49 protein-coding genes (1 of these 49 running past the window's edge) are annotated in these 57671 nt (G+C 57.8%); 12 read left to right on the forward strand and 37 right to left on the reverse strand.

Going from position 1 to position 57671, the window contains the following annotated elements:
• Positions 1 to 127 precede the first annotated feature (127 nt).
• Both iolD and IM273_RS04710 read right to left on the reverse strand, forming a co-directional pair.
• Complete coding sequence (gene iolD / locus IM273_RS04705; protein WP_193051235.1) at positions 128 to 2053, reverse strand: 3D-(3,5/4)-trihydroxycyclohexane-1,2-dione acylhydrolase (decyclizing); 1926 nt, start codon at positions 2051 to 2053, stop codon at positions 128 to 130.
• Between the two features lie 11 nt (positions 2054 to 2064).
• The gene (locus tag IM273_RS04710) at positions 2065 to 3570 is read right to left on the reverse strand and encodes a CoA-acylating methylmalonate-semialdehyde dehydrogenase (protein ID WP_193051237.1); all 1506 of its coding nucleotides are present in this window, start codon (positions 3568 to 3570) and stop codon (positions 2065 to 2067) included.
• Between the two features lie 292 nt (positions 3571 to 3862).
• Here IM273_RS04710 and IM273_RS04715 point away from each other — a divergent pair, with 292 nt between their 5' ends.
• Complete coding sequence (locus IM273_RS04715) at positions 3863 to 4693, forward strand: MurR/RpiR family transcriptional regulator (protein WP_008502123.1); 831 nt, start codon at positions 3863 to 3865, stop codon at positions 4691 to 4693.
• A 57-nt stretch (positions 4694 to 4750) separates the two neighbouring features.
• On the opposite strand, the gene guaA is transcribed toward IM273_RS04715, so the two are convergent.
• Both guaA and guaB read right to left on the reverse strand, forming a co-directional pair.
• Positions 4751 to 6328, reverse strand: coding sequence for a glutamine-hydrolyzing GMP synthase (guaA, locus tag IM273_RS04720; RefSeq protein ID WP_003860599.1), 1578 nt, complete (start codon positions 6326 to 6328; stop codon positions 4751 to 4753).
• A 66-nt stretch (positions 6329 to 6394) separates the two neighbouring features.
• A complete protein-coding gene (gene guaB, locus IM273_RS04725) occupies positions 6395 to 7861 on the reverse strand; it encodes an IMP dehydrogenase (protein WP_069733435.1) in 1467 nt (488 codons plus the stop codon).
• Between the two features lie 158 nt (positions 7862 to 8019).
• Here guaB and xseA point away from each other — a divergent pair, with 158 nt between their 5' ends.
• From xseA to IM273_RS04740, 3 genes are read left to right on the forward strand one after another with little or no spacing between them, the layout of a single operon-like run.
• Positions 8020 to 9393 carry an exodeoxyribonuclease VII large subunit gene (xseA, locus tag IM273_RS04730; RefSeq protein ID WP_059358571.1) on the forward strand — a complete coding sequence of 458 codons (1374 nt, stop codon included), beginning with the start codon at positions 8020 to 8022 and terminating at the stop codon, positions 9391 to 9393.
• A 58-nt stretch (positions 9394 to 9451) separates the two neighbouring features.
• A complete protein-coding gene (locus IM273_RS04735) occupies positions 9452 to 10471 on the forward strand; it encodes a M4 family metallopeptidase (RefSeq protein ID WP_028014052.1) in 1020 nt (339 codons plus the stop codon).
• Entirely contained in the window at positions 10472 to 10822 is a 351-nt protein-coding gene (locus IM273_RS04740; RefSeq protein WP_028014053.1) for a protealysin inhibitor emfourin, read from the forward strand.
• Here IM273_RS04740 and IM273_RS04745 read toward each other — a convergent pair.
• The 17 genes from IM273_RS04745 to IM273_RS04825 form a co-directional block, all read right to left on the reverse strand.
• A complete protein-coding gene (locus IM273_RS04745; RefSeq protein ID WP_193051239.1) occupies positions 10819 to 11040 on the reverse strand; it encodes a zinc ribbon domain-containing protein in 222 nt (73 codons plus the stop codon). The two genes, IM273_RS04740 and IM273_RS04745, sit on opposite strands and share 4 nt — an antisense overlap.
• A 47-nt stretch (positions 11041 to 11087) precedes the next feature.
• Positions 11088 to 12122: an oxidoreductase gene (locus IM273_RS04750; RefSeq protein WP_028014055.1), complete on the reverse strand. Its 1035-nt coding sequence runs from the start codon at positions 12120 to 12122 to the stop codon at positions 11088 to 11090.
• 58 nt (positions 12123 to 12180) lie between these two features.
• On the reverse strand, positions 12181 to 13725 hold the full coding sequence (locus tag IM273_RS04755) for a peptide MFS transporter (RefSeq protein ID WP_041908728.1): 1545 nt from the start codon (positions 13723 to 13725) through the stop codon (positions 12181 to 12183).
• Between the two features lie 299 nt (positions 13726 to 14024).
• Positions 14025 to 15500: a ribosome biogenesis GTPase Der gene (gene der / locus IM273_RS04760; RefSeq protein WP_028014057.1), complete on the reverse strand. Its 1476-nt coding sequence runs from the start codon at positions 15498 to 15500 to the stop codon at positions 14025 to 14027.
• 112 nt (positions 15501 to 15612) lie between these two features.
• Entirely contained in the window at positions 15613 to 16791 is a 1179-nt protein-coding gene (gene bamB / locus IM273_RS04765; protein WP_028014058.1) for an outer membrane protein assembly factor BamB, read from the reverse strand.
• Positions 16792 to 16801: 10 nt separating this feature from the next.
• Entirely contained in the window at positions 16802 to 17422 is a 621-nt protein-coding gene (locus IM273_RS04770; RefSeq protein WP_028014059.1) for a YfgM family protein, read from the reverse strand.
• A gap of 13 nt (positions 17423 to 17435) precedes the next feature.
• Positions 17436 to 18710, reverse strand: coding sequence for a histidine--tRNA ligase (gene hisS / locus IM273_RS04775; RefSeq protein WP_193051241.1), 1275 nt, complete (start codon positions 18708 to 18710; stop codon positions 17436 to 17438).
• Positions 18711 to 18790: 80 nt separating this feature from the next.
• A complete protein-coding gene (ispG, locus tag IM273_RS04780) occupies positions 18791 to 19909 on the reverse strand; it encodes a flavodoxin-dependent (E)-4-hydroxy-3-methylbut-2-enyl-diphosphate synthase (protein ID WP_025757688.1) in 1119 nt (372 codons plus the stop codon).
• Positions 19910 to 19935: 26 nt separating this feature from the next.
• Positions 19936 to 20943, reverse strand: a complete 1008-nt coding sequence (gene rodZ, locus IM273_RS04785; RefSeq protein WP_047368095.1) for a cytoskeleton protein RodZ — start codon at positions 20941 to 20943, stop codon at positions 19936 to 19938.
• A 291-nt stretch (positions 20944 to 21234) separates the two neighbouring features.
• Positions 21235 to 22401, reverse strand: a complete 1167-nt coding sequence (locus IM273_RS04790) for a bifunctional tRNA (adenosine(37)-C2)-methyltransferase TrmG/ribosomal RNA large subunit methyltransferase RlmN (protein ID WP_028014062.1) — start codon at positions 22399 to 22401, stop codon at positions 21235 to 21237.
• 147 nt (positions 22402 to 22548) lie between these two features.
• Positions 22549 to 22980, reverse strand: a complete 432-nt coding sequence (ndk, locus tag IM273_RS04795) for a nucleoside-diphosphate kinase (protein ID WP_003860625.1) — start codon at positions 22978 to 22980, stop codon at positions 22549 to 22551.
• Between the two features lie 123 nt (positions 22981 to 23103).
• The gene (locus IM273_RS04800; RefSeq protein ID WP_193051243.1) at positions 23104 to 23979 is read right to left on the reverse strand and encodes a 4Fe-4S binding protein; all 876 of its coding nucleotides are present in this window, start codon (positions 23977 to 23979) and stop codon (positions 23104 to 23106) included.
• Positions 23979 to 24767 (reverse strand): DmsC/YnfH family molybdoenzyme membrane anchor subunit, encoded by a 789-nt coding sequence (locus IM273_RS04805; protein ID WP_047368097.1) that lies wholly within the window; start codon positions 24765 to 24767, stop codon positions 23979 to 23981. The genes IM273_RS04800 and IM273_RS04805 overlap by 1 nt, the downstream gene beginning before the upstream one ends.
• Complete coding sequence (locus IM273_RS04810) at positions 24760 to 25389, reverse strand: DMSO/selenate family reductase complex B subunit (RefSeq protein ID WP_003860631.1); 630 nt, start codon at positions 25387 to 25389, stop codon at positions 24760 to 24762. The genes IM273_RS04805 and IM273_RS04810 overlap by 8 nt, the downstream gene beginning before the upstream one ends.
• A complete protein-coding gene (locus IM273_RS04815) occupies positions 25386 to 27764 on the reverse strand; it encodes a DMSO/selenate family reductase complex A subunit (RefSeq protein ID WP_305043501.1) in 2379 nt (792 codons plus the stop codon). The genes IM273_RS04810 and IM273_RS04815 overlap by 4 nt, the downstream gene beginning before the upstream one ends.
• 88 nt (positions 27765 to 27852) lie before the next feature.
• Positions 27853 to 30180, reverse strand: coding sequence for a peptidoglycan glycosyltransferase PbpC (pbpC, locus tag IM273_RS04820; RefSeq protein WP_045630989.1), 2328 nt, complete (start codon positions 30178 to 30180; stop codon positions 27853 to 27855).
• Position 30181: 1 nt separating this feature from the next.
• Positions 30182 to 35134, reverse strand: a complete 4953-nt coding sequence (locus IM273_RS04825) for an alpha-2-macroglobulin (protein WP_193051247.1) — start codon at positions 35132 to 35134, stop codon at positions 30182 to 30184.
• A gap of 287 nt (positions 35135 to 35421) precedes the next feature.
• On the opposite strand from IM273_RS04825, the gene IM273_RS04830 reads away from it, so the two are divergent.
• The 4 genes from IM273_RS04830 to IM273_RS04845 all read left to right on the forward strand — a co-directional run bounded on the left by IM273_RS04830 (position 35422) and on the right by IM273_RS04845 (position 40052).
• Complete coding sequence (locus IM273_RS04830; RefSeq protein ID WP_193051249.1) at positions 35422 to 36966, forward strand: PTS transporter subunit EIIC; 1545 nt, start codon at positions 35422 to 35424, stop codon at positions 36964 to 36966.
• 12 nt (positions 36967 to 36978) lie between these two features.
• On the forward strand, positions 36979 to 38346 hold the full coding sequence (locus tag IM273_RS04835) for a 6-phospho-alpha-glucosidase (RefSeq protein WP_193051251.1): 1368 nt from the start codon (positions 36979 to 36981) through the stop codon (positions 38344 to 38346).
• Positions 38347 to 38436: 90 nt separating this feature from the next.
• Positions 38437 to 39282 (forward strand): 3-mercaptopyruvate sulfurtransferase, encoded by an 846-nt coding sequence (gene sseA, locus IM273_RS04840; protein ID WP_028014070.1) that lies wholly within the window; start codon positions 38437 to 38439, stop codon positions 39280 to 39282.
• Entirely contained in the window at positions 39282 to 40052 is a 771-nt protein-coding gene (locus IM273_RS04845; RefSeq protein WP_126327205.1) for a MurR/RpiR family transcriptional regulator, read from the forward strand. The genes sseA and IM273_RS04845 overlap by 1 nt, the downstream gene beginning before the upstream one ends.
• Before the next feature lie 17 nt (positions 40053 to 40069).
• Here IM273_RS04845 and sseB read toward each other — a convergent pair whose 3' ends face one another.
• The 11 genes from sseB to trmJ form a co-directional block, all read right to left on the reverse strand.
• Entirely contained in the window at positions 40070 to 40846 is a 777-nt protein-coding gene (gene sseB, locus IM273_RS04850; RefSeq protein ID WP_032648693.1) for an enhanced serine sensitivity protein SseB, read from the reverse strand.
• Positions 40847 to 40942: 96 nt separating this feature from the next.
• Positions 40943 to 42229, reverse strand: coding sequence for an aminopeptidase PepB (pepB, locus tag IM273_RS04855; protein ID WP_041908707.1), 1287 nt, complete (start codon positions 42227 to 42229; stop codon positions 40943 to 40945).
• Positions 42230 to 42282: 53 nt separating this feature from the next.
• The gene (iscX, locus tag IM273_RS04860) at positions 42283 to 42483 is read right to left on the reverse strand and encodes a Fe-S cluster assembly protein IscX (protein WP_003860650.1); all 201 of its coding nucleotides are present in this window, start codon (positions 42481 to 42483) and stop codon (positions 42283 to 42285) included.
• Position 42484: 1 nt separating this feature from the next.
• Positions 42485 to 42820 (reverse strand): ISC system 2Fe-2S type ferredoxin, encoded by a 336-nt coding sequence (gene fdx / locus IM273_RS04865; protein WP_003860652.1) that lies wholly within the window; start codon positions 42818 to 42820, stop codon positions 42485 to 42487.
• A 1-nt stretch (position 42821) separates the two neighbouring features.
• Positions 42822 to 44672: a Fe-S protein assembly chaperone HscA gene (gene hscA / locus IM273_RS04870; protein WP_059358590.1), complete on the reverse strand. Its 1851-nt coding sequence runs from the start codon at positions 44670 to 44672 to the stop codon at positions 42822 to 42824.
• 14 nt (positions 44673 to 44686) lie between these two features.
• A complete protein-coding gene (gene hscB / locus IM273_RS04875) occupies positions 44687 to 45202 on the reverse strand; it encodes a co-chaperone HscB (protein WP_045260178.1) in 516 nt (171 codons plus the stop codon).
• 76 nt (positions 45203 to 45278) lie between these two features.
• Positions 45279 to 45602: an iron-sulfur cluster assembly protein IscA gene (iscA, locus tag IM273_RS04880; RefSeq protein ID WP_003860659.1), complete on the reverse strand. Its 324-nt coding sequence runs from the start codon at positions 45600 to 45602 to the stop codon at positions 45279 to 45281.
• Between the two features lie 13 nt (positions 45603 to 45615).
• Entirely contained in the window at positions 45616 to 46002 is a 387-nt protein-coding gene (iscU, locus tag IM273_RS04885; RefSeq protein ID WP_003860661.1) for a Fe-S cluster assembly scaffold IscU, read from the reverse strand.
• 24 nt (positions 46003 to 46026) lie between these two features.
• A complete protein-coding gene (gene iscS, locus IM273_RS04890) occupies positions 46027 to 47241 on the reverse strand; it encodes a cysteine desulfurase (RefSeq protein WP_003860663.1) in 1215 nt (404 codons plus the stop codon).
• A gap of 117 nt (positions 47242 to 47358) precedes the next feature.
• Positions 47359 to 47850, reverse strand: coding sequence for a Fe-S cluster assembly transcriptional regulator IscR (iscR, locus tag IM273_RS04895; protein ID WP_008502158.1), 492 nt, complete (start codon positions 47848 to 47850; stop codon positions 47359 to 47361).
• 216 nt (positions 47851 to 48066) lie between these two features.
• A complete protein-coding gene (trmJ, locus tag IM273_RS04900; RefSeq protein ID WP_028014076.1) occupies positions 48067 to 48792 on the reverse strand; it encodes a tRNA (cytosine(32)/uridine(32)-2'-O)-methyltransferase TrmJ in 726 nt (241 codons plus the stop codon).
• Positions 48793 to 48924: 132 nt separating this feature from the next.
• Between trmJ and suhB the strand changes: the two genes are divergently transcribed.
• Complete coding sequence (gene suhB, locus IM273_RS04905) at positions 48925 to 49728, forward strand: inositol-1-monophosphatase (RefSeq protein ID WP_028014077.1); 804 nt, start codon at positions 48925 to 48927, stop codon at positions 49726 to 49728.
• 5 nt (positions 49729 to 49733) lie between these two features.
• Here the strand turns inward: suhB and IM273_RS04910 are convergent, their stop codons facing one another.
• On the reverse strand, positions 49734 to 50726 hold the full coding sequence (locus tag IM273_RS04910) for a nickel/cobalt transporter (protein ID WP_193051253.1): 993 nt from the start codon (positions 50724 to 50726) through the stop codon (positions 49734 to 49736).
• Entirely contained in the window at positions 50717 to 51355 is a 639-nt protein-coding gene (locus IM273_RS04915) for a DUF1007 family protein (protein ID WP_028014079.1), read from the reverse strand. Before IM273_RS04915 ends, IM273_RS04910 begins: the two co-directional genes overlap by 10 nt.
• Before the next feature lie 125 nt (positions 51356 to 51480).
• Here IM273_RS04915 and csiE point away from each other — a divergent pair, with 125 nt between their 5' ends.
• Positions 51481 to 52758: a stationary phase inducible protein CsiE gene (gene csiE / locus IM273_RS04920; RefSeq protein ID WP_063437742.1), complete on the forward strand. Its 1278-nt coding sequence runs from the start codon at positions 51481 to 51483 to the stop codon at positions 52756 to 52758.
• Here the strand turns inward: csiE and IM273_RS04925 are convergent, their stop codons facing one another.
• Positions 52759 to 53898 carry a 3-phenylpropionate MFS transporter gene (locus IM273_RS04925; protein ID WP_028014081.1) on the reverse strand — a complete coding sequence of 380 codons (1140 nt, stop codon included), beginning with the start codon at positions 53896 to 53898 and terminating at the stop codon, positions 52759 to 52761.
• 172 nt (positions 53899 to 54070) lie between these two features.
• Between IM273_RS04925 and IM273_RS04930 the strand changes: the two genes are divergently transcribed.
• Entirely contained in the window at positions 54071 to 54493 is a 423-nt protein-coding gene (locus IM273_RS04930; protein ID WP_028014082.1) for a DoxX family protein, read from the forward strand.
• 55 nt (positions 54494 to 54548) lie between these two features.
• Here IM273_RS04930 and glyA read toward each other — a convergent pair whose 3' ends face one another.
• A complete protein-coding gene (gene glyA, locus IM273_RS04935; protein ID WP_025757663.1) occupies positions 54549 to 55802 on the reverse strand; it encodes a serine hydroxymethyltransferase in 1254 nt (417 codons plus the stop codon).
• A gap of 303 nt (positions 55803 to 56105) precedes the next feature.
• Here glyA and hmpA point away from each other — a divergent pair, with 303 nt between their 5' ends.
• Positions 56106 to 57296, forward strand: coding sequence for an NO-inducible flavohemoprotein (gene hmpA / locus IM273_RS04940; protein WP_193051255.1), 1191 nt, complete (start codon positions 56106 to 56108; stop codon positions 57294 to 57296).
• Between the two features lie 51 nt (positions 57297 to 57347).
• Here hmpA and glnB read toward each other — a convergent pair whose 3' ends face one another.
• A protein-coding gene (gene glnB, locus IM273_RS04945; RefSeq protein ID WP_003860685.1) for a nitrogen regulatory protein P-II crosses the window boundary here: on the reverse strand, positions 57348 to 57671 show its 3' portion. Its footprint extends 15 nt past the window's final position; only the last 324 of its 339 coding nucleotides appear in the window; the start codon falls outside the window, past its right edge; the stop codon is at positions 57348 to 57350.

Consider the following 57671-nt stretch of genomic DNA (forward strand, 5'->3'; position numbering starts at 1 on the left):
GTCCCCGGACTGTACACCCCAAAGGAGCGAGGGAGAAAAGAGTGCACCACCCCATCCCCTCTCCACTTTTGGGAGAGGGTTAGGGTGAGGGGAAAATGAAATGAAAATTTCGTTAAGACAGGAAAACTCAATACTGACGGGCTTTTTTCACCTGCGCCTGCGTTTGCTCCGCGGCCTCACGCACGGCAGACGACTCTGCCACCTGCGCATCACCGGTTCGCCACCACGAGGCGTAGTCATGGGTCATGGTCTTCGGCAGCACCTTGATGTCCAGCAGCGTCGGGCCCGGATGGGCGCGTGACGCCTCAAGCGCCGCCAGCAGGCTCTGCTCGTCGTTCACCCGCCACGCGCGGCAACCGTAGCTTTCCGCGTTTTGCGCAAAATCGACTTTCACCAGCGGCCCGTCAAGCCGCCCGGTTTCCGGGTTGCGATGGCGATTTTCCGTGCCGAAGCTGCCCATCCCGTGACCCATCTGCAGGTTGTTAATGCAGCCGAAGCTGGCGTTATCAAACAGCAGAACGGTGACCTTAATGCCCTCCTGTACGGCGGTTTGCAGCTCGGAGTGCAGCATCATGTAGGAGCCATCCCCCACCATGGCGTAAACCGGCTGCCCGGGGCGGGCGAGCTTCGCGCCGATGGCCGCCGCAATCTCGTAGCCCATGCAGGAGTAGCCGTACTCCAGGTGATAGCTGTCCGGCGTTTTGACCTGCCAGAGGCGCTGTAAATCTCCCGGCAGCGAACCGGCCGCGCCCACCACGATGGCGTTATCTTCCACATGCTGATTGATCAGCCCCAGCACCCGCGTCTGGGTCAGGCGGGTGTTGAGCGTCTCGCCGTATTCCGCCAGCTGCGCGTCCAAATGCCCCGCCACTTCGGGCGCGTCGTCCGGATGCCACTGGCGATCCCACAGGCGGCGGCACTCATCGCGCCACGCGGATTTCGCCTGGGCGATCGCCTCTCCCCAGCCGCTGCGGTAATCGCCGAGCTCGTGGGTTAAGGCCTGGAGCTCGGTTTGGGCATCGGCAATCAGCGCGGTGGCGTCCAGCTTCAGGGCGTCAAACTCGGCCACGTTAAGCAGCAGGAATTCGACGTCCGGATGGGAAAAGAGCGCCTTGGAGCCGGTGGTAAAGTCGGTCAGGCGCGTGCCGACACCAATCACTAAGTCAGCCTGTGGCGCGAGCTGGTTGGCGGCCATTCCGCCCGTCACTCCTACGCCGCCGAGGTTAAGTGGGTGGTCACTAACCAGCGCCCCCTTCCCGGCCTGCGTTTCGGCAAACGGCAGCTGCAGCGTCTCGACAAATTCGCGAAACGCCTCATGCGCGCCGGAGTAGCGCACGCCGCCGCCGCACACCACCAGCGGACGGCGCTTGCGGGCGATCAGCGCCCGCGCCTGCGCCAGTCTCTGCGGATCGGGCGGACGGCGTTCGATGTGGTGCACCCGACGCGCGAAGAAGCTTAGCGGGTAGTCCCATGCTTCCCCTTGCACGTCCTGCGGCAGACAGAGGGTCACCGCTCCGGTATCTGCGGGGTCAGTAAGCGTTCGCATCGCGCTTAGCATGGCGCTCATGAGCTGCTCGGGGCGGTTGATGCGGTCCCAGTAGCGGGAAACCGGACGGAAGCAGTCGTTGGTGCTGATGCTGAGATCGTGATACTGCTCGATCTGCTGCAGCACCGGGTCCGGCTGGCGGCTGGCGTAGATATCGCCCGGCAGCAGTAAAAGTGGGATGCGGTTCGCCGTGGCGGTGGCCGCCGCCGTGACCATATTGGCGGCGCCAGGCCCGACCGAGGAGGTGACGGCAAATATGCGCTGGCGGCGGTGCTGTTTGGCAAATCCCGTCGCCATGTGGGCGATGCCCTGCTCGTTGCACCCCTGCATGATTTTCAGATGACCGGGATCCTGCTCCAGCGCCTGGCCAATACCCAGCACGTTGCCGTGCCCAAAGATCGTCGCCACGCCCTCCACGAAGGGCGTTTCGTTGCCGTCAACGCTGACGTACTGTTGATTCAGGAACCGGACCAGCGCCTGGGCCATGGTCATACGTTCGGTTTGCATAATGCCTCCTGTCAGCCCAGCGTCGGCATGGAGAACGCAGCGCCTGTCTCCTGCTGCATTTCCGGCCAGCGCGCGGTGATGGTTTTCATTCGGGTGTAGAAACGCACGCCGTCGTTGCCGTGTACGTTGAGCGCGCCAAAGATGGAACGCTTCCAGCCACCGAAACTGTGGAATGCCATCGGCACCGGGATCGGCACGTTGACCCCCACCATGCCCGCCTGCACCTCTTCGCAGAAGCGGCGCGCGCAGCCGCCGTCACGGGTGAAGATCGCCGAGCCATTACCATATTCATGGCGGTTAATGAGGTCCACCGCGCTGGCGTAATCTGCTACCCGCACCACAGAAAGCACCGGGCCAAAAATCTCTTCTTTATAGATGGTCATCTCCGGTGTGACGTTATCGAACAGCGTCGGCCCGACGAAGTAGCCCTGCTCGTGGCCCTTCACGCTGAAGCCGCGCCCGTCCACGCGCAGTTTCGCCCCCTGCGCTTCCCCGCTGTCGATATAGCCCAGCACCTTGCTGCGGTGCGCGGAGGAGATAAGCGGACCCATTTCGTTTTCCGGTGTCTGGTCCAGCCCCGGCCCGACGCGCAGCGCTTCAATCTGTTTTTCCAGCCGGGTGCAGAGGTCATCGGCGGTTTTATCCCCCACCGCCAGTACCACTGAAAGCGCCATGCAGCGTTCCCCCGCCGCGCCGTAGGCCGCGCCCATGATGGCGTTGGTCGCCATCTCCATGTCGGCATCCGGCATTAAAATGCAGTGGTTTTTCGCGCCGCCCAGCGCCTGACAGCGCTTACCCTGGGCGGAGGCGGTCTGGTAAATGTATTCGGCAATCGGCGTGGAGCCGACAAAGCTCACCGCCTGTACGCGCGGGTCGGTCAGGAGCACGTCAACGGACTCTTTATCCCCCTGCACCACGTTGAAGACGCCGTCCGGCAGGCCTGCCTCTTTTAGCAGCTGCGCCAGCGCGAGCGCGAGAGAAGGGTCTTTTTCCGACGGCTTCAGCACGAAGGTATTCCCGGTCGCCAGCGCAATGGGGAACATCCACATTGGCACCATCGCCGGGAAGTTAAACGGCGTGATCCCGGCGCAGACGCCGAGCGGCTGCATCAGCGAGTGGCTGTCGACGCCGGTACCGACGTTCGCAGAGTGTTCACCCTTTTGCAGATGCGGGATACCGCAGGCAAATTCCACCACTTCCAGGCCGCGGGTCAGTTCGCCCACCGCGTCGGAGAAAACCTTGCCGTGCTCTTCGCTGATGATGCGGGCCAGGCGCGTCATGTTCTCTTCCAGCAGCGCCTTGAAGCGGAACATCACGCGCGCGCGCTTAAGCGGAGCCTGGCGCGCCCACGCGGGAAACGCCTGCTGCGCGGCGGCAATCGCCTGCTCCGTTTCCTGTGCCGTACTCATCACCACCTGGCGGATCTGCTCGCCGGTGGCCGGGTTGAAGATCGCCTGAACGCGCTGGCCTGAACCGGTGACACATTCGCCGTGAATAAAATTCGCTACCGTCTCCATCCTTAACCTCTCGCTGTTGATACGTGACTGTTACCTGAACGCTGTGTACTGGACACTATATATGAAACAAATATTCCATTTTAAGTTGAAATAAAATAAATGATGATTATTGTGATCAAGGATGGATTTTTATGTTAACAGCCAGCAACACTGGCGCTGCGTGCGCTATTAAGGGATTTCGGGCGAGGAAATGACTGAAGCTTCTGTTTCATTTTTGCTGCCAGATGGATGGCCGACATTTAAAAGACGCGGTTTTGCGTTTAGAATCATCAGACTGTATTTGGGAGATAACATGACGACAGCAACCAGCCTGAACGAACTGCAGCAGCAAATCCGCGATCGCTACGATAGCCTGAGCAAGAGGCTGCAGCAGGTCTCCCGCTACGTGCTGGATAACACCAACAGCGTGGCCTTTGATACGGTTGCCGTCATTGCCGAGCGCGCCGACGTGCCGCCTTCGACGCTGATCCGCTTTGCCAACGCCTTTGACTTCACCGGCTTCAACGAAATGAAACAGCTGTTTCGCATGAACCTGGTGGAGGAGACTGCCAGCTACAGCGACCGCGCGCGGCTGTTCCGCGAAATGGAGAGCGAGGCCGTGCCGGAAACGCCGCTCGATATTCTGCAGGAGTTCGCCCGCTCGAACGCGCAGGCGCTGCAGCAGCTGGCCGCCCGCGCCGAGCCGGAAATGCTGGAGCGCGCGGTACAGCTGCTGGCCGACGCCGACACTATCTACATCGCCGGACTGCGCCGCTCGTTTAGCGTCGCGGCCTACCTCACCTACGCCCTGAGCCACCTGGAGTGCCGCCCTATCCTGCTCGACGGCATGGGCGGGATGCTGCGCGAGCAAATCAGCCGCATTAAGGCGCGCGACATCGTGGTGTCGATCAGCTTCTCGCCGTACGCGGAAGAGACGGTGATGGTCAGCGAAACCGCCGCCAGCGTCGGCGCCCGGCAGATCGTGATTACGGACAGCCAGATAAGCCCCCTGGCGACGTTTAGCGATCTCTGCTTTGTGGTGAAAGAGGCGCAGGTGGATGCGTTCCGCTCCCAGTCGGCGACGCTGTGCCTGGTGCAGTCGCTGGTGGTGGCGCTGGCGTACAGGTTGGGTGAAGGGAAATAAGGCAATAAAAAAACCCCCTGCGCAGGCAGAGGGTTTGGGTGTTAATTCAGAGGGAAATCATTCCCACTCAATCGTAGCCGGTGGCTTACCGCTGATGTCATACACCACGCGGGAAATACCATTCACTTCGTTGATGATGCGGTTAGACACGCGGCCTAAGAAGTCATACGGCAGGTGCGCCCAGTGCGCGGTCATGAAGTCGATGGTTTCCACCGCACGCAGGGAAACAACCCAGTCGTACTTGCGGCCATCGCCCATTACCCCGACGGAGCGAACCGGCAGGAACACGGTGAACGCCTGGCTCACTTTGTTGTACAGGTCAGCTTTGTGCAGCTCTTCGATGAAGATCGCGTCCGCGCGACGCAGCAGGTCGCAGTACTCTTTCTTCACTTCGCCCAGCACGCGCACGCCCAGACCCGGACCAGGGAATGGATGACGGTAGAGCATGTCGTACGGCAGACCCAGTTCCAGACCGATCTTACGCACTTCGTCTTTGAACAGCTCGCGCAGCGGTTCAACCAGACCCATCTTCATCTCTTTCGGCAGGCCGCCCACGTTGTGGTGAGATTTGATGACGTGCGCTTTGCCGGTGGCGGATGCCGCAGACTCGATCACGTCCGGATAGATGGTACCCTGCGCCAGCCACTTCACGTCTTCCAGCTTCAGCGCTTCTTCGTCGAACACTTCCACGAAGACGCGACCGATGATCTTACGTTTCGCTTCCGGATCGTTTTCGCCTTTCAGCGCGTCCAGGAAGCGCTGCTCGCCTTCCACGTGAACGATGTTCAGACCGAAGTGGTCGCCGAACATGTCCATGACCTGCTTCGCTTCGTTCAGACGCAGCAGACCGTTGTCCACGAAGACGCAGGTCAGGTTTTTGCCGATGGCACGGTGCAGCAGCATCGCGGTGACGGAGGAGTCCACGCCGCCGGAGAGGCCGAGGATCACTTTGTCATCGCCAACCTGCTGGCGGATACGCTCAACGGCGTCGTCGATGATTTTTGCCGGGGTCCACAGGGCTTCACACTGGCAGATGTCACGCACGAAGCGCTCCAGCATGCGCATACCCTGACGGGTGTGGGTCACTTCCGGGTGGAACTGCACGCCGTAGAAGCGTTTTTCTTCGTTCGCCATGATGGCGAACGGGCAGCTTTCGGTGCTGGCAACGGTCACGAAGTCGGATGGGATGGCGGTAACCTTGTCGCCGTGGCTCATCCACACGTCCAGCAGCGGCTTGCCGTCTGCGGTCAGGGAGTCTTCGATACCGCGCACCAGCGCGCTGTCGGTGACAACTTCAACCTGCGCGTAGCCGAACTCACGTTCGTTAGAGCCTTCTACGTGGCCGCCCAGTTGCATCGCCATGGTCTGCATGCCGTAGCAGACGCCGAATACCGGCACGCCCGCTTCGAACACGTACTGCGGCGCGCGCGGGCTGTTCTCTTCGGTGGTGCTTTCCGGGCCGCCGGACAGGATGATGCCGCTTGGATTGAATTCGCGAATCTGTGCTTCCGTGACATCCCAGGCCCACAGTTCACAGTAAACGCCCAGTTCACGTACGCGACGCGCCACCAGCTGAGTGTACTGAGAACCGAAGTCCAGGATGAGAATGCGATGTTTATGAATGTTTTCCGTCATTGACGCTAATTCCGAGGCAAGTGAAACAAAACAAAGCGCCCGGCAGAAGCCGGGCGCGGAAACTTATCAGGAGCCCAGACGGTAGTTCGGGGACTCTTTGGTGATCGTCACGTCGTGAACGTGGCTCTCCTGGATACCCGCACCGCTGATGCGTACGAATTCCGCTTTGGTACGCAGCAAGTCAATGGTACCACAGCCGGTCAGACCCATACAGGAACGCAGGCCGCCCATCTGCTGGTGAATGATCTCTTTCAGACGGCCTTTATAGGCCACGCGGCCTTCGATACCTTCCGGTACCAGTTTGTCAGCAGCGTTATCGGTCTGGAAGTAACGGTCAGAGGAACCTTTGGACATCGCGCCCAGGGAGCCCATTCCACGGTAAGATTTGTAAGAACGGCCCTGGTAGAGTTCGATTTCGCCCGGGGATTCTTCGGTACCAGCGAGCATGGAGCCTACCATGACGGCAGCAGCGCCCGCGGCGATGGCTTTAGCTATGTCGCCAGAGAAGCGGATACCGCCGTCAGCGATAACTGGAATACCGGTGCCTTCCAGCGCTTCAACCGCGTCAGAAACCGCGGTAATCTGCGGAACGCCCACGCCGGTCACGATACGGGTGGTACAGATGGAGCCAGGGCCGATACCCACTTTCACCGCGCTGCAGCCGGCTTCCGCCAGTGCGCGAGCGCCTGCGCCCGTCGCCACGTTGCCGCCAATGATCTGCAGGTCAGGATATTTCGCACGGGTGTCGCGAATACGCTGCAGCACGCCTTCGGAGTGGCCGTGAGAGGAGTCAATCAGCAGGACGTCAACGCCCGCCGCCACCAGCGCGTCAACGCGCTCTTCGTTACCTGCACCCGCGCCTACGGCAGCGCCGACGCGCAGACGGCCATGCTCGTCTTTACAGGCGTTCGGTTTACGTTCTGCTTTCTGGAAATCTTTAACGGTGATCATGCCGCGCAGGTGGAAGTTCGCATCCACAACCAGCGCTTTCTCAACGCGTTTTTCGTGCATTTTCGCCAGCACCACGTCGCGAGTTTCGCCTTCGCGGACGGTCACCAGTCGCTCTTTTGGCGTCATATAGACGCTGACAGGCTGGTTCAGGTCAGTCACGAAGCGCACGTCACGACCGGTGATGATGCCCACCAGTTCATTGTCTTCGGTCACTACCGGGTAGCCGGCAAAGCCGTTACGTTCGGTCAGGGCTTTCACTTCGTGCAGGGTAGTGGTTGGCAGAACGGTCTGAGGGTCGGACACGATGCCGGACTCATGCTTCTTCACGCGGCGAACTTCTTCCGCCTGACGCTCGATAGACATGTTTTTGTGGATAAAGCCAATGCCGCCTTCCTGTGCCAGGGCGATAGCCAGGCGCGCTTCAGTCACGGTGTCCATTGCCGCGGAGAGCATAGGAATGTTCAGACGAATGGTTTTCGTCAACTGCGTGCTGAGGTCGGCAGTATTCGGCAGAACGGTGGAATGAGCGGGAACGAGGAGGACGTCGTCAAACGTCAGTGCTTCTTTAGCGATACGTAGCATGGGCAATATCTCTGACCTGGGTGGTTAAATATTGCCGTGGCATTATACAGAGCGTAACCGATTGCATCTACACTTTTTTGAAAAAATGCTTGCGAATGCCTCTCAGCAGGTTACTATCGACTGAATAACTTGCTGATTTAGAATTTGATCCCGCTCACATGTTATCCTCTCAATCCCCCTCAATTTATACTGTCAGCCGCCTTAATCAGACGGTGCGTTTGCTGCTTGAGCAGGAAATGGGGCAGGTCTGGATCAGCGGTGAAATCTCAAACTTCACGCAGCCGTCTTCCGGACACTGGTACTTTACCTTAAAAGACGATACCGCCCAGGTGCGCTGCGCGATGTTCCGCAACAGCAACCGTCGCGTGACGTTCCGTCCGCAGCACGGCCAGCAGGTTCTGGTTCGCGCCAATATCACCCTGTATGAGCCGCGCGGCGATTATCAAATTATCGTTGAGAGCATGCAGCCCGCGGGCGAAGGCCTGCTGCAGCAAAAGTATGAACAGTTAAAGGCGAAGCTCTCCGAAGAGGGACTTTTCGACCAACAGTTCAAAAAGCCGCTGCCCTCACCTGCCCACTGCGTGGGTGTCATCACCTCGAAAACCGGTGCCGCCCTGCACGACATTTTGCACGTACTGAAGCGTCGCGATCCTTCCCTGCCCGTCATTATCTACCCGACCGCCGTTCAGGGTGACGATGCGCCAGGCCAGATTGTACGCGCCATTGAACTGGCAAATGTGCGTAAGGAGTGTGACGTGTTGATCGTCGGGCGCGGCGGCGGCTCGCTGGAAGACCTGTGGAGCTTTAACGACGAGCGCGTGGCGCGGGCAATCTTTGCAAGCGAGATCCCCGTGGTGAGCGCCGTCGGGCATGAAACGGACGTGACAATCGCGGATTTTGTTGCGGATCTGCGTGCGCCTACCCCGTCCGCGGCGGCGGAAGTGGTGAGCCGTAACCAGCTGGAGCTGCTGCGTCAGCTTCAGAACGGCCAGCAGCGTCTTGAGATGGCGATGGACTACTTCCTTGCCAACCGTACCCGCCGCTTTACCCAGCTTCATCACCGTCTTCAGCAGCAGCACCCGCAGCTTCGTCTGGCGCGTCAGCAGACCGTGCTGGAACGCCTGCGTCAGCGCATGAACTTTGCGCTTGATAATCAGCTTAAGCGCGCGGTGACGCGCCAGCAGCGTGTGACCCAGCGCCTGAACCAGCAGAATCCGCAGCCGAAAATCTATCGTGCGCAAACGCGCATTCAGCAGCTGGAATATCGTCTGGCGGAGACTCTCCGGGCGCGCCTGAGCACCACACGTGAGCGTTTTGGCAACGCGGTGACCCATCTGGAAGCCGTCAGCCCCCTCTCCACGCTGGCGCGCGGCTATAGCGTAACGACGGCAGCGGACGGCAAAGTGCTGAAGCAAACCAAACAGGTGAACACCGGTGACGTTCTTACCACCCGCCTGTCTGACGGCTGGGTGGAAAGCGAAGTGAAATCAATTAAACCGGTGAAAAAGACGCGTCAGCGCAAAACCGGATAATACTTCGCCGGTTACTTACTATACTGCTGCTATTCCCTTTTTTAATAAGGAGAGCAGCATGTCCCATCTTCGTAGCGTTATTCCCCCTTATATTCTTCGTCGTATTATCGAAAGCGGTTCCGAACCGCAGCAGCGCTATGCCCGTCAGACCTTAACCCACGTCCAGACGCTGATGGCGCATATGCCGGGCAAACCCGCCGCGCCGCACGTGAATAAAGCCGGTCAGCTTGAGCGCGATATCTACGATGCGAAACAGACCCAGGAGCTGCCGGGTACCCAGGTGCGTTACGAGGGCCAGCCGTCGAATGGCGATGTGGCCGTGGATGAGGCGTACGATTATTTGGGTATCACCCATGATTTCTTCTGGAAAGAATATCAGCGCGATTCGCTCGATAATAAGGGGCTGATTTTGACCGGCACCGTGCATTACGGTCGGGAATATCAGAACGCCTTCTGGAACGGTCAGCAGATGGTGTTTGGCGACGGCGACGGGGAGATCTTTAACCGCTTTACGATTGCCATCGACGTGGTGGCGCATGAGCTGAGCCACGGCGTCACCGAGACCGAAGCCGGGCTAATCTATTTCGAACAGTCAGGCGCGCTGAATGAGTCCCTGTCAGACGTGTTTGGTTCGCTGGTGAAACAGTACCATCTCAAGCAAACCGCCGATAAAGCAGACTGGTTGATTGGTGAAGGGCTGCTGGCCGCGGGCATTAACGGCAAAGGGCTGCGCTCCATGTCTGAACCCGGCACCGCCTACGACGATCCCCTGCTCGGCAAAGACCCGCAGCCCGCGCACATGAAAGATTTCATCAAAACGCGCGAGGATAACGGCGGCGTCCATCTTAACTCCGGCATCCCCAACCGGGCGTTTTACCTGGCCGCGACGGCGATCGGCGGTTACGCCTGGGAAAAAGCCGGTTATGCCTGGTACGACACGGTTTGCGATCGCAATCTGGCGCAGGATGCGGATTTTGATGCCTTCGCAAAACTGACGATAGCGCACGGAGAGAAACGTTCCGGTAGCGACGTCGGGGCGGCGATAAAACAGGCCTGGGAACAGGTGGGAGTGCTGTAAATGCAGGTTCCGGAACTGACGGATGACGCCGTGGTTGAGCTGGCCCGGGAAGGCGGCGTCGCTTTTATTCCTAAGCTGAGCGGCCAGCGTACCATCGCGCTCTCCTCGCTTAATGAGGCCCAGCGCCAGCGCCTGGTGAGCATCCTGGAGCAGGCCTTTCCACGCGGTCAGCCGCCGGGTCAGACGTCGTCACCCGGCAGCGGTGACCAGCGCTATTTCCGTATCCAGATTATCTGGACCGGCCAAAATCAGGCGCACTATGCCGATATCATCGTGCTGGTACCCGAGCAGGAAGCGCCCGAGTCGCTGGTCGAGCTGTGGAAAAAAGGCGAAGACTGCGTGTGCGATTAATCTTCGGCCGGAACAAACTCCACGCGCTTTTTAGAAATTAAGCCGTGGCCGTTCTGGCAGAAATAGTCCACCGCCCCGCAGGCCTTTAAGACCTGGAGTGGCTGATGGCACTCCGGGCAGCGGGCTTCGAGCGTAATATCTTTATTACAGCTGTCGCAGTGCGCCGCCCCGTTCAGGGGTTCAAGCTGTGCCTGGCAATCCGGGCAGGTAATGGTCATGGTGTCTCCTTCAGGGCGTTCAGGTCTGCGATAATTTTACCACGTCTTTAGTGCGGGCCACGCAACTGTTGCTGCAAGGTCAGCAGCAGCGCCACCTCATCGATCCTGCGGCGCGTTGTGCGGCTCACCTCCTGCGGATCGCGCTCAAACAGACTGTTTGCGCCAAGAATATGACCGGCAAGACAGCGTTCGTAGATCGTGCCGGGGATATACCAGCGCTGAATATTCTTACCTTTAACTAGCTCCAGCACATCTTCCGCGCCGCGTCGGTCGTAGTTGATAATGCGGCCGTCGCGTAAATAGAGACGCAGGCCCTTTTGCCCGCCCGCGGGTCCCGCGTATTTATTAAGCCAGATGCCCACCGGCACGCCGCTGATGGTTCCCTGCAAGTGCGCCTCGCCTTCCGCGGTGGTCTGGTCACCCTTTGCGATATCGTGGCCCAGGCGGTCTTTAGCCGTTACCACCTGCAGCGTCATATCGTCCTGACCGCCCAGATAACGCAGCGTTTCACGCAGCATCGCCAGCACGTGCGTTCCGATATCCAGAATCACGCCGTCCGGGTGGCGAAGCGTTCTGGTATCCGGTTCTCCGGTCGCGAAATTGAGCGCGATGGGTTCCCCTGCGGCGTTATATCCGCTCGGCTCCTGCAAAAAACCTTCGATTCTGGCAATGTCAGATACATGGCCGACCAGCGACCGCTTCACCGTTTCGATGCGCGCCATCCAGTGGTCGAGCGCCAGCACGCGGGACGCCACGCCGGGCGTTGCCAGCAGCGCGTTGAGTTTTTCGATTTGAGGAAGCGTGGCGACAATCGGTTTTTCAATCACAATCCGCGGAACCGGCGAGGCAATCGCCAGCTCAAGCACCTCAAGGTGGTGCAGCGATGCGGTGGTAATAAAAAGGGTATCCAGCGGGGTGGCTAAAAGCGCCGCAAGCGAGGCGCAGCGCGTAACGCCTTCAGGGTGCTTTGCGGGGAGAACATCAAAACCGAAACAACGAACAGCGCCATCGAACAGATTACGTAGTGCGGGCAGATACGCTGTTTCCACTACCGCACCAAGACCAACAAATCCTAACTGCATGGTTTCACCTCAGGAAGTACAGTGCCGGGGCATAACGCCTGCCCCGGCACACAGAGGTTTATGAGGCGCTAGCTGCCGGTTTAGTTTGCGCATTTTCCAGCATGCGGCGCACCGGAACAATGAGGACGATCAGCACTGCGGCACAAATCAGCAGCGCGATGGAGCAGCGCGCGAAGAGATCCGGCAGCATATCCAGCTGGTCGGCCTTCACGTGACCGCCAATCAGGCCCGCCGCCAGGTTACCCAGCGCGCTGGCGCAGAACCACAGCCCCATCATCTGGCCGCGCATTCTCTCCGGCGCCAGTAGGGTCATGGTCGCCAGACCGATCGGGCTCAGGCACAGCTCACCCAGCGTCAGCATTAAGATACTGCCCACCAGCCAGAACGGCGACACGCCCGCCCCGCCGTTGCTCAGCACGTTCTGTGCCGCCAGCATCATCAGGCCAAAGCCCGCTGCCGCACACAGAATACCGATAACAAACTTGGTGATGCTGCTCGGGCGAATGTTCATGCTCGCGAGCTTTGGCCATGCCCAGCTGAACACCGGGGCCAGCAGGATGATGAACAGGGCGTTGATCGACTGGAACCATACCGCCGGAATTTCAAAATCACCGATCATGCGGTTAGTGTAGTCGTTGGCAAACAGGTTGAACGAGGTTGGCTTCTGCTCAAACGCGGACCAGAAGAACGCGGCGGAGACCAGCAGAATAAAGCAGACCAGCAGCCTGGCGCGCTCTTTACGGTTCAGGCCCGCGAAGATGAACAGGTAGATGAAGTAGAGGGCAACGGACGCCGCAATTACGTAGACCAGCACGCTGGCTACCGCGACCGGGTTAATGACAATCACGCCCTGCGCGATCAGCGTCACGAGCGTTGCCACGCCTGCCGCCAGCGCCAGCAGCCAGACGCCCACGCCGTTGCGCTTCACCACCGGGCTGTTCCATGTGGAGTCCAGACCGACTTCGCTGTCGTAGCGCTTCATCGCCGGAACCGCAAACACGCGGAAGATAATCAGCGCCACCAGCATCCCGATGCCGCCAATACCAAAGCCCCAGTGCCAGCCGTGGGTTTTGATCAGCCAGCCGGAAATCAGCGGGGCGATGAACGAGCCCATATTAATGCCCATGTAGAACAGCGAGAAACCGCCGTCACGACGTGCATCGCCTTTTTTATACAGGGTGCCGACCATCACCGAGATACAGGTTTTGAACAGGCCAGAGCCGAGCACGATGAACATCAGGCCGATAAAGAACAGGTTGTTGCCCATGATGGCCGACAGCGCAATCGACAGGTGGCCGAGCGCGATCAGAATCGAACCGTACCAGACGGCTCTCTGCTGGCCGAGCCAGTTATCCGCCAGCCAGCCGCCCGGCAGCGCGGCCAGGTACATGGTACCGGCAAAAATACCGACAATCGCCGAGGCGTTTTCACGCGCCAGGCCCATCCCGCCGTCATAGACGGTGGCGGCCATAAACAGGATCAGCAGCGGGCGAATGCCGTAGAACGAGAAACGCTCCCACATCTCGGTAAAGAACAGCGAACCGAGCGGATAAGGATGGCCGAAGAAGGTTCGGCTCTCTTTTTGATTAACAGAGGATTGCATAATTCTCCCGAAAGGTATGTGTCGTGCTTGTAAACACCAGCAGGTACGCCGGCCAGTTACGTATCTGACCGATTTTTTACATGCGGCGAAAAGTTAGTTAACCATTTGATAACCAGTCGCTAGTTTTGTCTAGTACCGGACCAGGGACTTTAAGATGAAAATTCGACGATTGTCTACTTTTCTGGATTTAAAGATGGTTGGGAGTGAATAGTGATTGACATCACACAGAGAGAACCGCCGGTATGATTGGGCCAAAAAAAGCCCGCGATAAACGCGGGCCTTTGTGAGATCGGCAATGATTATTTGCTTTTCTTAATGTGCTTAATCAAACGCTTACGCTTACGCATCTGGTTCGGCGTCAGGGTGTTGCGCTTGTTGGCGAACGGGTTTTCCCCTTCCTTAAACTGGATACGAATAGGCGTGCCCATCACGTCCAGCGATTTACGGAAGTAGTTCATCAGGTAGCGCTTGTAGGAATCCGGCAGGTCTTTCACCTGGTTGCCGTGAATCACCACGATTGGCGGGTTATAGCCACCGGCATGGGCATATTTCAGCTTCACGCGACGACCGCGCACCAGCGGCGGCTGGTGATCTTCCGCTGCCATATTCATGATACGGGTCAGCATGGCGGTGCTCTGACGACGGGTGGAGCTGTCGTAGGCTTCACGCACGGATTCGAACAGGTTACCGACGCCGCTACCGTGCAGCGCAGAGATAAAGTGCACGCGGGCAAAGTCGATAAAGCCCAGACGGAAGTCCAGGGTCTCTTTCACCTGCTCGCGCACTTCATTGCTCAGGCCGTCCCACTTGTTGACGACGATGACCAGTGAGCGCCCACTATTGAGGATAAAGCCGAGCAGAGAGAGATCCTGATCGGAGATACCTTCGCGCGCGTCGATGACCAGCAGCACCACGTTGGCATCTTCAATCGCCTGCAGGGTTTTGATAACGGAGAATTTTTCCACCACGTCGGTGATTTTTCCGCGCTTACGTACACCGGCGGTGTCGATGAGGACATACTCACGTTCATCGCGCTGCATCGGGATGTAGATGCTGTCACGCGTAGTGCCCGGCATGTCGTAAACCACCACGCGCTCTTCACCCAGAATACGGTTAGTAAGCGTAGACTTACCTACGTTTGGACGACCGACGATAGCCAGCTTGATCGGCAGATCCTGCGGGTTGAAGTCATCCTCAGGCTCTTCTTCTTCGCCCTCTTCACCGTCTTCGAACTGCGCCCAGTATGCGGCGTCTTCGTCCACCTCTTCCGGCGGGTTCACTTCGTCCACCCACGGCAGCAGAACGGTTTCCAGCAGGCTGGTCACACCGCGGCCATGCGATGCCGCAATCGGGTGGATATCCCCCATGCCCAGAGACCAGAAGTCCGCGATAGCCTGATCGGCATCGATGCCGTCAGTTTTGTTCGCCACCAGGAAAGTTGGCTTTTCGCGAGAACGCAGGTGCTTAGCGATTGCGGAGTCCGCCGGCATCAGGCCAGCGCGCGCATCTACCATGAACAGCACGACATCCGCTTCTTCAATCGCCAGCAAGGACTGTTCCGCCATGCGGGTTTCAACGCCGTCTTCTGTGCCATCAATACCGCCGGTATCAATACAGATGAACTCGCGTCCTTCCACCTCTGCACGACCGTACTTACGGTCACGCGTCAGCCCCGGGAAATCCGCAACCAGCGCATCACGGGTGCGTGTTAAACGGTTAAAAAGAGTGGATTTTCCAACGTTAGGGCGCCCGACAAGCGCGACCACAGGTACCATGTTTGAAGCCTCATAAAATTCAAATAAACGTCGCATTCGCGGCGTTTTTAAAAATGTCAAAACGGCTCCTGAGTGAACAGGAGCCGTTTAGTATACTACAACCGCCGGGTAATTAACGCGTGATCGCGTACAGCGTGCCGTCTTTTGCCTGAATCAGCAGTTTGCCGTCAGCCACAACCGGGTCGGTCAGGAAGCCTGAACCGTCCACTTTCTGCTGCGCCACGAAGCGGCCATTCTCTGGATCAACCCAGTGCATATAGCCTTCGCTGTCGCCAACCACCAGGCTACCGTTGTACAGCACTGGCGCGGTCAGCAGACGGTGCAGCAGATCGCTTTGCGTCCACAGCGTCACGCCGCCTTCGGTGCTCAGCGCCAGCAGGCGATCGTTCTGGTCAACCATATAGATGCGGTTACCGTCCACGATGAAATCATTCACAGAGCCCAGCTCACGTTTCCACATGATCTGGCCGCTGCGCAGGTCCAGCGCGGTCAGGTTGCCGTTATAGGCCAGGGCGTAAACCACACCGTCAACGATAACCGGGGTAGTGTCTACGTCGCTCAGGCGGTCGATTTCCGTTGAGCCAGTGGCCTGCGAGATACGCTGCTGCCAGATCATCTGGCCCTGCTGCATCAGCACGGCACTCACGCGACCGTTGTCACCACCCACAATGGCAGCGCCAAATGCGGTTGCAGGTGCGGATTCACCGCGCAGAGACAGCGCAGGCATATCCAGGTTAACGGTCCATTTCACCAGGCCGTCCGCTTCATTCAGCGCCTGAAGCTGGCCGTTGCTGGTATGGATCAGCACCAGCCCGTCGCTCACGACCGGACGTGACAAGGATTCACCGGCTACAGCGGTCTGCCATGCAACAGAACCATCGCTGGCATTCAGCGCGTAAACCTGCGCTTTTTCGCTGCCCACGTACACGTGACCACCGGAAACGGTCAGGCCGCCAGACAGCAGTGCAGGTTTACGGGAGAACCAGCCGTCTTTTTCCGCCAGGTTAACGGACCACACTTCTTTCCCGTCATCGGCGTTCACCGCTTTCACGGTACCTTTGCGGTCAGCGGCATAGACAACGCTGTCTGCATACGCAGGATGAAGGTTGGAATAGAAATCACCAATCCCACTGCCCACGGAGACATCCCACGCGGTGGATGGGGTAAACTGGTTTTCAACCGTCGGCAGTGGGGACATTTTCACAACGTCTTCTTCGCCACTGAACAGTGAACAACCACTTAATAACGTAACAGAAAGCAGTCCTGGCAGAAGTAATTTACGCAATTGCATCGGGTCCCTCTCAGACGGACAAATTATTTATTTTCATCTGCATCATTTCGCTCAGCGCAGGTGACGCTTTGCTCTCTACGCCAGCTTGCCACGCTTTACGCGCGCCCGCTTTGTCACCTTTGCTCAGCAGTGCTTCACCGCGCAGATCGGCAACGATGGCAGCAAAACCTTCGCCTTTGATGGTATCGAGCGTTTTCAGCGCGTCGTCAGCTTTTTTCTGCTGAACCTGAATACGTGCCAGGCGCAGATTGATCACCGCTTTCAGGTTTTCATCGCTGGCAGCAGCAAGGCCCTGAGACAACTGAGCAGCGGCTTTATCCAGTTCGTTTTTATCAACGTACTGCTGAGCCACTTCCAGTGCTGCCAGTGCACCGTAGGTGTTTTTGTTGTCAGCCGCAAATTTCTCTGCCGCAGCCAGCGTTTGCGGCTGGTCGGCACGAATCGCGCTAACGGTATTTTCATAGGACAGGGACGCGCCGCGCGCGGAATCCGCCTGATGGTTGTTCCAGTAACGCCAGCCCACCAGCGCACCCACACCTAAAATAACCCCAACAACCAGCGCTTTGCCGTTTTCAGCAAAGAAGCGTTTAATCGCGTCGACCTGATCGTGTTCGTTCTCGTACATTTCCACGCCGTCTTTCTCCTTAGCCCAATAGAGTGCGCAAGTGCGCCGCAACGCCGTCCTGCGTTACCGTTGTCTGCTCACCAGAGCGCAGGTCTTTTACTACCACTTCGCCGTTAGCCACTTCGGACTCGCCCAGCACCAGTGCAATACTTGCGCCCCACTTATCGGCACGAGCAAACTGTTTTTTGAAGTTGCCGCCGCCATGGTTGGTCATCAGCTTAACGCCCGGTAGCGCATCGCGCACGCATTCGGCAAGCTGCATCGCCGCAGACTGCGTTTCCGCGCCTGAAGCCACCAGGTATATATCGACAACGGAATCTGCTTTAAATTCCGGATTAACTGCCTGAACCAGCAAAACAAGTCGCTCAAGACCCATCGCGAAGCCAACCGCAGGCGCCGCACGGCCACCCAGTTGCTCAACCAGACCGTCATAACGGCCGCCGGCACACACGGTGCCCTGAGAACCGAGGCTGGTGGTTACCCACTCAAACACGGTGCGGTTGTAGTAGTCCAGACCGCGCACCAGACGCTGGTTCACGGTGTAGGCAATGCCCGCCGCTTCGAGCAGCTTGCACAGGCCGGTAAAGTGTTCGCGAGACTCGTCGTCCAGGTAGTCACCCAGCGCAGGGGCATCGTTCAGCAGCGCCTGAACATCAGGGTTTTTGGAATCCAGCACGCGCAGCGGGTTGCTGTACATGCGACGTTTGCAGTCTTCGTCCAGCTTCTCTTTATGCTGCTCCAGGAACGCCACCAGCGCATCGCGGTAGTTAGCGCGCGCTTCCAGAGAACCGATTGAGTTCAGTTCCAGCGAAACGTGCTCAGAGATACCGAGGGCGCGCCACCAGCGAGCGGTCAGCATAATCAGTTCGGCATCGATGTCCGGGCCCTGCAGGCCAAAGACTTCCACACCCAGCTGGTTAAACTGGCGATAACGACCTTTCTGCGGACGTTCGTGGCGGAACATCGGGCCGATATACCACAGGCGCTGCTCCTGATTGTACAGAAGACCATGTTCGATGCCGGCGCGTACGCAGCCCGCCGTACCTTCCGGACGCAGGGTCAGGCTGTCGCCGTTGCGGTCCTCAAAGGTGTACATCTCTTTTTCAACCACGTCGGTTACTTCACCGATCGCGCGTTTGAATAACGGGGTCTGCTCTACAATCGGCAAACGGATTTCGCTGTAACCGTAGCTGCCGAGCACCTGCTTCAGCGTGCCTTCAATGCGCTGCCAGATGGCGGTTTCGCCAGGCAGGTAATCGTTCATGCCGCGGATGGCTTGAATGTTTTTTGCCACGTTTATTCTCTTTCTATATACAAAAAAAACCCAAAGAATGGGTTCAATCATACATGGGAAGCGGCACGCTTCCCATCACGTTATTTTTCAACCTGCTGAACGCTGATGCGCTGTGTCTCGTCCATCATCGCGGCTTTGGCGCGGATGCGGGCTTCAAGCTGGTCAATCATGTCGCTATTATCCAGACGATCTTTACGAACGCCATCTTCATAGAGACCACTTTTCTTGTTACCGCCGGTTACGCCCAGGGTTGAGACCAGCGCTTCACCCGGACCGTTCACGACACAGCCGATGATGGAGACGTCCATCGGGGTGATGATGTCTTCCAGACGCTGCTCCAGGGCATTCACCGTGCCGATCACGTCAAATTCCTGACGCGAACAGGTTGGGCAGGCAATGAAGTTGATCCCACGCGAGCGGATACGCAGCGATTTCAGAATATCGAAACCGACCTTGATCTCTTCTACCGGATCCGCCGCCAGCGAGACGCGCAGGGTGTCGCCGATGCCTTCGGAGAGCAGCAGGCCCAGGCCGATCGCAGACTTCACCGAACCGCTACGCAGGCCGCCCGCTTCGGTGATCCCGAGATGCAGAGGCTGGTCGATCTGTTTTGCCAGCAGGCGATACGATTCAACGGCCAGGAAAACGTCAGAGGCTTTTACGCTGACCTTGAACTGATCGAAGTTAAGACGATCCAGATGATCGACGTGACGCATGGCGGATTCGAGCAGCGCCTGCGGCGTTGGCTCGCCATATTTTTCCTGTAGATCTTTTTCCAGAGAGCCGGCGTTTACGCCGATACGGATTGGAATGTTTTTGTCGCGGGCGCAGTCAACCACCATGCGAATGCGTTCTTCATTGCCGATGTTGCCCGGGTTAATACGCAGGCAATCAACGCCGTATTCAGCAACTTTCAGCGCGATACGGTAGTCGAAGTGGATATCTGCAACCAGCGGCACGCTGACCTGCTGTTTGATCAGCTTGAACGCCTCTGCGGCATCCATCGTGGGCACTGAGACGCGAACAATGTCCGCGCCTACACGCTCTAATGCTTTGATTTGGTTGACCGTTGCTTCCACATCCGTGGTGCGCGTATTGGTCATCGACTGGACGGCGATAGGTGCCCCATCGCCGACTGGCACATTCCCAACGTAAATCCGTTTCGATTTTCTACGTTGAATCGGAGCCTGGTTATGCATGAAAAATCTCCCGCGTTGCCCGTCTGTTACTGTGCTGCTGATTGTTCGGCATTAACGGTAAGACGTGCAACCTGGTTAGTTCTGATAAAGCGGCTCAGGTCGACAGGTTTTCCTTGATACTGGATCTGTACCGCTGCCGGAGCGCCGATTTTAAGTTTGTAAGGTGCCTGACCCGTTAGGTTTAACGTGCCATCTTTCCGCTGCAGGCCGCTGAACAGTTTTTTACCTGTCGCGTCAGTCACTTCCAGCCAACAGTCAGCCGTGAAGTTCATCACCAGCGCGTTTGGATCGGCGGCTGGCGCGGCGGTTGCCGCCGGGTCGGTCGGCAGGGACGCTGCGGCGTTGTTCGCCGGCTGAGTCGCTGCAGGGACGTTCGCCGCAGTATCGACATTTGCCTGAGAAGGGGCGACGACCGCGTTTTGATCCTGAGCCTGAGGCGCAGCGGTGTTCGCCGTTGCGGCCGGAGCCTGTGCTGCATCGGTTGCCGGAGCCGTTGTTTGCGGCTCGCTTGAGGCCGCCGCACCGTCGGTGTTCAGCGGAACGCTCTGGGCACCACCATTGCTCGCCTGATTGAGTTCAGCGGAGGACTGATCGGCCATCGTGGTGATCTCTTCCTGCTGCGCCTTGTGGTTTTGCCACCACCATGCGCCGGTCAGGCCGACAACAACAAACAGCACCAGCCAGGTAAAGCTCATCAGCCAGCCATCACGTTTTTTACGACGTTTCCCCAGGGAGAAAGTTTGCATCGGGGCAACTTTTGCTGCACGAACCGGTGCCTGCTTCTCCATCATTGGCAGTAATTCGTTTTCGGGGATGTGCACCAGTTTTGCGTAAGAGCGGATATAGCCGCGCAGAAATGTTGAAGCCAGATCGGCTGGCGCCTTATCTTCTTCAATATCGCGAACCGTGGAAACTTTCAGGCACAAGCGTTCTGCAACAGCTTGCTGGCTGAGTCCGAGTTGTTCACGGGCGTTGCGAAGACGAACGCCAGTGGAGAGTGCTTCATGTTGGTCGTGAGTGGCTTCAGTATTCATTCGCTACAACTACTGGTACGTGAAAAAAAGGGTTCAGGTGCCGGTGAGTCACAATGCCGCCCGCACCGCGAAACTTCAGGTCAGTTAACCTTGAACAGACAGTATAAGACTGTCAGCCGGTAGATGACAGTGCAGCTCTGCCCGCGTGGCTAAACTGTTGTTACGTCGTTACATACTGCCCGAAACTCATATGAAACGCACCGTAATTATTAATCAAACGTCACGAATCTGACTGATTATTCAGTCAGATTATGCATCACAGCGTAGATAATGCGCCGTGATGCATAATAATCAAACAGCTTTAACCGCAATGGTCTCGCCCTGCATGCGTTTACGCAGGGTACGTTTGGTACGGTCAATGACGTCACCGGCCAACTGTCCGCATGCAGCATCAATATCATCACCGCGGGTTTTACGCACGATGGTGGTGAAACCATACTCCATCAGCACCTTGGAGAAACGGTCGATACGGCTGTTCGAGCTACGGCCATACGGCGCGCCCGGGAACGGGTTCCATGGGATCAGGTTGATTTTGCATGGCGTATCCTTCAGCAGTTCAGCCAGCTGATGCGCATGCTCAGTACCGTCGTTGACGTGGTCAAGCATCACGTACTCGATGGTAACGCGGCCCTGGTTTGCGTTGGATTTCTCCAGGTAGCGACGCACGGCAGCGAGGAAGGTTTCGATATTGTACTTTTTGTTAATCGGTACAATTTCGTCACGAATTTCATCGTTTGGCGCGTGCAGGGAGATCGCCAGCGCAACGTCAATCATGTCGCCGAGCTTGTCCAGCGCAGGCACAACGCCTGAGGTAGACAGCGTCACGCGGCGCTTGGACAGGCCAAAACCGAAGTCATCCAGCATGATTTCCATCGCCGGCACCACGTTGGTCAGGTTCAGCAGCGGTTCGCCCATCCCCATCATTACCACGTTGGTGATCGGACGCGTGCCGGTCACTTTTGCTGCACCCACGATTTTCGCGGCGCGCCAGACCTGACCGATGATTTCAGACACGCGCAGGTTACGGTTAAAACCTTGCTGAGCCGTAGAGCAGAATTTGCACTCCAGCGCACAGCCCACCTGAGAAGAGACGCACAGCGTGGCACGATCGTCTTCCGGGATGTAGACGGTTTCAACGCGCTGATCGCCGACGGCAATCGCCCATTTGATGGTGCCGTCTGCCGAGCGCTGCTCTTCCACCACTTCCGGCGCGCGGATTTCAGCCACTTCTTTGAGCTTGTTGCGCAGCACTTTGTTGATGTCGGTCATCTCATCAAAGTTGTCGCTGCAGTAGTGGTACATCCATTTCATTACCTGATCGGCACGAAACGGCTTCTCACCCATATCTTTAAAGAACTCGCGCATCTGCTGACGGTTCAGGTCCAGCAGGTTAATTTTTCCATTTTTATTGGGAACCGCAGGAATGGCGACTTCGGAGGTATTCACTAGTTCAGACATAATTTTTTCCGGCCTCGTTGTTACACGTTGTGGCCCTTGGTGGGTTGAAAAGAAACGCCCCGGTAAGCAGTCTGCTCGTCCGGGGCGTTGCATTGTACAAAGTCTGGCGCAGGGATGCCACGTTTGCACGCGGCATTTACGAAATTATTAGCGAGTGCGCGGGCACACTTCGCCTTCAGCGAAGAAGAACGCGATTTCGCGTGCGGCAGACTCAACGGAGTCGGAACCGTGAGTGCCGTTCTCGGTGAAGCTGTCCGCGTAGTCAGCGCGCAGGGTACCTGCCAGCGCGTTGTCCGGGTTGGTTGCACCCAGCAGATCGCGGTGACGCTGTACTGCGTTTTCGCCTTCCAGCACGGAGACCACGATTGGACCGGAGGTCATGAACTCCACCAGGCCGTCAAAGAATGGACGACCTTCGTGCTCAGCGTAGAAACCGCGAGCCTGCTCAACGGTCAGGTGCAGCATTTTGGTGCCAACAATCTTAAACCCTGCTGATTCAAAGCGAGCGAAGATGCTGCCAATAACGTTTTTTGCCACCGCGTTTGGTTTGATGATGGAAAAAGTACGTTCAATAGCCATTGATAACCTCTGTAAAATGTTCTGTTGTTTTGCATACCTGAGTATGGTGTGGCGCGGATTATAAAGAGCAATAGCGCCATTGCCTATGGTTCTGCATAACATTTTTTTAAAATGAGACGAAGATTAGCAACAGGCCGGATTTCGCATACCGTGTTGATGGCGTAAACAGAGCGGGCATTGCTTTTCATCAGGCGTAAATGACCAGAACTGGCGCTGGCACGTCAGGCAAACTGCTTTATATGCGGGAGTGGCCACGTTTTTTGCCGGTCCATCTGTTTCTGCGACGTTTATCGCCTCGTGCTGACATACTGCTTCACAGCCACCGCAGCCGGTACAGCGCCCGGTCTCCACCACCAGCGCGGCGTTCTCAAACCGAATCGCGTTTTCCGGGCAGCTTCGCCAGCACGCACCGCACAGCACGCACTTATTAATATCGAGTGCGATATCTGACTCGCTAAACGTCGAGAATGCCATGCGCAGCTCCCGCGGCCCCGGGGAAACGCGACAGGCTTTCACATCCTCGCGGGGAACGTGCATCAGCGCACGACGAGCGATATTCACCTCGCCGATCGGTATGAGCTTAAACCCCCACTCCGCTTCACCACGGCGACGAAGCGCAAGATTAAGCCGGGCAAGCGCCAGCAGCCAGTCATGGTATTGCTCTGCGTCGATACTGATAAAACGAACCTGGCGTTGCGCGTGCCACAGCAGCAGCTCATTCACCCCAGGTGCGCGTTCAGTAAAAGGCCCAACAAGGGTATCTCCACGCAGAAATCGCTTTCGCGGCGCGATGCCGGTAATGGCCCCGGAGGGGCAGACGAACAGGCAGTCACCGCATTCAATACAGCGATTTTCATCAACCGAGACGCCGGTTTCCGTAAAAGAAAAAGCCTGCACTGGACAAACGTCCGCGCAGGCGCAGCAGGAAGCGTGGCGAAAACGGCGACGGACGCACGCATGCGTCACGTCCATCGCCGGGGCAAACGTCAATCTGCCCATCAGCCAATACTGAAGAAAACGAAGCGCAGCATCAGCTCACCCACAATCAGCAAGGCGCTGCCCAGCAGCAGCGTGCCGCGCGCCGCTTTCAGGCCGCCCGCAGCAAAGCAGAGCATACCTGCAACGGACACGCACCAGCTCAGCAGATGTACCGCGCGCAGCTGTTCGAGCATCCGTAGCGGAGCGTGAGGGAACGTCACCACGGTATTGTCCATGACAGTGATGTCTGCCAGCCAGACGGGCTGCATCACCAGACGCACAAGCACCACCAGCGTGATAATGACAACCGCCGCACGCAAGGTAGTCTGGGAACGCATCCCAACTGCCATGCAGGATGAACCGATGATACCCACCGAGCCGATAAACAGTACCAGCGTGTTAATGTGCTTCCAGGTCACCACGGACGCGTGCATGTAGATTTGTGCCATGCAGAACACGTCCACCAGCCCGACAAGACCCGCCACGGCCAAAAGCAGCTTCCAGCCTGGCTTATTGGAAAACATCAGCAGCACGGCGAGGCCAAGCGCCGCCAGGTAAAGGCTGGCGAAGATAATCTCACGGCTCAGCCACGAGCTGGAGACGTGGCGTAGCGCGTTCAGGGCATTGAGCGGATAGCCCATATGCAGCGCTGAGGCGAGCAGCCCCAGGCTCGCCAGCACAAACGCCCCAGCGGCAGGCAGCAGCGCGCTACGCGGTGTAGTATGCGCCCCCCCGAACGCCAGCCAGAGCGTCACGCCAACCGATCCCTGCAGGAACAGCGTAAAAATCAGCAGCGGTAACTCATGCATGACGTTTCCCCTCTTTCTCTGCGCCCTGATGCGCTTTGATCACCAGGTTCGGTTTTGTAATCGAGGAATCAGGCAAGCCCTTCACATCGCATACCGCACCGTATTTCGCCCGAAGTTCATCAATAGGCCCAAATTTGATCGCCTCAAGCGGACAGGTTGCCACGCAGACGGGCTGCTCGCCCTTCGCCTGCAGATCCACGCAAAAATCGCATTTGGACATCTGCCCGGTCTGCTCGTTGAGCTGTGGCGCGCCGTAAGGGCAAGACCACGCGCAGTAGCCGCAGCCAACGCACTTGTCCGTATCGACGCGCACGATGCCGTCGCCCGGACGCTTGTGCATTGCGGTGGTCGGACAGTTTTTGGTGCAGATCGGGTCCGCACAATGGTTACAGGAAATAGAGAGCGTGTAGGCAAAAACATTGTTGCTAACGCCGCCCTGCCCGGTTGGGATAAAATTCCCGCCGTTGACTTCGTATACGCGACGGAAACGACGTCCGACCTCAAGGTTGTTTTTGTCTTTGCACGCCACCTGGCATGCCTTGCAGCCCGAGCAGCGGGAAGAGTCAATATAGAAACCCAGCTGTTTATCGCTCACCGGCGCGTAATGTTTAAACTGACTCATGCTTTAGCTACCTCCACCAGCATGGTTTGATGGGAATTCCCTTTCGCAAGCGCGGTAATACGGGCAGAGCTGAGCACGTTCGCGCAGCCGCCTTTATCGACGCCCTGTTCGTCCGGCAGCCACCAGGCGCCTGCCTGCATGGCAACAACGCCCGGAATGATGCGCGGCGTGACTTCAGCCGGAATTTCACAAATGCCGCGCGCGTTATGAATGCGCACGGTATCCCCCTGGGAAATGCCGCGCTTTTGCGCGTCCTGCGGGTTGATCCACAGCTTTTGCTGCTGCGCCTCAATCAGCCACGGGTTGGCGTACTGGGTTGAGTTAGCACGGTTTTTCCCTTTCCAGGTGATCAGCTGCAGCGGGAAGGTCTTCGCCAGTTCGTCTTCCGGCCCTTCGTGGGCGGGCACGTAGTGCGACAGCGCCGGAATCTCCGGGTGCTGCATGTCGTACAGACGCTTCGAGAAGATCTCAATTTTCCCTGAGGGCGTCGGGAACGGATGATTTTGCGGATCGCGAATATTGTCTTCAAAAGCGACGAACGGCGCGCTTTTGAAAAGATGCTGGCGCGTCTTTTGTAACGTCGCGAAGTCCGGCAGGTTTTCATCTGGCATGGAGAGCCGCGTCTGCTCCCAGATGTGCTCAATCCACGCTTTTTCGTCACGGCCCTCGCTGAATGCAGGTTCGACGCCAAGCTTAGCAGCAACTTCCCGCAGCCAGTCGTAGTCTGAACGGCGTTCGAATTCAGGTTCAATCAGCTTTTCCGACAGGATCAGATAGCTTGCCGTGCCCCAGGTTTCGCCAATATTCCAGCGTTCCATAAAGCTGGTTTCCGGCAGGAGAAGATCGGCGTATCGGGCGCTCGGCGTCATAAACAGATCGCTTGCGACGATAAACTCGATTTTCGACTCGTCTTCCAGCACGCGCGTCGCCTGATGCAGATCCGGGTTCTGGTTAGCCAGATAATTTCCCGCCAGCGAGAAGAGGATGCGGATATTGCTGTCCAGCTTCTCTGCATCCTTCAGGCCGTCTTCCGCCGTTACCTTAGAAGCATCATCGGCGGCCTGCACCCAGTTCATCACCGATATTTTGGCTTTTACCGGGTTATCCGGCATCTCCGGCCCGGCAGCAAATTTACGATTAGCGCAGCCGCCATAGCCTGCCGCCCAACCGCCCTTCACCCCAACGTTACCCGTCAGCGTTGCCAGTAACGTCGAGCCGCGCGCGGTGCGCTCGCCGCAGTTATGGCGCTGCGGCCCCCAGCCCTGGATCAGCGCGGCGGGTTTGGTGGTTGCGTAGTCGCGCGCCAGCTGACGAATGGTCTGCGCAGGCACGTGGGTGATTTTCTCTGCCCACTCGGGCGTTTTCGCCACGCCATCTTTTGCGCCGCTCAGGTAAGCCATCAGGGATTCATTGGCCGGAACGCCTTCCGGCATGGATGCTTCGTCAAAGCCCAGGGTATAGCGCTGGATGAAGTCGCGATCGTGCAGATTCTCCGTGACGATCGTGTACATCATGGCGTCCATCAGGGCGTTGTCTGTTGTGGGAAGCAGCGGGATCCACTGGTCAGCCAGGGAGGAAACCGTATCGGAATAGCGCGGATCGACAACGATAAAGCGCGTGCCGTTTTGCTTCATCTTCTGATAGAAGTAGTTGCTGTGACCAAAGATCGTTTCCGTCGGGTTATGTCCCCAGAGAATGACCAGTTTGGTGTCCAGCAGCGTGTCCAGAGAGCTGCCGCTGGCGGCGGTGCCGTAGGTATACGGCGTGGCTGCCGCCGTGTTGCCCATACTGACCGAGTGATAGCTTTCGAGATAGCCGCCGGTTAAGTTGAGCAGACGACGAACCATTTTATCGCCGGAAAACGTTCCGCCGGATACCGCAGTGCCCACATGCACATAGCGTGAGGCGGCGCCGTATTGTTGTGTAATCGTTTTTAATTGATTCGCAATAAGCGTGGTGGCTTCATCCCAGGTAATACGCTCGAATTTTCCTTCGCCACGTTTACCCACGCGTTTCATTGGATATTTAAGCCGATCGGGATGATAAACAAATTTCCGATAAGCGCGGCCACGAACGCAGGCGCGCATTATCGGCATCTGCGGATCTAACGCATTGTCCGGACGCGTTGAAATTCGGGTAACAACGCCCTCACTAACGTGAGCACGAATATCACATTTACCGCCGCAGTCAAACGTGCTGCAGGTTTGCACCACTTTTTCTTCAGGCGTCGCGTGTGTTGCCGCCGTACTCTGTGCCTGTGCTTTACCTGTTGTCGCTACAAAAGGAAGGGCGGCGAGCGCCGACCCTGCCTGAATAAAATGACGCCGGGATAGCGCGGGAATAAGCCCCTCTCCCTGATTTTTATTTTTCTTCATTGCTCGTTCCTTAAAATAAAAACGCATTCTCGTTTTTTTTCAGGAACGAATATTGATAATTATCAAACTAACTCTTCGGGGGTAACACTTAACGGTCTAATTCAAAATTCACCGTCGCCGTTTGTCCTGAGTCATCCATTACAAGTAATTGATATTCGCCAGGCAAATATAATTTTAATGAATGAGTATTATTGCGGCCTTCTAACGGTTCTCCATTTAAAAACCACCAGCGCCCACCTTCTCCTCCAGTCGTAATAACAGATAGCGTCACGTTCCCTTCACCAGGGAGTCGCTTAATAACAGCCCCCTCTCTGATACCCGAAATCATAAGCGGTGCTGCATTGTTATTATCCAGCGGCGGGCAGAGCGTCGATCTCGCAGGAAGACGCGCAGCCCTTTTTTCCGCTGCGGGCAGCCACGGCTCCAGCGGCAGCGGCCAGACGTCGAGAACTTTTTCTGTGGCATCAGGGCAATCTGCCGCCACACGCTTGCCCGTTTTATCCAGCCAGACCGGGAAACGAATGCCGCGAATGCCTTCCTGTTCCGGCAGCAGCAGCGTGGGTGGTTCACTCCCTTCGAGCAGCCAGGTCGAAAGACGACGCCGACAGTTTTCACTGCCTTCCGGCAGCGACTGGCCGCCCGGCCAGCAGATCACGCCCCGCCCAACGCTCTCCGGACGCGGATCGCGCGGCAGACGGGCTTCGTCTATTGTCGAGCGCGACTGAAGCAGGTTATTGACCTGGTTTAATAGCGGCACTGCGCTGGCGAAACCAAACTGCCCCGCCACTGGCGTGCCGTCCGGTCGTCCGGTCCAGATGCCTATCACGTAGCGGGCATTCAGACCGATGGCCCAGGCATCGCGGTAGCCATAGCTGGTGCCCGTTTTCCACGCCAGCGGCGCAATTTGCGGCAGCGCACTGTCCGGCAGCGGCTGCGCTTCATTCGCCAGAATACGGCGAATAATCCACGCCGAACCTGGCGATAACAGCGGGCGTTCAGTTAGCGGGTCGCCCGGCTGTAAGCGCAGCCGGCCCGCCTTGCCATGCCTTGCAAAGGCGCTGTACGCGGCGGCGATATCTGCCAGCCTCGCGCCTGCGCCACCCAGGATCAGCGACAGATTCGGCTGCGCTCCGGCAGGCAGGATCAGCGGCAGGCCTGCGTTACTCAGCATCCCGGCAAACCGTTTGGGACCGTAGGCTTCCAGCACCTGGACGGCTGGCAGGTTGAGCGAGCGCACCAGCGCTTCACTCATGCTGACCGGCCCGTGGAACCCGCTGTCAAAATTTCCCGGGCGATAATCACCGGTTTTTCTGGGCACGTCCTGAAGCAGCGAGGCGGGATGGATCAGGCCATCATCCAGCGCCATACCGTAGATAAACGGTTTCAATACCGATCCCGGGGATCGGATCGCGTTAACCATATCCACATGGCTGAAACGCGTGTCATCGTTGATATCCACCGAGCCGACCCAGCCGCGCACCTTCATGTCGGTATGATCGACCACGATCATCGCCAGCGAACTGCGTGCCGGCAGGCGGGATTTCCAGTTCATCGCCAGCTCTTCCAGCTGCCGTTGCAGTCCGGCATCCAGCGTAGTGACAATCTTTGTGTCGCGGCTTTTGCCGAGCATCATGCGTGCAAAGAGCGGTGCCAGCTGCGGCATCTGCCGGGGAGCCAGCCATACCGGCTCTTCACGGGACTCCTTCACCTGCTTTGCTGACCAGACGCCCTGAATCATCATGCGATCGAGCACTTTGTTGCGTGCCGCTTCGGCCCGCTCGGGCCAGCGATCCGGGCGCAGACGGCTGGGTGCCTGCGGCAGTACCGCCAGCAACGCCGCGTCGGAGTAGCTCAGCTGCGACGGGGGTTTCCCAAGGTAGGTCCAGCTTGCTGCTCCCACGCCCTGCAGCGTGCCGCCAAACGGAGCACGATTGAGATAGAGCGTAAGAATGTCACGCTTAGAGAGGTGCCATTCCAGCTGCATCGCCCGCCAGAGCTGGCGAATTTTGCCGCCAAAGGTGCGCGGATGCGGATCCAGCAGGCGTGCCACCTGCATGGTAAGCGTGCTTCCTCCCGAAACCACTCTTCCGGAACTGAGATCCTGCCAGGCGGCGCGCAGGACAGAGAGCGGGTTTACGCCCGGATGCTCCCAGAACCAGCGATCTTCGTACTGGATCAGAGCCTCAAGATAACGGGGAGAAACCTCTTCAATGGTCACCGGGTAGCGCCAGATGCCTTCGCTGTCGGCAAAACGCCAGAGCGGCGCGCCCTTCTCGTCCACCACAACTCGTGCGGGGTTAACCTCTTTCAGAGGCAGCGGCCACAGGCGGTCGGCGGCGACAATCAGCCCCCCTAAAACGAGAAGCGCTCCCGCCAGCCAAAGCCAGCGGGAGCGTGTCAGACGCGCTATCAACATATTACGGAACAACAATCAGCGGGCCGCTGGCCGCACCCGTTGCCCGCCACTGCGGAACGTACATAGACTCCACCATCGGAACCGGCACCTGGTAGGTGCCCGGCGTTACGGCACGGGCCAGATAAACCAGCGTAACCGGCTGACCTTCGTTTACCGGCACGGCGGCCACAAAGCGGTCGTCGCGGAACTCCATGTGCTGAATGTCCGCCTGCTGCATCTGGCTGAGCAGGTTCTGCACTTCGCTGCCGCTGTCCTGCAGGCTTGCGCTGCTGCTCGCCAGGTTCTGGTTTTCCAGCTCCAGACCAGCAGGGAGGAGATCCACAACCAGCGCATCCGGAACGTTCTGGCTGGCTTTCACTTCAAGCCAGACCAGCACCAGTTCACCGCTCTTCAGCGAAGAGAGCGATTTGCTGCTGCCATCGGTTGCCAGGATATGACGTTCAACCTGCAGCACGTTGGAACTCGGCTGAGGCGCATATTCCGGATAGCCGGTGCTGTCCAGACGTACCCACAGCGGTGCCGTGCCGGTATTGGTTACCTGAAGCGCACCAAGCTGGTCGCCGCTTACGTTTTGTACCTGCGCCTTATCGCCGCCTGATGCGGTATCAGACAACGTGGTTTTCGCCTGCCATGCGCCTGACAGGGTTTGCAGCGAACGTCCGGCCAGGAACAGCGCATTGCTCTCCTGGGTGGATAGCCAGCGCTGGCTGAATGCCTGTTCAGAAAGAGCATTCAGCAGCGTATTTTGCGCATCCGGCAGCAATTTATACTCCTCCAGAAGGGAGAGCATCAGCGCGTTATCGCGAAGCGGGCTGCCGTAATCGGCCATCCATGTTTTGCTGTCGTTGCGCGGTGTTTTGAGCGCCAGATCCAGCGCCTGCTGGCTGCGCGGCGCGTCGCCCATCAGTTTAAGCGCCATACCCAGCTGCATCAGCGGCAGCCCGGAGGCGGCCTGAGCGTGGCGATCCCAGATTTCACGCAGCGCGCCCAGCGGGGCTTTTTGCTGACGCGCCAGCACCAGCGAGGCATACGCCTGCACGGCAAATTTGCTGGCCTGGGTGTCGTCGCTGTAGCGGATAGACATCATGCCCGGATCCTGCAGATAGCGCAGCAGTCGGTTGTTGGCGTTGTTCACCGCATCGGCAGGTACGCTATAACCCTGCTCGCCCGCGCGCACCAGGAAGTCAGTCACATAGGCGGTCAGCCAGTACTCTTCTGGCCCGTTTTTATCCCACAAGGCAAAACCGCCATCATCACGCTGCATCTGCAGCAGACGGGAGATCCCGATATCAATGGCAGCACGGCGCTTGTCATCGGTATCTCCTTTTATACCAAGCGCGGTAAGCTGCGCGGCGTTGGTATAGAGTGACGGGAACAGGCCGCTGGTGGTCTGCTCCAGGCAGCCATACGGATACGCCTGCAGTTCACGAATATAGCGCGCCAGGTTGAGCGGTGGCTTGCCGCTCAGCAGCAGTTGCCCCTGCAGAGTGGCAGGAGAGAAACCGTTGCTGTGCTGCGCCGGTGCGGTCCAGGACTCGCCGGGGTTCAGCATGGCACCGGTATTGACCGTCTGCGCCGGGAATGCCGGACGTACGCCAATTTTCCAGCTTTTCTGCTGCGGTGCGAAGGTTTCGCCCGGAAGCTGCAGGCCGGTCACCTGCGCGGTCACTTCACCGTCGCCATAACCCTCCAGTGCGCGAACCGGAATAAACAGGGTACTGCGCGCGCCCGGCGGCAACTGAACCGGCTGCGGCTGTGCACCTTCCAGCGACACTTTGCCTGTCGCGCTCAGGGCGACGTTCAGCGATTGCGGTTTGTCGGTCAGGTTAGTGAGATCCAGCGTCAGCCGTGAGGTATCTCCACTTGCCATGAAGCGCGGGGTATTAAGCTCGGTAATGACCGGCGCGGCCACCACAACCTTGCTTTCACTGCTGCCGAAATCATCTTCCGTCCACGCCTGCGCCATCAGACGCAGTTCGCCGTTGAAATCACCAATCGGCAGCGTAACGGTGCCTTCTCCGTTGGCATCCAGCGTAACCGGCTGAGCCTGCTGGGCAATAATGGTGACGTGGTTCACCGGCGGTTTACCGCCGCGCTTGAGTTCATCGCCGTCACCACCGAAACGCAGCGCGGCCATGCGGCCCTGCCCTTCAATGACCTGGCCGTAGATATCATAGATATCGGCGCCGTAACGCTTCTGGCCGAAGAAGGCCTGCCATGGATCTGGCGTAACGTAATCGGTAATGTTCAGCACGCCGCTGTCCACCGCCGACACCAGCACGTTCACTTTCTGCGGAACCGCCCCCTCTTTTACGCTGGCTTTCACTTTCACAGAGAGCGTCTGGTTTGGACGCATTTTCTGCGGGTTATCCAGCGCGATGTTCAGGCGGCGATTTTCGTCGCCCATCGGCAGATGCAGCAGACCAACCGCGCGCTTCGGCGTGGCGGATTTGGATTTATCGCCAGGACGCACCACCAGCGTACTGAGATAGAGATCGTGACGTTTCCAGGCTTTATCCACCGGAATGGAAAGATCGAGCCCGTTTGCCGGTACGTCGATCTCTTTCCACCACAGCGGCCCTTCGCTGGACTCGATCATCGCATAGCCCTTGCCTGCGGCTGGCGCTGCAATGTGCAGCTGGATGGTATCGCCTGGCTGATAGGCCGGTTTATCCAGTTTCAGGGTCACGCGGTCAGGGCGCGCCGCACCCGTGCCGTCGCTGTTATCCTGCCAGCTGTAACCTGCCCAGAAGCGCACGCTGCTGACCACATCATCAGGCGCTTTCACCTCCAGACGGTATGAGCCCCACTCCACCGGGAAGGTGACTTTGCCGGTTTCATCGGCCTTAAGGCTAAGCTCCTGCTCGCCCTCAACGAGATCTTTTTGATCGAATTGAGACTGCCAGCCTTCGCTCTCGGACCAGTTCCAGAAGTAGTCGCGACGCTCGCGGATCAAACGAACCTGCAAACCGGATACCGCTTTTTTCGCCCCGCTGGCATCGGCATAGACGATGTCAAAGCTGGCGTTGCCGTTCTCGTCGACGATCGGTTGGTTGACGGTGGTATCGGTACGGTAGTCATAGACCGCCTTACTGGCGAACTGCGGACGGATACCCGGCAGTTGCGCCGCCGGCCAGATAGCCTGCTCCGCGCGGCGCGTCACCGGACGACCGCCTGATTCCAGCAGGCTCGCCTGCAGGATCAGCTGCAGCGGCGAGTGTACCTCTTTCCACTGGCTTTCGGTGGTGACCTGCCCGCGCCCCTGCTCATCCAGCGTAAGCTGCACTTCATCCAGACTGCGGCTCAGGTTTTCTTCCGCAATATCACCAAACTGGAAGCCAGGCAGCGCAGGGACGGCGTCGCGCAGCGGACGCAGGAAAAGCTGGCCCTGAAGAGAATTGCCGTTGGCCGGAGCGCCATACAGGTAATAGCCCACAATGTTGAAGTCCACCTCATCCTGTGGGGAAACCGGTGCTTTTTGTCCCGTCAGATTGAACGCCATACGCTCGGGCATAAAATCTTCGACGTGGAAATCCCACAGGCGCTGCTGGTTATCACCGGTATTCGCGCGAATATGCCACATGCCGGTCTGCGCGCCGCTATCCAGCGGGTAATTGAAGCGGTAGAGGCCGTTCTCAGGCTGAACAACGATCGTGCGTGCCACCTGGCCGTCCGGGCGCAGCACGTCAAGCTTCACGGGCTGATCGGGAAGCGGTTTTCCGTCGCTGTCGCGCAGCAGGCCGTTAAGGATCACCGTTTCACCCGGACGATAAAGATCGCGCGGGCCAAACATAAAGAATTGCTTGCTGAAGCCGGGGCTACCGGCGATGTCGAACTCTGCCAGGTCGAGCGCTGGCAGCTTGAGATCGAGCAGCGTAGTCTGGCCGTCTTTGCTGGCGAGGATCAGCGCGGCTTCTTTGTCTGTTTCAAGCTTCGCATGGCCGTCGGCGTCGCTGCTGGCTTCGGCGAGCGTCTGACCTTTGTCATTCAGCAGCGTGACGGTGACGCCGGACTGCGCCGCACCGTTTTCCAGGCTCTGGGTGAAAATGTCCAGCCGGTTATGATAGCGGTGAGCAGACAAACCGATATCGCTCAGGGTAAAGAGCGTTGCGGCATTGCTGTAGTTGTAGTGCCCTGCCTGGTTCATGACGGCGATATAAACGCCGGACTGCTGAAGCGGCTTGATATCTTTAAGCGGCAGGAGCAGTTTTTCACGCGTGTTGCGCGCCGGGTTGAGGTCAAAACGACCGGTATAGACCAGTTCCGCCATCTTCAGCAGATTGTCAGATTCCCAGTTGGTCAGCGAGTTGCGGTACTCCCACTGACTGACAAACGAGGCCAGCGATTCCGGCTTCACGCGGTAGAAATTGACGTCCACATTGTTGACGTTAAGCGCCATCACCGGCAGCCCTTCCACCACCTTGCCCGGCAGCAGCGAGCCGCGGCTGGCGAAACCGACCGACGGCTCTATATCTCGCGTGGTCAGGGCTTTTTCATAATCAATGCCAAAGGTCGCTTTGTTCAGCGCCACCAGGCCACGTTCCACGGTGATAACCAGATTACGGTTTGGCTCCAGATGGCGCAGGCGAAGCTCTTTCAGGTTAGGCGCAAGTTCCCACGCCCCGTCAACTTTGCCGCTTTTCTTATCCACAACATGCACTGTTTTCGCGAAATCCTGTTCCGGATCCAGCGGGACAGAGAAGGTCAGCACCAGCGTAGCGGCGCCGTCCAGTTGCACTTCAGACGCATCAAGCAGAGTCAGCGCTTTTCCCTGACTCTGGGCGGCCATTTTAGCCAGCTTTTCAGCGTCGGGCTTTTCCGCGGCTTTCGGTGTTGATGCGGTGGATGCTGCGGCAGCCGCAGCCTGAGGTTTATCGTCGCTGTTATCACAGGCGACAAGCGTAAAGGTGGTGAGCAGCGCGAGAGAGATCGCGGCTAAGCGAAACGGTTTCATCCTGTGTCCCTGGCCTGAGGGGGCCTGTTGGTCGTCGTCCGGATAAGTATTATCCGCAAGTTTCGTTAATACAAAAAGTCCAATTTAAGAATCTGGAAAGCGCTTCGCAGAATGGCATCACGCCGCTACACCGTGATGGAACCGCGATCACAGCGCATAACGTCACATGTTACCTTTTACGTCATTTGTTTTTAAAACAAGAAGATAGCTGGATATGTTCGCTCAGAGCCTGCTAGTTTTATGACCATGACGCACCCCGAGTGCGCGGTTCAAAAAGAGAGAAAGCCATGAAACGAGCCGTGAACGCCCTACAAAATTTCGGAAAATCATTATACGGACCGGTACTTATCTTACCGATTGTCGGTCTGTTTATCGCCTTTGGCAATGTGCTGGGCAACGGTAACCTGGCCAAATACCTGCCGTTCCTTGGCCATCCGCTTATCCAGAGTATCGGCCAGCTGATCGCCAAATCTGCCGTGTCGGTGCTGGTCAACCTGGCGCTGGTGTTTGCCGTCGGGATCCCGATTGGTCTGGCGACGCGCGATAAAGGCTACGCGGCGCTGATTGGTCTGGTGACTTTCGTGGTGTTTATCAACGCCATGAACGTGACGCTGCAGCTGCAGGGCGAGCTTGCCCCTGCTGAGCAGATGAAAGCCGCCGGGCAAAGCATGGTGCTGGGCGTTCAGGTGCTGGAGATGGGCGTTTTCGCCGGGATCCTGACCGGGGCACTCTCCGGTTATCTGTACAACAAATACTCCGGCGTACAGTTTAACGGCGCGATGGCGATTTACTCCGGCCACTGTTTTGTGGCGATTGTCATGTTGCCCGTCTCTATGCTGCTCGGCGTGGTAATGAGCGAACTCTGGCCGTTTGCCCAGCACGGCATTAGCGCCCTGGCGCTGGCAATTAAAGGCTCTGGCCCGTTCGGGGTGGCGATCTACGGTTTCCTTGAGCGCATTCTGGTGCCGACCGGCCTGCACCATCTGGTTTATACGCCGTTCCTGTATACCGAACTGGGGGGCACGCAGGAGGTGTGCGGCACGGCTTACCAGGGGGCGCGCAATATCTACTTCGCCGAGATGGCCTGCCCGGACGTGAAGCAGCTCAGCAGCACGGTAGTGTGGGACGCGCGCGGCATTAGCAAGATGTTCGGCCTGCCCGCCGCCGCGCTGGCGATGTACATGACCGCGAAGCCGGAGCGTAAAGCCGTTGCGAAAGCCATTCTGATCCCGGCGGCGCTGACCTCGCTGCTGGTCGGCGTAACCGAACCGATTGAATTCTCCTTCCTGTTCGTCGCCCCGCTACTGTTCGTGGTGCATGCGGTCCTGACCGGTATTGGCATGATGCTGTTCTCGCTGCTGGGCGTTCATGCCATCGGCGCCAACGGGATTATCGATTTCATTCTCTACAACCTGCCGCTCGGCACCGAGAAATCCAACTGGCCGATGTACATCGTGGTTGGGCTGATCATATTTGCCCTCTACTTCGTGGTGTTCCGCTTCCTGATCCTGCGTTTCAACATGAAAACGCCGGGCCGTGAGGATGAAGATCAGGAGACACGCCTCTACAGCAAGCAGGAATACCAGGCGAAAGGCAATAACGACGGGCTGGGCGAGTCCATCGTGGTGGGCCTGGGCGGCCGGGAAAATATTGAGGTTGTGGATAACTGCTACACCCGCTTACGCGTCACGGTGAAGGATGTTGCCATCATCGACGAGCCGCGCCTGAAGGCGACCGGCGCGAAAGGGGTTATCAAACAAGGTAACAACGTTCAGGTGGTCTACGGGCTGCACGTCAAAAAAATGCGAGAAGCCGTTGAGACGTTTCTCTGAAAGGAGCTAAAGATGTTTACACCCCCATTCATTCTGTCGATTGCCGGCGGCGGCAGCACTTACACGCCGGGTATTGTGAAAAGCCTGATGGTGCGCCTGCAGGATTTTCCGCTGGCCGAAATCCGCCTCTATGACATCGACGAGGCGCGTCAGAACACCATTGCGCCGGTGGTTGAGAAAGTGATTCGCGACCACAGTCAGAGCATCAAATTTACCGTCACCAGTGACCCGGAAGTGGCCTTCAGCGGCGCGCATTTCGTTTTCGCCCAGATGCGCGTCGGCCAGTACAAAATGCGTGAGCAGGATGAGAAGATCCCGCTGCGTCACGGCGTGGTCGGCCAGGAGACCTGCGGCCCCGGCGGGCTGGCCTACGGACTGCGCACGATCCTGCCGATGGTCGAGCTTATCGATCTGGTGGATCGCTACGCGCATGAGAAAGCCTGGATCGTGAACTACTCTAACCCGGCGGCGATCGTCGCGGAGGGCGTGCGACGCCTGCGACCAAATGCTCGCGTGCTGAACATCTGCGATATGCCGGTCGCGGCGATGCGTAATATGGGGGCCATTCTGGGTGTCGATCGTCGCAAACTGGAGGTGGACTACTTTGGCCTGAACCACTTCGGCTGGTTTACCCGCGTGCTGGTGGACGGCGAGGACAAATTACCGGAGCTGCGTAAACATATCGCGAAGTTTGGCCTGCTGACGGAAGATGCGGCCAAAACCGATCCGCAGCACTCGGATCCTTCGTGGGTTAAAACCTGGCGCAACATCAAGCCGATTATGGATAACTTCCCGGAGTACCTGCCTAACCCGTACCTGCAGTACTACCTGATGCCGAACCAGATTGTGGAGCATCAGAACCCGGACTATACCCGCGCCAATGAAGTGATGAACGGGCGTGAGAAAAAACTTTTTGCTGCTGCTGAAGAGTACAAGCACACCGGGATTTTACTGGATGCCTTCCACGTGGGCGTTCACGGCGAGTTTATCGTCGATGTCGCCTGCTCGCTGGCCTTTAACCTGCGCCAACGCCATCTGGTAATGGTGGAGAACCGCGGGGCGATTACTAATCTGCCATACGATGCGGTGGTGGAAGTACCCGCCTACATCACCTCCGAAGGGCCGGAGCCTGTGCGCGTGGGGCTGGTACCGCTGTTCCACCAGACCCTGCTGCAACAGCAGCTGGCGTCTGAACAGCTGCTGGTAGAGGCGACCATCGAAGGCAGCTATGAGAAAGCGCTTCAGGCGTTCACCCTCAACCGCACCGTGCCCACCATGGAGCACGCAAAAGCGATTCTGGATGAGATGATAGAAGCCAACCGCGACTACTGGCCTGCGCTGCAAAAAGCCTGGCAGGACGGCGAAACGGTGAAAAAATAGGGGCTTGCTCGCGAGTTGAACGTGGTTTGCTTGTCGGTGTCAGAAAAAACACCGACAATCCTTTTTTACGGAAAAGAATGGAGGCAACCCATGTCCACCTCATATTTTGTCGCCGCCGACTGGCTGATTGAGCACGGCGACGATCCGGAAGTCCAGATTATTGACGCGCGTATGGCCCCGCCGGGCCAGGAACATCGTGACGTTCCCGGTGAATACCGCGCCGGGCATCTGCCTGGCGCGGTATTTTTTGATATTGAAGCCCTCTCCGATCATACCTCTCCCCTGCCGCACATGCTGCCGCGCCCGGAAGCGTTTTCCGTGGCGATGCGCGAGCTGGGCGTCAGCAAAGACAAACATCTTGTTGTTTACGATGAAGGCAATCTGTTCTCCGCGCCGCGCGCATGGTGGATGCTGAAACAGTTTGGCGTGGAAAAAGTCTCGATTCTGGCGGGCGGTCTGGCGGGCTGGAAGCGTGACGAGCTGCCGCTCCAGCAGGGCGACGTGACGCTGCCGGAAGGCGAGTTCGACGCGACGTTCGACGCTAACGTGGTGAAGCGCCTGACCGACGTACTGGTCGCGAGCCATGAAAAGACGGCGCAAATCGTCGATGCACGCCCTGCACCACGCTTTAACGCTGAAGCGGATGAACCACGTCCGGGGCTGAGACGAGGCCATATTCCAGGTGCGCTGAACGTGCCGTGGGGCGACCTGGTGTTTGAGGGCGAGCTGAAAACTACCGACGAGCTGCGTGCCATTTTTGACCGCGCGGGCGTGGATTTACATCGCCCGATTATTGCCAGCTGCGGCTCCGGCGTGACGGCCTGCGTGGTGATCCTGGCGCTCGCCACCCTCGGCGTCAACGACGTTACGCTCTACGACGGCGCCTGGAGCGAATGGGGGGCGCGTGACGACCTGCCAGTTGAACCGGCGAAATAATGGATAACCGCCTGGCCACGCTGTTAACGCGCGGGGCGTCGCTGACCCGTGCGGAGTATCGCGTCCTCGCCCACCTGACGGAGCATCCGCTGCTGGTGGGCAACATTACGGTGCGCGAGCTGGCGCAGGCGACGTTTGTTTCTACCGCCACCATTATGCGGCTGTGTCAGAAGCTGGGGTTTAGCGGCTTTAGCGAGTTTATCTGGCACTGCAAGCAGCTGCTCTCCGACACGCCGCATATTGCCGCTCAGGCGCAATCCCTTCCTGAGCTCCCGGCGCTGTTTAATCAGTTTATCGCTAACTATCAGCACACCTTCCAGTGGATCACGCAGGAGAAGCGCCAGCAGTTCGCCGCCCTGCTGCGGCAGAAAGAGAGCTTTTTTCTCTACGGGGCCGGGTTTTCCTATCTCTTTGCCGAATACCTGACCAAGAAGCTGCAGGTGTTGGGCAAAACGGCGTTCATCTCCGGACCGGGGGACAGCCGAAACATTTTTCTCAGTAACGCCGCGCGTTATCAGGTATTTATTGCCGTCTCCCGCAGCGGCGAAACGGAACAGGTGCTGGATAAGGCGCGGATTGCCAAAAACGTCGGCATGACGGTCGTCGCCTTTACCCGCGCCTCGGCCAATACGCTGGCGGGCATGGCGGACGTGCACTTTGCGCTGTATGACGAAGCGGTGCACTTCGCTGCCGAAGCCGCGGGCGTGACGTCGTTTGAGTCGAATCTGGTGCTGCTGATGGATTTACTGCTGCTGGAGGCAACGGGGTGACATTCACCCCGCCGTAATCAGATGATGCGGTTGGTCTTGAGATCGCGCAGGAAGCCGCCCCAGCGACGCTCGTAGAACGGCGTGATGTGCTCGGTGATGAAGTGGCTGATGCCCTTCTCACCGTTTTTCACCTGACAGATATCAATCGGCTCATCGCCCGGTAGCGTGTCTGTCGCCACGCTGCCCGCCGCCTGAACGATCTCGTCGAAATCGCCATCGGCTTCAATACCGATCAACAGCACCGGCTTTTCGTCCGCGCGCTCTTTAATGGAGCAGAGAAACGCGCGCCTGACGGGCTTGAGCGTTTTGAACAGCGTCGTCAGCGAATCGATCATCTGCGCAGGCGGCTCGGCCACCTCAGACAGCAGCAGCGTTTCGCCCCCTTCCAGCACCTCCTGGGTGCTAAGCGGGTTACCCTCTTCACCAATCAGATGGCTGATCTCGCGCGGGGTGAACTCTTTCCCGGTTGGCAGCTTAGCGTTAAGGAACAGCGTCTGGCCCAGCGTCATTTCGAACAGCGTGCGCACCGGCATCACCACGAACGCCTGTTCATCTTCTACCGCTTCCTGCAACGCTTCCAATGAAGTGAAGAACGGGATCACCGACGTGCCGTCATCTTTCTCCCAGTGCAGCAGATCCAGCGCGCTGTCTTCGACAACCTGCTCACCTTCCGCCGCGGTGCCCGGTACCCAGACGGTGGATTCCAGCAGCGTGCGGAAAAATGCCGGACGGTGGGCGGGCTCGGTCGCCGCCTGTTCCAGCAGGGTTTCTAATTCGTTTTTGGTATCTGACATAGTTTGGCTACTTCAATAAACGCCGGGTGGCGCTTTGCTTACCCGGCCTACAAAACCACAGGCCCGTGCAAGCGCAGCGCCGCCGGGCAAAAAAGATCACTCAGCCGTCAGCAGGTTCGCCACGGTACGCACGCCCAGACCGGTCGCACCCGCGGACCACTGCTCAACTGCCGCCTTACGGTAGGTTGCGGAGCAGTCGATGTGCAGCCAGCCTTCATGATAGTTCTCAACGAAGTGAGACAGGAAGCCCGCTGCGGTGCTTGCCCCCGCCGGGTACGCCGCGCTCGCGGTGTTGTTCAGCTCGGCAAAGTTAGACGGCAGCTGGCTGCGGTGGAACTCGGCCAGCGGCAGACGCCAGAACGGTTCGTTTTCCGCAGCCGCGCTTGCCAGCAGGCGAGCGGCCAGCTTGTCGTCAAAGCTGAACAGCGCGTGGTAGTCGTTGCCCAGGGCGGTTTTCGCCGCGCCGGTCAGGGTCGCCATGTCGATAATCAGCTCTGGCTTCTGGGCAGAGGCGTCGATGAGGCCATCGGCCAGCACCAGACGGCCTTCGGCATCGGTGTTCATCACTTCGACATTTTTACCGTTGCGGTAGCGAATGATGTCGCCCAGCTTGAAGGCGTTGCCGCTCACCATGTTGTCCGCGCAACACAGGTAGAGCTTCACGCGCTTGTTCAGACCGCGGGTGATGGCGAATGCCAGCGCGCCGGTGATGGTTGCCGCGCCGCCCATGTCGGACTTCATGGAATCCATGAACGCACTTTGCTTCAGGCTGTAGCCGCCGGTGTCGAAGGTGATACCTTTACCGACCAGGCAGGCAAAGACAGGCGCTTCTTTATCGCCGGTTGGGTTGTAATCCAGCGCCAGCAGGACCGGAGGACGCTCAGAACCACGGCCCACGGTGTGGATGCCCATGTAGTTCTGCTCGCGCAGATCTTCACCCTTGGTGATGCGGTAGGACATGTTATCCCCCGCCACGCCGCACAGCAGGTCAACGGCGCGCTGCGCCAGTTGCTCAGGGCCTAACTCCTCCGCAGGGGCGTTAATGGTATCGCGCACCCAGTCGATAATTTTCAGGCGGCTTTCCAGTTCTTTCTGACCGGCTTCATCGAGGTTCGCCCACTCAATTTTACGGGTGCCTTTCGGGCCTTTGTAGCCCGCCCAGAACGCCCAGCTGCGGTCAGTATCCCAACCTTCGCCTTCCAGCGAGACATGCTTAATGCCCAGGCCGTCAATTTTACGCGCGGCGCGCTGGATCAGACCTAAATCATCTTTGCCCGTCAGGTGCAGGGTGATACCGTCGTTGTTGATGCTGTAGCTGGCTTTCTCGCCCCAGCGCGCGTCGGCGGGCTGCGTAGAGAGCGTAATCTTCATCGCTTCGGTCATTTTATTTATCCTTATTAGCAAACGGGCCGCCTGAAGGCAGCCCGTTAAGTGATTTACTCTGCTTCATCTAACCAGACTAACAGAATCGCCTCCAGAATTTTTTCATTGGATGCGTTTGGATCGTCGTCGAAATCCTCTAAATCGCAGATCCACTGGTGCATGTCGGTGAATCGTACGGTTTTGGGATCGAGATCCGGGTTCGCGTCGTAGAGCGCTTCACCGATTTCACGGCTGTCTGTCCACTTCAGTCCCATATTAATGCTCGCGTGCGTGGTTGATGGTGTAGCGTGGGAATTCCACGACCAGATCTTCATCGGTCACCGCGGCCTGGCAGCTCAGGCGGCTGTCTGGCTCCAGACCCCATGCTTTATCCAGCATGTCGTCTTCGTCTTCGGTGCTCTCGGCGAGAGAGTCAAAACCTTCACGCACGATGCAGTGGCAGGTGGTGCAGGCACAGGATTTTTCACAGGCGTGTTCCACTTCGATACCTGCACGCAGGGCAACATCGAGAATGGTTTCACCGGTCTTCGCTTCCAGAACAGCGCCATCCGGACAGAGGTCCGCATGAGGCAAAATAACAATCTTTGGCATATTAAACCTCGTCCACGGACTGGCCTTTCAGCGCGACGCGGACAGATTTGTCCATGCGGCGAGCAGCGAAGTCCTGGGTTTGTTTATCAACGTTTTTAATGGCTTCTTCTATTGCGTCAGCGTCATTGCCTTCGGCGACTGCGCGTAAGCGCGCGGCAGCCTCGTCAATCACCTGACGCTCGGCGGCGCTTAACAGCGCGGCATCGGCAGCGAGCGCCCCGTTCAGACTTTCCAGCACACGTGCGGCTTCAACTTTCTGTTCAGCCAGCATACGCGCCTTCACATCCTGCTCGGCGTAGCTCATTGAATCCTGGATCATGGAGGCGATTTCGCCATCGGTCAGGCCGTAGGACGGCTTCACCTGGATGGACGACTCCACGCCGGTCGATTTTTCCATCGCCGTGACGCTCAGCAGGCCGTCCGCATCTACCTGGAAGGTCACGCGAATATGCGCCCCGCCAGCTGGCAGCGCCGGGATGCCGCGCAGCGCAAAGCGCGCCAGAGAGCGGCAGTCCTGCACCAGTTCGCGCTCGCCCTGCATCACGTGGATGGACATCGCGGTCTGGCCGTCTTTGAAGGTGGTGAACTCCTGCGCACGCGCCACCGGAATGGTGGTGTTACGCGGGATCACTTTCTCCACCAGGCCGCCCATGGTTTCTAAACCGAGAGACAGCGGGATGACGTCCAGCAGCAGCATTTCACTGTCCGGCTTGTTGCCAACCAGAATATCGGCCTGGATAGCGGCGCCGACGGCAACCACTTTGTCCGGGTCGATGGAGGTCAGCGGCGTGCGGCCAAAGAATTCGCCCACGCGCTCGCGCACCAGCGGCACGCGCGTTGAGCCGCCCACCATGACCACTTCCAGCACCTCGTCAGCCTCCACGCCCGCATCCTTCAATGCGCGACGGCAGGCCAGCAGGGTGCGTTTAACCAGAGGCGCAATCAGCTCGCTGAACTGGTCGCGGGTGATTTCACCCTGCCAGCCTGCAACATTAACGCTGACCGACTGCGCATCGCTCAGCGCAATTTTGGCGTCGATGGCTGCATCCAGCAGTTCGCGCTGAACGCGCGCATCGCTGCGATCGCTGATGCCCGCCTGCTCGCGGATGTAGTCCGCCAGCAGATGGTCGAAATCATCGCCGCCGAGCGCGGAATCCCCGCCTGTCGCCAGCACTTCAAACACGCCGCGGCTCAGGCGCAGGATAGAAATATCAAAGGTGCCGCCGCCCAGATCGTAGACCGCAATTACCCCTTCCTGACCGGAGTCGAGGCCGTAGGCAATCGCCGCCGCCGTCGGTTCGTTCAACAGGCGCAGCACGTGCAGGCCCGCCAGACGCGCGGCGTCTTTGGTGCCCTGTCGCTGTGCGTCGTCAAAATAGGCCGGAACGGTGATCACTACGCCGTCCAGATCGCCGCCAAGCGTCGCCGTCGCGCGCGCCGCCAGCGCTTTGAGGATATCAGCGGAAACACGAATTGGGTTCAGCAAACCGGCCGCCGTGGCAATCATCGGCAGACCGTTTTCACTGGCCTGCAGCTGATACGGCAGGTGCGGGTAGCGGGTCTGGATATCAGCCAGCGAGCGGCCCATCATGCGCTTTACGGAGCTGATGGTGTTGGCCGGATCGCGCGCGGCGTTGGCGCGGGCGTCATAGCCGACCGCGTGACCCTGCTGCTGGTAGTGGACCACGGAAGGCAGCAGATGGCGGCCCTGCTCGTCGGCCAGCGTTTCCGCCTGGCCGCTGCGCACGGTCGCCACGAGGGAATTGGTGGTGCCCAGGTCAATACCGACCGCCAGACGACGCTGGTGCGGTGCGGCGCTTAAGCCAGGCTCACTAATTTGTAATAAGGCCATAATTGCTTCCGAAATTAAAAATCGAGCAGCTTTTCTTCGAGTTGTTCAGCGCTGCTTCGCAGTTTATCGAGAAAACGGAGTTTGCGCACAGTGTCTGCCGCCACGTCCCAGGTCTCGTTGTTCAGTTGCTCCACCATCTGCTGATGGCGGGTATCGAACATGCCCTTCACGCGCGTGATAAAACGTTCCAGACGCGCTTCGTCTTTGGCCTGTTCAATCTCATCCAGCTCTTCGCGCAGCTCCAGCTGTTCCATCAGAAACGCGGTGTCGCGCACGGTGTGCTGTTCGCTCGCCAGATCAAAGCCGTGGAGCGAGAGCAGATATTCTGCACGCGCCAGCGGATGGCGCAGCGTCTGCCAGGCCTGGTTGATAGTCGCGGAGTGCGATACCGCAGCCAGCTGCTCTGCCTGCGTCCCGCTGGCGAATTTATCCGGATGATACTGACGCTGCAGATCCTGAAAACGGACCGTCAGCGCCTGAAGATCGATCGGGTATTGAGCGGGTAGTCCGAAGAGAGTGAAGTAATCCATAACAATCTCAGGGGTAGCCTGTTAGAACAAACCCCACGCGCAGCAAAGCCACGGTGGGGTTTCGGATGACGCGCGGTTAAACGTGGAAGCTTTCGCCGCAACCACACTCGTCTTTGACGTTCGGGTTCGTGAATTTGAACCCTTCGTTCAGGCCTTCTTTTACGAAGTCCAGCTGAGTGCCGTTGAGAAATTGCAGGCTTTTGCCATCGACCACCACCTTCACGCCCTTGTCTTCAAACACGGTGTCATCAGACGCCGGCTCGTCAACAAACTCCAGTACGTAAGCCATACCAGAACAGCCGGAGGTACGTACGCCCAGTCGCAGGCCAAAGCCTTTACCACGGTTCGCCAGAAAAGAGCTTACTCGCGCGGCAGCGCTGTCGCTAAGGGTAATCGACATACTCAAACCTCAATTATTTTGCTTCACGTTTGCTTTTGTAATCCGCAATGGCGGCTTTGATCGCGTCTTCTGCCAGAATTGAACAGTGAATTTTCACCGGCGGCAGTTCGAGTTCTTCAGCAATATCCGTGTTCTTGATTGCCTGTGCTTCGTCCAGAGACTTGCCCTTCACCCACTCGGTGACCAGGGAGCTGGACGCAATTGCAGAACCGCAGCCGTAGGTCTTGAAGCGCGCGTCTTCAATGATACCTTCATTGTTGACTTTAATCTGCAACTTCATTACGTCGCCACACGCCGGCGCACCAACCATGCCGCTACCGACAGATTCATCGCTGTTGTCAAAAGAGCCAACGTTGCGCGGGTTCTCGTAATGATCGATAACTTTTTCGCTGTATGCCATGATTGAATTCTCCTTATATACCGATTAGTGATGTGACCATTCAATGCTGTTCAGATCCACGCCCTGCTTGAACATTTCCCACAGTGGAGAAAGGTCGCGCAGACGGCCAATGGAGTTACGAACCAGCTTGATGGTGTAGTCAATCTCTTCTTCGGTAGTGAAACGACCTAAAGAGAAACGGATAGAGCTGTGTGCCAGCTCGTCAGTCATACCCAGCGCGCGCAGCACGTAGGATGGCTCCAGGCTTGCAGACGTACAGGCAGAACCGGAAGAAACGGCCAGGTCTTTCAGCGCCATGATCAGCGATTCGCCTTCAACATAGTTGAAGCTGACGTTGAGGATGTTCGGCGCGCCCTGCTCGAGATCGCCGTTCAGATACACTTCTTCCATATCTTTCACGCCGTCCCACAGACGGTTACGCAGCGTGCGCAGGCGTGCCATCTCGGTTTCCATCTCTTCTTTCGCAATGCGGTACGCTTCGCCCATGCCCACGATCTGGTGAACAGGCAGCGTACCGGAACGCATGCCGCGCTCGTGACCGCCGCCGTGCATCTGTGCTTCGATGCGGATACGTGGCTTACGACGAACGTACAGCGCGCCGATCCCTTTCGGGCCATAGATTTTGTGGCCGGAGAAGGACATCAGGTCTACTTTCAGCTGGCTCAGGTCGATAGGCAGTTTGCCCACGCTCTGGGTCGCGTCCACGTGGTAGATGATACCGCGCGCGCGGCACATTTCGCCGATGGTGGCGATGTCCTGAACGACGCCGATTTCGTTGTTAACGTGCATGATGGAGACCAGGATGGTGTCGTCACGCATCGCCGCTTCGAGCTCTTTCAGGTCAATAATACCGTTGCTCTGCGGCGCCAGATAGGTCACTTCGAAACCTTCACGCTCCAGCTGGCGGCAGGTGTCCAGCACGGCTTTGTGTTCGGTTTTGCTGGTGATGATGTGCTTGCCTTTTTTCTGATAAAAGTTGGCTGCACCTTTGATCGCCAGGTTGTCGGATTCGGTCGCACCGGAGGTGAAAACAATCTCACGCGGGTCGGCACCCACCAGGTCAGCAATCTGATTACGGGCGATATCCACCGCCTCTTCAGCATGCCAGCCAAAACGGTGTGAACGGGAAGCTGGGTTACCAAAGTTTCCGTCCAGGGTCAGACACTGCATCATTTTCTCGGCAACACGCGGGTCCACCGGCGTGGTTGCGGAGTAGTCGAGATAAATCGGTAATTTCATTGCTCTATAAACTCCGTACATCGCTTCAATGCAAGGAATCAGGCAACCGGCTGGATGTACGACCGAGTACGCGGGGTGTGACCACCCCGGCCTGATTCTGAAATACTTATCGTTTTATTACGCGCGTAATTTGACGTCGATAGCGTCCTGCGCGCGGGTGCTGCGTTGTGAATCATGGCTGTGCTGACGGCCTGATACGTCCAGAACTTCCTGGTTATTGACCAGTTCACCGAGGGTGATGTTGTTCAGGAAGCCGGTCAGACGGTCGCTCAGATCGCGCCACAGCGCGTGGGTCAGGCACTTATCGCCACCCTGGCAGCCGCCTTTACCCTGGCAACGGGTTGCGTCAACGGATTCATCCACCGCGCTAATCACTTCGCCAACCGCAATACTGCCCGCGTCTTTACCCAGCAGATAACCGCCACCCGGGCCACGAACGCTGGACACCAGTCCATTTTTACGCAGTCTGGAGAACAGCTGTTCCAGGTAAGAGAGGGAGATCCCTTGTCGTTCAGAAATATCAGCCAACGGAACCGGGCCCGCTTCGGAGTTGAGCGCAACGTCCAGCATCGCGGTCACGGCATAACGCCCTTTAGATGTCAGTCTCATGTCTTACTTAACCTCAAACTCGCCCCTGCCCGGGGTTTTTTATTGTAAAATGGGGGTATTGCATAGCAGGGCCAAGTCTGACATTCCTGACTAAAATGGTCAACTATTTACTTGACTGTTTTAGTCAGGTATTTAACCTTCTGTGCCTTCATAATATAGGTGCGGCCTGATGCCCTCACCCCAACCCTCTCCCACGGGGAGAGGGGGAAATCGGCACTACTCTTTATTCTTCTGCTCAATCGACGCCAGAATTCCGCGCAGGATGTTCAGCTCCTGGCTTTCCGGACGCGCTCGGGTAAACATGCGGCGCAGCTTATTCATCACCTGGCCAGGGTGGCCTTCACGGATGAAGCCGGTAGCGAGCAGCGTCTGCTCCAGGTGACCGTAGAAACGCTCAAGGTCGTCCACCAGCGGGTAGGCCGTCTCTTCTTTCGGTTCTGCCTGCTTCTCCTGCGTCGCCAGCCACGCCATACGCACCTCGTAAGCGATAACCTGCACCGCCATTGCCAGGTTCAGCGAGCTGTATTCCGGGTTGGCGGCAATCGCCACGTGGTAGTGGCACTTCTGCAGTTCGTCGTTGGTCAGGCCAACGCGCTCGCGGCCAAACACCAGCGCAACCGGCGCCTGCTCTGCTTCTGAGACGCTTTTCAGGCCGCATTCACGCGGATCCAGCATCGGCCACGGCAGCGTGCGTGAGCGCGCGCTGGTGCCGACAACGAGGCTGCAGCCGGCCAGCGCTTCGTCGAGGGTATCAACGATCTGCGCATTACCGATCACGTCGCTGGCCCCGGCCGCCAGGGCGATAGCCTGAGAGTCTGGTTTCACCAGCGGATTAACCAGCCACAGGTTCGTTAAGCCCATGGTTTTCATAGCGCGGGCAACGGAGCCCATGTTGCCGGTGTGCGATGTTTCGACCAGCACGATTCGAATGTTTTGCAGCATAATTTTTAGATGTCTGGGTTCAGTGTCTGAAGAATATTCGGGCATATTATCATAAACGGGAGACATAATCCGATCCCGCTGCTATACTCTGCGCCGATTTTCCTGTTCTTTAACATCCAGTGAGAGAGACCGATGCATCCGATGCTGACCATCGCCGTGCGCGCAGCGCGCAAGGCGGGTAATGTAATTGCCAAACACTACGAAACGCCAGACTCCGTAGAAACCAGCCAGAAAGGCAGCAATGATTTCGTGACTAACGTCGATAAAGCCGCAGAAGCGATTATTATCGAAACGATCCGCAAATCTTACCCGCAGCACACCATCATCACCGAAGAAAGCGGTGAACATGAAGGTACCGATCAGGATGTTCAATGGGTTATCGATCCACTGGATGGCACCACCAACTTCGTTAAACGCCTGCCACACTTCTCTGTGTCAATCGCAGTACGCATTAAAGGCCGTACTGAAGTCGCCGTTGTTTACGATCCAATGCGTAACGAACTGTTCACCGCGACCCGCGGCCAGGGCGCACAGCTGAACGGCTACCGTCTGCGCTGCAGCAATGCACGCGATCTGGACGGCACCATCCTGGCGACCGGCTTCCCGTTCAAGGCGAAGCAGCACGCAACCACCTATATGAATATCCTGGGCAAGCTGTTCACCGAATGCGCAGACTTCCGTCGCACCGGCTCTGCTGCGCTGGATCTGGCCTACGTGGCAACCGGCCGCGTTGACGGTTACTTCGAACTGTCACTGAAGCCGTGGGACTTCGCTGCGGGCGAGCTGATCGCACGTGAAGCAGGCGCGATTGTTTGCGACTTCACCGGCGGCCACAACTACATGACCACCGGCAACATCGTTGCGGGTAACCCACGCGTTGTTAAAGCCATGCTGGCCAACATGCGTGACGAGCTGAGCGATGCGCTGAAGCGTTAATCTCCTCATCTCAGCCCTCTCCCCAAAGGGGAGAGGGTGCTAAACGGCGCCGCGCTCATCCACATCGTTACCGCCGCCACCAGCAGAATCACTCCCCCCGCCAGCGCGAGCGTTGTCCATCCTACCTGCCGCCACAGTACCGGCGTTTTATTGCCGCTGAGTTTTACCGCAAGCTGACGGAAGCTGTGAACCAGCAACGCCAAAGACGAAATGGTGAGAGAGGTTCCTGCCGCCATCGCCAGCGCCGAGAGCATGCCCCAGCCGAACACGCCAATCACTTTACTGAACAGCAGCACCATGATTGCCCCCGAGCACGGGCGCATCCCCATAGAGAGAACTATCATCAGCCGCGCGCGCCAGTCGTCACCGCTCTGTAATTGTTCCTGCGTCGGCAGATGCTGATGCCCGCAGCCGCAGTGCTCATCATGCACGTGGTGCGGCGTAAAAGTTTTGAATTTGGGCTTTTGCAGCAGCGCGCGCAGCTTTTTCAGTGCCCGCCAGCAGAGGATCAGCCCCAGCAAGCCGACCAGCGCATAGCTGCCCTTCTCCAGCCAGAAGCTGCTCAGGTGCAGCTGGCGCGCGGGAAGCTGTAATAGCGAAAGCACAACCACCACCAGCGCAATCGCCACGCCCCCCTGAAGCAGCGAAGAGGCCAGCGTCAGGCCAATGCTTGATTTCAGCTTCGACGGATGGGTGGCAAGCCAGGTGGTGATGACGATTTTGCCGTGCCCCGGCCCCAGCGCGTGCAGCACGCCATAGATAAAGCTGAACGCCAGCAGAGAACCGCCCGCTTTGGTCGGGTTCTCCGCCACCGCCTTCAGCAGCCCGCTCATCTGCTGGTTGACCTCACGCTGCCAGATGATGCTTTTCATCATCACCTGCGGCCAGGCCTGCCACAGCCAGAGCGAACCGCAAACGGCGAGCAGTAAAAAAAGCGCCAGCGGCCAGAGGTGCAGCCAGCGGCGCGGCTTTCGTACCGGAGAGGAGATCACTGACATTGTAACGTTACCTTCTGCGCAAACTGTTTACCCAGTTCCATGTCCTCCGGTGGGGCATCCTCTTTATCAAGAGAGACAGCAAAATTCAGCGTCTCTTCGCTGGGCTTCGGGGTGTGAACCGTAATGTTGCAGGTTTTTTGCAACGACGCAGGAAGCTGCACGTCGCTGTCCTCGGCGTAGCTCATATCGACGTAGTACGTTGGGTCAAAGGTAGAAAACGTATAGGTTTGTCCTGCCAGCGGCTGCGGATGCGCCAGTGGAAGCACGAACGTCAGCACCGCCTGATGTCCGTCGCGGGACATGCCGTATTCTGTCGGGCGATTGAGGAACTTCACCTTTTGTCCGTTATGCCAGAACTCGGTGAAGTAGTGCTGCCCGAGCACGTTGGCCATCACTTCTGCCGCCAGCTTTTTCCAGATTTCGTCTCCGGGCTTCGCGTTACCCGCATCATAAAGCAGATCCGCCGAGGTGATTTCATCCATCGTCCAGCGCATTTTCAGGCCGCTCAGCTGCGTGCCGTCGGTGACCAGCTCGGTTTTCAGGCTGATAAAACTGTGAGGATGTGCGCTGGCGGTAAAGGTGATAACCGCCAAAAATAACGCCATCGCATTTTGTTTAACTGTCTGCATCAATTCCTCACGTCAAAAATTCTGTGATGTTCCCCAGCAATCCTGAGTGAAAGGCCTGCCGGCGCGCTTTTCAGCGCCCATCCTTTAGCTATTCTTATCAAACATTCACACTGGATACCCGACAGATGATGACGACGCTTGAAATTCCATCTGTGCTTTCCAGTTCGCAGCGCCGCTGCCAGGTGCTTTTGATGCTTTACCTGCCCGATGCTGCCGTCACCGCACAGAGCATAATCGCTGCCAACGGCGTGGACGAGGTCATGGCACGGCAAGATATAGCCGAGACGCGCGATGAAATCCAGCGCTATCACCGGCTGGATATCGTCACGCACCATGACGGCAGCTACCGAATTGAAGGCACTGCCCTGAATCAGCGTTTATGTCTGCTGCACTGGCTGCGCAGGGCGCTCCGCCTTTGTCCGCAGTTTGTCTCGCACCAGTTTACCCCAGCCTTAAAAACCGCGCTTAAACAGCACGGCATCGCGCGGCCGCTCTACGACGATGCTAATCTGCGGGCGCTGATCGGCTTCTGCTCACGCAAGCTGCAGCGTCAGTTTGAATGCCGGGACGTCCAGTTCTTACAGCTCTACTTGCAATACTGCCTCATCCAGCACCACTTAGGGAATACGCCGCAGTTTTCCCACGCGCAGCGCAGCTGGACCCAGTCGCGGGGAGAGTATTTTACGGCGCAGGAAATTGTCCGTCACTGGAAGCGGCGCGTGCCGCAGGGCGCGCACGTGGATGAGCAGCTGTTTCTGGCGCTGCTGTTTATGATGCTCCGCACGCCCGATCCGGTGCTTGATAAACACCAGCAGGATCAGCGCCTGCGCCGCGCCATTGTGCGCATGGTGGCCCGTTTCCGCTCCCAGACCGGGATGAACTTCAGCGATGAGCAGGGGCTGACCGATCAGTTGTATATCCATCTGGCTCAGGCGCTGGACCGCTCGCTGTTTGAGATCGGCATCGACAATAGCCTGCCCGAGGAAATTCACCGTCTCTATCCCCGGCTGTTACGCACCACCAAAGAGGCACTCTTTGAGCTGGAAGCCGAATTCGGGCTGCGGTTCTCCGATGAAGAGATGGCGCTGGTAGCGGTTATTTTCGGCGCCTGGCTGATGCAGGAGACCGATCTGCATGAAAAACAGGTAGTGCTGCTGACCGGGGAGGATAAATCCTGTGAGGAGGTGATTGAACAGCAGCTGCGCGAATTAACCCTGCTGCCGCTCAACATTCGCTATCTGACGCTGCAGGCGTTCCAGAAAGAGGGGGCACCGCGCGAAGCCGCGCTGGTTGTCACCCCCTATCCTACCGTGCTGCCGCTGTTCTCGCCGCCGCTGATCCACGCGGTTGAATCACTTAACACGCAGCAGCAGGAACATATTCGCGCCATGCTGGAATCGTAGCTATGCCCGTGCGGCCACTTTCGGTCGAACAAACATCGCCGGGAGCGCCACCAGCGCCATGACCCAGAACACGCCGTGTCCCAGATGCTGATACAGAAAGCCCGCAAAGACCGTCATCACCGCAATGCTGCCGCCCATCGCCACCGCAGAGTAGACCGCCTGCAGACGGATCACGTCCCCGCCCTCGCGCGCCGCGATATAGCGCATCGCCGCCAGGTGGCACACGGTGAAGGTGCCGCAGTGAAGGATCTGCGCCATAATCAGCCACGGCAGTTCGGTCGTCCAGCCCATAATCCCCCAGCGCGCCACGCCGCAGACCGCGGAAAGCAGCAGCAGATCGCGCGCGCCGAAGCGGCGGAACAGCTTTTTGCTCAGGGCGAAAATAATGACTTCTGCCACCACCCCCAGCGACCACAGGTAACCGACCGCAGAGGCCGAGTAGCCCGCCCCCTGCCAGTAGATGGCGCTGAAGCCATAGTACGCTGCATGCGCCCCCTGAAGCAGACAGACGCACGCCAGAAAACGCCAACTCTGGGCCACCAGGCTCCGCCAGGCGGGCCAGCCGGCGCTCTCCTGATGGCGACTCTCCCCTTGCGGCATCACCGACGGGCGCAGCAGCATGCCCAGCAGCATCGAGGCAATACCGATACTCAGCAGCGCCAGAATCGCGCGGTAGTCGTAAAGGCTGACCAGTTTCCCCACCAGCGCAGAGCCAATCACAAACGCAATCGAGCCCCAGAGGCGCACGCGACCATAGTCCATGGTGATCTGCTTTTGCCAGGTGTTCGCCAGGGCATCCGTCAGGGGTACCAGCGGGGAGAAGAACAGATTAAAGCCAACCATCACCACCATCAGCCAGGCAAACTGATGGCTGACCCAGAAGCAGGCCGCGAAGACCAGCGTCAGCAGGGCCAGAATGCGCACCGCTTTAATCAGTAAGGAGGGATCGCTGACGCGGGGGGCAATCAGCAGGCTTCCGAGGAAACGCGCCACCAGCCCCGCGCCCAGCAGGATGCCGATGGTTTCTGGCGTCAAACCAATTCCCTTGAGCCAGACGCTCCAGAAAGGCAGAAAAATACCGTAGCTAAAGAAGTAGGTGAAGTAGCTGAGCGCCAGCCAGCGCGTGGAATGCAAGACCATGAATCCCTCCCGAAATGGAGGCGATAGTCTGGCGTTTATCCTGCACTTTAGCAAGTCGTTAGCGCGCTATAAATTAACGATAAATTAACGTCCTGGACAGCCGGTCGGCGTATGGCGTGAGCGGCAAAATTGTATTACGTTTAAAAGACATCGCCTGAAGAGGTCGTTTGCCATGAACAGCTTACGTTATTTCGATTTCGGCTCCTCACGCTCCTTCCTGCTATTGATTGCCCGTATTGCCATCGTTGTCCTGTTTATTATTTTTGGCTATCCCAAGCTGACGGGGTTTAGCGGCACCGTTCAGTATATGACGTCGCTCGGTGCCCCCATGCCGATGCTGGCGGCCATTATCGCCGTAGTAATGGAGGTTCCCGCCGCTATCCTGATCGTGCTCGGCTTTTTCACCCGCCCCCTCGCGGTGCTCTTTGTCTTCTATACGCTGGGCACGGCGATTATCGGTCACCACTACTGGGATATGACCGGAGATGCGGTTGTGCCGAATATGATTAATTTCTACAAGAACGTCAGTATTGCTGGCGCGTTTATTTTGCTGGCGATTGTGGGACCGGGGGCCATTTCCCTGGACCGGCGTTAAGCCATAAAAAAAGGCCGCAAGCGCGGCCTTTTTTTATTTCTGCAAAGCAGAGGAATTATGCGTATACCGGGAAGCGTGCGCAGATATCCAGAACTTTACCTTTGACGCGCTCGATAACCGCTTCGTCATTGATGTTGTCCAGAACGTCACACATCCAGCCAGCCAGCTCTTTCACTTCCGCTTCTTTAAAGCCGCGACGCGTCACGGCCGGAGAACCGATACGGATACCGGAGGTCACGAACGGGCTCTTCGGATCGTTTGGCACGCTGTTTTTGTTCACGGTGATGTTGGCGCGGCCCAGGGCAGCGTCAGCTTCTTTACCGGTCAGGTTCTTATCAACCAGGTCCAGCAGGAACAGGTGGTTTTCAGTCCCGCCGGATACTACTTTGTAGCCACGGTTCAGGAACACTTCCACCATCGCTTTGGCGTTCTTAGCAACCTGCTGCTGATACACCTTGAACTCTGGCTCCATCGCTTCTTTCAGCGCGACCGCTTTTGCGGCGATAACGTGCATCAGCGGGCCGCCCTGCGCGCTTGGGAACACGGCAGAGTTCAGTTTTTTGTACAGCTCTTCGTCACCGCCTTTCGCCAGGATCAGGCCACCGCGTGGACCCGCCAGGGTTTTGTGAGTAGTGGTGGTCACAACGTGAGCGTGAGGAACCGGGTTCGGGTAAACGCCTGCGGCAATAAGGCCCGCAACGTGCGCCATGTCAACGAACAGGTACGCGCCGATGCTGTCTGCGATTTCACGCATTTTTGCCCAGTCAACGATACCGGAGTAAGCAGAGAAGCCACCGATGATCATCTTCGGCTTGTGCTCTTTGGCCTGCTTCGCCATGTCTTCGTAGTCAATTTTACCGGACTCATCAATACCGTAAGGAATGATGTTGTACAGTTTGCCGGAGAAGTTAACCGGGGAGCCGTGAGTCAGGTGGCCGCCCTGCGCCAGGTTCATACCCAGAACGGTATCGCCCGGCTGCAGCAGCGCGGTGTAAACAGCGAAGTTAGCCTGAGAGCCGGAGTGCGGCTGAACGTTCGCGTAGTCAGCGCCGAAGAGTGCTTTCGCACGGTCGATAGCCAGCTGCTCAACGATATCAACGTATTCGCAACCGCCATAGTAGCGCTTGCCCGGGTAACCTTCAGCGTATTTGTTGGTCAGCTGAGAGCCCTGCGCCTGCATCACGCGCGGGCTGGTGTAGTTTTCGGAGGCGATCAGTTCGATGTGCTCTTCCTGACGTACTTTTTCCTGCTCCATAGCCTGCCACAGTTCGGCATCATAATCGGCAATGTTCATTTCACGCTTTAACATCCGCATCTCCTGACTCAGCTAACAAGTAAATTTTGACCTGAAAAGGCAGTCCTGTTGGACGACGGGCAACAGTATAACTGAATAGTTCTGTGATAACAGGTCTTGACAAACGATTTTACGCAAACGTTTTCCTTCACGCCACGCAAGGGTTTGAGGAATAAAGATCTCACTATTTCCAGCGGATTTCTTTTCAGGTTTGTGATGCGTATTTTTCATCTTGCAAAGAACCATTTACAAAGCATGGGTATTTTTTATAAGATGCATTTAAAATACATCATTAGGTAATATCAGAAGGAAGCTGCCATGCTCGACGCTCAAACCATCGCTACCGTTAAAGCCACCATTCCTCTGCTGGTGGAAACCGGTCCTAAACTTACCGCCCATTTCTACGATCGCATGTTCACGCACAATCCGGAGCTCAAAGAGATTTTCAATATGAGCAACCAGCGTAACGGCGATCAGCGTGAAGCGCTTTTCAACGCCATCGCGGCCTACGCCAGTAATATCGAAAACCTGGCGGCGTTGCTGCCTGCGGTGGAAAAAATCGCGCAGAAGCACACCAGCTTCCAGATCCAACCCGAGCAGTACAACATCGTCGGCACTCACCTGCTGGCAACGCTGGACGAAATGTTCAGCCCGGGCCAGGAGGTGCTGGACGCCTGGGGTAAAGCCTACGGCGTGCTGGCAAACGTGTTTATCAACCGTGAAGCGCAGATCTACAGCGAAAACGCCAGCAAGAACGGCGGCTGGGAAGGAACGCGCGCCTTCCGTATCGTCGAGAAAACGCCGCGCAGCGCGCTTATCACCAGTTTTGAATTTGAGCCGGTTGACGGCCAGCCGGTGGCCGATTACCAGCCGGGCCAGTATCTGGGCGTATGGCTGAAGCCTGAAGGCTTCCCGCACCAGGAGATCCGCCAGTACTCTCTGACCCGCAAACCAAACGGCAAAGGCTACCGCATTGCGGTGAAGCGCGAGGACGGCGGTCAGGTATCCAACTGGCTGCATAACGAAGCGAGCGTGGGCGACGTGGTCCATCTGGCCGCGCCGGCGGGCGACTTCTTTATGGCCATTGAAACCAATACCCCGGTCACGCTGATCTCCGCGGGCGTGGGCCAAACGCCAATGCTGGCGATGCTGGATACGCTGGCGAAAGCAAACCACAGCGCGCAGATTAACTGGTTCCACGCAGCGGAGAACGGCGACGTGCACGCCTTTGCGGATGAAGTGAAAGCGCTGGGAGCGACCCTGCCGCGTTTCACCGCGCATACCTGGTATCGCCTGCCGACGGAGGCAGACCGCACTGCCGCACGCTTTGACAGCGAAGGACTGATGAATTTAAGCCAGATGGAAGGGACGTTTAGCGCGCCGGAAATGCAGTTCTACGTCTGTGGACCCGTGGCGTTTATGCAGTATGCCGCGAAGCAGCTGGTTGAGCTGGGCGTGAATAAAGACAACATTCATTACGAATGTTTCGGGCCGCATAAGGTGCTGTAACGCAAAAAGCCCCTCGTTCGAGGGGCTTTTTTTGCGCCGGGTGGCGAATGGTTAAATCGCGGCGTCGTCTTCTTCGCCGGTACGGATACGGATCACGCGCGCCACGTCAAAGACGAAGATTTTACCGTCGCCAATTTTGCCCGTCTGCGCCGTGCGGATAATGGTATCCACGCAGGTATCGACGATATCGTCGCTGACCACGATTTCAATTTTCACTTTCGGCAGAAAGTCGACCATGTACTCTGCGCCACGATAGAGCTCGGTGTGGCCTTTCTGACGACCAAAACCTTTCACTTCCGTCACGGTCATTCCGGTGATGCCTACTTCCGCCAGCGCTTCACGTACATCATCCAGTTTGAAAGGTTTAATAATCGC

It is taken from the genome of Enterobacter cloacae complex sp. P13B, assembly GCF_014895915.1.
GTDB lineage: Bacteria > Pseudomonadota > Gammaproteobacteria > Enterobacterales > Enterobacteriaceae > Enterobacter > Enterobacter bugandensis.

What these genes read in the sequence shown, in the direction of transcription:
- IM273_RS04715 (WP_008502123.1), top strand. Translation starts at nt 3,863, where the DNA reads ATGACGACAGCAACCAGCCTGAACGAACTGCAGCAGCAAATCCGCGAT.
- IM273_RS04915 (WP_028014079.1), bottom strand. Translation starts at nt 51,355, where the DNA reads ATGCAGACAGTTAAACAAAATGCGATGGCGTTATTTTTGGCGGTTATC.
- ispG (WP_025757688.1), bottom strand. Translation starts at nt 19,909, where the DNA reads ATGCATAACCAGGCTCCGATTCAACGTAGAAAATCGAAACGGATTTAC.
- sseB (WP_032648693.1), bottom strand. Translation starts at nt 40,846, where the DNA reads ATGTCAGATACCAAAAACGAATTAGAAACCCTGCTGGAACAGGCGGCG.
- pepB (WP_041908707.1), bottom strand. Translation starts at nt 42,229, where the DNA reads ATGACCGAAGCGATGAAGATTACGCTCTCTACGCAGCCCGCCGACGCG.
- hscB (WP_045260178.1), bottom strand. Translation starts at nt 45,202, where the DNA reads ATGGATTACTTCACTCTCTTCGGACTACCCGCTCAATACCCGATCGAT.
- trmJ (WP_028014076.1), bottom strand. Translation starts at nt 48,792, where the DNA reads ATGCTGCAAAACATTCGAATCGTGCTGGTCGAAACATCGCACACCGGC.
- IM273_RS04735 (WP_028014052.1), top strand. Translation starts at nt 9,452, where the DNA reads ATGTCCCATCTTCGTAGCGTTATTCCCCCTTATATTCTTCGTCGTATT.
- guaB (WP_069733435.1), bottom strand. Translation starts at nt 7,861, where the DNA reads ATGCTACGTATCGCTAAAGAAGCACTGACGTTTGACGACGTCCTCCTC.
- ndk (WP_003860625.1), bottom strand. Translation starts at nt 22,980, where the DNA reads ATGGCTATTGAACGTACTTTTTCCATCATCAAACCAAACGCGGTGGCA.
- IM273_RS04930 (WP_028014082.1), top strand. Translation starts at nt 54,071, where the DNA reads ATGAACAGCTTACGTTATTTCGATTTCGGCTCCTCACGCTCCTTCCTG.
- IM273_RS04750 (WP_028014055.1), bottom strand. Translation starts at nt 12,122, where the DNA reads ATGCAGTTAGGATTTGTTGGTCTTGGTGCGGTAGTGGAAACAGCGTAT.
- suhB (WP_028014077.1), top strand. Translation starts at nt 48,925, where the DNA reads ATGCATCCGATGCTGACCATCGCCGTGCGCGCAGCGCGCAAGGCGGGT.
- IM273_RS04815 (WP_305043501.1), bottom strand. Translation starts at nt 27,764, where the DNA reads ATGAAGAAAAATAAAAATCAGGGAGAGGGGCTTATTCCCGCGCTATCC.
- csiE (WP_063437742.1), top strand. Translation starts at nt 51,481, where the DNA reads ATGATGACGACGCTTGAAATTCCATCTGTGCTTTCCAGTTCGCAGCGC.
- IM273_RS04740 (WP_028014053.1), top strand. Translation starts at nt 10,472, where the DNA reads ATGCAGGTTCCGGAACTGACGGATGACGCCGTGGTTGAGCTGGCCCGG.
- iscR (WP_008502158.1), bottom strand. Translation starts at nt 47,850, where the DNA reads ATGAGACTGACATCTAAAGGGCGTTATGCCGTGACCGCGATGCTGGAC.
- guaA (WP_003860599.1), bottom strand. Translation starts at nt 6,328, where the DNA reads ATGACGGAAAACATTCATAAACATCGCATTCTCATCCTGGACTTCGGT.
- IM273_RS04755 (WP_041908728.1), bottom strand. Translation starts at nt 13,725, where the DNA reads ATGCAATCCTCTGTTAATCAAAAAGAGAGCCGAACCTTCTTCGGCCAT.
- iscU (WP_003860661.1), bottom strand. Translation starts at nt 46,002, where the DNA reads ATGGCATACAGCGAAAAAGTTATCGATCATTACGAGAACCCGCGCAAC.
- IM273_RS04710 (WP_193051237.1), bottom strand. Translation starts at nt 3,570, where the DNA reads ATGGAGACGGTAGCGAATTTTATTCACGGCGAATGTGTCACCGGTTCA.
- xseA (WP_059358571.1), top strand. Translation starts at nt 8,020, where the DNA reads ATGTTATCCTCTCAATCCCCCTCAATTTATACTGTCAGCCGCCTTAAT.
- IM273_RS04925 (WP_028014081.1), bottom strand. Translation starts at nt 53,898, where the DNA reads ATGGTCTTGCATTCCACGCGCTGGCTGGCGCTCAGCTACTTCACCTAC.
- rodZ (WP_047368095.1), bottom strand. Translation starts at nt 20,943, where the DNA reads ATGAATACTGAAGCCACTCACGACCAACATGAAGCACTCTCCACTGGC.
- iolD (WP_193051235.1), bottom strand. Translation starts at nt 2,053, where the DNA reads ATGCAAACCGAACGTATGACCATGGCCCAGGCGCTGGTCCGGTTCCTG.
- IM273_RS04910 (WP_193051253.1), bottom strand. Translation starts at nt 50,726, where the DNA reads ATGTCAGTGATCTCCTCTCCGGTACGAAAGCCGCGCCGCTGGCTGCAC.
- IM273_RS04800 (WP_193051243.1), bottom strand. Translation starts at nt 23,979, where the DNA reads ATGGGCAGATTGACGTTTGCCCCGGCGATGGACGTGACGCATGCGTGC.
- IM273_RS04830 (WP_193051249.1), top strand. Translation starts at nt 35,422, where the DNA reads ATGAAACGAGCCGTGAACGCCCTACAAAATTTCGGAAAATCATTATAC.
- bamB (WP_028014058.1), bottom strand. Translation starts at nt 16,791, where the DNA reads ATGCAATTGCGTAAATTACTTCTGCCAGGACTGCTTTCTGTTACGTTA.
- IM273_RS04810 (WP_003860631.1), bottom strand. Translation starts at nt 25,389, where the DNA reads ATGAGTCAGTTTAAACATTACGCGCCGGTGAGCGATAAACAGCTGGGT.
- hmpA (WP_193051255.1), top strand. Translation starts at nt 56,106, where the DNA reads ATGCTCGACGCTCAAACCATCGCTACCGTTAAAGCCACCATTCCTCTG.
- pbpC (WP_045630989.1), bottom strand. Translation starts at nt 30,180, where the DNA reads ATGTTGATAGCGCGTCTGACACGCTCCCGCTGGCTTTGGCTGGCGGGA.
- iscS (WP_003860663.1), bottom strand. Translation starts at nt 47,241, where the DNA reads ATGAAATTACCGATTTATCTCGACTACTCCGCAACCACGCCGGTGGAC.
- IM273_RS04805 (WP_047368097.1), bottom strand. Translation starts at nt 24,767, where the DNA reads ATGCATGAGTTACCGCTGCTGATTTTTACGCTGTTCCTGCAGGGATCG.
- hscA (WP_059358590.1), bottom strand. Translation starts at nt 44,672, where the DNA reads ATGGCCTTATTACAAATTAGTGAGCCTGGCTTAAGCGCCGCACCGCAC.
- der (WP_028014057.1), bottom strand. Translation starts at nt 15,500, where the DNA reads ATGGTACCTGTGGTCGCGCTTGTCGGGCGCCCTAACGTTGGAAAATCC.
- glyA (WP_025757663.1), bottom strand. Translation starts at nt 55,802, where the DNA reads ATGTTAAAGCGTGAAATGAACATTGCCGATTATGATGCCGAACTGTGG.
- IM273_RS04845 (WP_126327205.1), top strand. Translation starts at nt 39,282, where the DNA reads ATGGATAACCGCCTGGCCACGCTGTTAACGCGCGGGGCGTCGCTGACC.
- iscX (WP_003860650.1), bottom strand. Translation starts at nt 42,483, where the DNA reads ATGGGACTGAAGTGGACAGACAGCCGTGAAATCGGTGAAGCGCTCTAC.
- IM273_RS04825 (WP_193051247.1), bottom strand. Translation starts at nt 35,134, where the DNA reads ATGAAACCGTTTCGCTTAGCCGCGATCTCTCTCGCGCTGCTCACCACC.
- IM273_RS04790 (WP_028014062.1), bottom strand. Translation starts at nt 22,401, where the DNA reads ATGTCTGAACTAGTGAATACCTCCGAAGTCGCCATTCCTGCGGTTCCC.
- sseA (WP_028014070.1), top strand. Translation starts at nt 38,437, where the DNA reads ATGTCCACCTCATATTTTGTCGCCGCCGACTGGCTGATTGAGCACGGC.
- iscA (WP_003860659.1), bottom strand. Translation starts at nt 45,602, where the DNA reads ATGTCGATTACCCTTAGCGACAGCGCTGCCGCGCGAGTAAGCTCTTTT.
- IM273_RS04745 (WP_193051239.1), bottom strand. Translation starts at nt 11,040, where the DNA reads ATGACCATTACCTGCCCGGATTGCCAGGCACAGCTTGAACCCCTGAAC.
- fdx (WP_003860652.1), bottom strand. Translation starts at nt 42,820, where the DNA reads ATGCCAAAGATTGTTATTTTGCCTCATGCGGACCTCTGTCCGGATGGC.
- IM273_RS04835 (WP_193051251.1), top strand. Translation starts at nt 36,979, where the DNA reads ATGTTTACACCCCCATTCATTCTGTCGATTGCCGGCGGCGGCAGCACT.